This is a genomic window from Ktedonobacter sp. SOSP1-52 (assembly GCF_016587395.1).
The window spans coordinates 2,007,701-2,064,996 of sequence record NZ_BNJH01000001.1; the positions used below are offsets into that span (position 1 = coordinate 2,007,701).

Below are 57,296 nucleotides of genomic sequence, written 5' to 3' on the forward strand. Positions count from 1 at the left end.
CAGCCATGAGCGCGCCTTAGCTCTGGCCCACAAACGGAACGAACCGGCTGGACAAATTGCAGCGCGAGAATTGGAGGTAGCGCGTATCCGCCAGGCACTGCGCCGAGCAGAGGAACTGACAGTGGACGTAGCGGCAGCGATTGAAGAAATGGCTGAAGGGGGAAGAGCTACGTAAGGTATCATCTGCCGCAAAGTAATGGATGAGTGAGAATGCGAGGCAAGAGAAAGAAATCCAGTGACAAGGAGGAAACGAATGAGAAAACAAGTACTTTTCATTCAGGGTGCTGGTAATAAGCACAAGCCTTTCGGAAGCGGGAAGCTGATTGCATACCTGCAGGAACAACTCGGGAGCAATTACCAAGTCCTGGCTCCAGATATGCCTGATCCTGACCATCCTAAATACCTTGCTTGGAGGGACCAGATTGAGCAAGAGCTAGGCAAGCTCGATGCTGATGCCTTGCTCATCGGGCACTCTTTAGGTGGTTCAATGCTGCTCAAATATCTGGCCGAAGGAACCTACCACAGACCGATTGCGGGGCTGTTTCTAGTGGCTGTGCCCTACTGGGGGAAGCAGGATTGGGAGCTTGAGTACGCTGTGCCAGATGATTTTGCTTCACACCTCCCCCTGATCCGACAACTCTTCCTGTATCACAGCCGTTCTGATGAAGAAGTCCCGTTTTCTTCTCTTCGGCGCTATCAAGAACAACTGCCCCAGGCAACCGTCCGAGTGCTCGATGGGAAGGAACATTCTTTCACAGAAGGGTTGCCTCTGCTCGTTCAAGACATCAAGCGGTTGTAACCCAGAGTCTCGCTCAGGCTCGTCGCAGACAAGCCTCAGTTTAAATCATCAGTTACTTTGCGGCTGGTACACCTTACGTAGCTCTTCCCTTGAAGGGGTAGTTCCTGAGTGAGTGGGATGCTGGAGCCAGAAAATCACGAGATAATATATTATATCTGAGAACAGAAGCCATTGAGATTGAAGGCGTCGTTGAAACGCTTGCTGAACTGTCAAAATACGTCCGCATGGCCATCGTGACGACTGCAAAACGTGTGGATTTTGAAATTATCCCTGAAAAGCGCCAAGTTAGACAATTCATGGATTTCGTCCTTGTTCGCGAAGACTACCAGTTCACCAAGCCGCACCCGGAACCATATCTGACCGGCTTAAAGCGCCTCGGAGCCACCAAAGAAGAGACGCTGGTTGTGGAGGATTCATCCAGAGGGCTGAACTCAGCCGTGGCGGCCGGTATTGACTGTGTCATTGTCTCTAACGACTTTACAAAAGTACAGGACTTTTCACAGGCTCGCTATCGAATCGAAACGCTTATTGAATTGAAGGACATCATCCTTAATCGAACCTGAAGGGGGTTCGTGCATCCAAACCTTAGCGTACAGTTTTCAGATTTGGATGCGCTGACCCCTAAAATGCTACTTTGCGGCTGGTGACAGCAACCTTAACTCCACCCCTTGAGATAGGGATTACAGCGATGGATGACTTCTTTGCCGAACGTCTCACGGATGGCACGAGGATAGGAGTCATGACCATCCGTCGTCACTCGCTCTGGCGCTTGGCCAATTGTGGCCACAGCTTGGAGGAAGAACCGCTTTGCTGCATCCATGTTGCGCTTCTCACTCACCATCGAGTTAACCAGATTGCCATCGCGATCAATGGCGCGATACACATAGCACCATTTTCCATGAACCTTGATGTAGGTTTCATCGACGTACCAGGAGGTCCCTATTTGGCCACGTCGCTTTCTTCGCAACTGATCCGCTATCAACGGGGCAAAGCGGGCTTCCCAGTCGCGAACGGCCTCATGCGTGAACACGAAGCCCCGCTCCAAAAACAGCTCAGTGAGATCGCGAAGACTCAGTTTGTACCTGAGCCTCCAGAGCACAACGAGTAGGACAATCTCTGTCGGATATTCCAAATAATTGAAAGGAGTCCCAGAACGTTCATTAAAGGTACGTTGGCACTCTCGGCAGCGGAATGTTCGATAGCCGAGCGAGGTCTTCTTACGCTGTTCTTTCGTGGTTGAGCGTGTGCAGTATGGGCAGTTCATTGGGCACTCCTCTCAGGATGTTCTGGATGTGTATCAGTCTATCACAAAAGATCCTCGGCTTAGAGTCTTGTTCTCAGTTTTGACGCATCCGGTCACAGGGGCGCATGATCTGGTTGTTGGCTCGCCTGAGTGAATTGAGCCACAACGGCCTGCTGCGCCAGGATGCTGATCGCTTGCTCGACCTGACGCGTCAGGGCGTTGCGTTTGTGACGAGCCACGCCTTTCTTGCGAATGGAAACTGTGCCTATCTGCTTGATCGCTATGGACATCAAAAGGAGCCGCTTCCCGGTCAGGGGTTTGATACCAGTTTCTTTGCCGATTGCTTTGTGACGCTTGGTTTTACCGAATATGCGCGCATCGCTCAGGATGCTCAGGTGCTTGAGCAAGCCTTAGCGCTGTGTATGCGCATTGTGCAGCGCATCAAGGCTGGTTCTATCCGCAGCGAGCCGTATCCTGTTCCAGCCGGATTTGAGGCCCATAGTATCCCTATGATTATGCTGAATGTGACTCAGGAACTGGCCTCTGCCCTGGAGGCGTTCGGGCATCCCCAGTCCCAGGAATTGCGCCACTTGAGTTTTGCATATATGCAGGCGATCATGGAGCGTTTCTACCAGCCGGATGGCCTTGTCGCCGAACTTCTTCCGCAATCTGGCGACGCGCCAGATACAGTGTTATGCAGACACGTGACGCCAGGCCATACCATTGAGAACATGTGGTTTGTGCTGCGCGAAGCTCAGGCCAGGGGACAGAAGCAGTGGGTGCGACAGGCGACGCAGGCGATAGCGAAAGCGTATGAGGTGGGCTGGGATCAACAGTACGGCGGTCTGTTTCGCTTCGTCGATCGCTCTGGCGGCAAGCCTGGTGGCACGCAGACTGGCGCTGTGTATGAGCGTTTAATCCTGGACACATGGGATACGAAGCTGTGGTGGCCGCATTCAGAGGCCTTGTATGGCACTCTGCTCGCGTACTATCTTACCGGGGATGCAAGCTTCGCTTCATTGTATCAGCGCACTCATGCGTATGTATTCAAGACGTTTCCTCATCTCGATCAACGCAGCGGCGAGTGGATTCAGATCCGCGATCGACAGGGGCGACCCATTGATAAAGTTGTGGCCTTGCCGGTTAAAGACCCCTACCACATTATTCGTGATCTCGTGCTCATTATTGAATTACTACAGCAAAAGTTGACGATGGCATAAGAATGTGCACAGGGCATGAAATACACTCTATCGACAAGGAGATGAACATGAGTACAACAGTGCAGCCAATCAGTTCTCAAACAGTAGATAAGCTACGGGTCCAGATTTACGCGCATCGACAGGCGCTTGGTCTAGCCGCCGGCTAGGATGTTGGTGCCAGGTTGCGGGAGTTGCTTGCGCAACAGGCGCAGGTACGCATGATCTTTGCAGCGGCGCCCTCACAGAACGAGTTTCTGCACACGTTGTCGCGGTACGAAGGCATCGACTGGGCCCGCGTGGTTGCGTTTCACATGGATGAGTATATCGGGCTGCCGGCGAGCGCTCCCCAGCGTTTCGCTTGTTTCCTATCCGATCATCTATTTAATATCGTCAAACCGGGCCAGGTGCATCTCATTGATAGCAGCGGTGACATCGACGTTGAATGTCAGCGCTACTCCGATTTGTTGCGTTCGGCTCCCATCGACATTGTGTGTCTGGGAATCGGCGAGAATGGTCACATTGCCTTTAATGATCCCCCTGTCGCCGATTTTAACGATCCATTGCTTGTGAAGCCGGTCGCACTGGATATCACCGCGCGCCAGCAGCAGGTCAATGATGGCTGTTTTGCGCGCCTCGATGCTGTGCCCACTCATGCGATTACGCTCACGATTCCCGCGTTGCTATCCGCCAGGGCGTTGTTCTGCATGGTGCCAGGGGCAACAAAGCGTGAGGCTGTGCGGCAGACGCTGCGCGGCCCCCTTACGACCGCATGCCCTGCGACCATTCTGCGCCAGCATGCCGATTGCGTGGCCTATCTCGATACCGACTCCGCTGCCCTGCTCTAAAGAGAGCACAAGTGGGGCTGGGGCTGGATACGCAAGGGACTGGCGCGGCTCCAGTCATGAGATGATGAGGAGAAATAACGATGAGTACTCCGGCGATGACCCGGTATCTACAACTGATTGTAGAACATTTACAGCTATTGCATGAATCGAATCGGGAGTCTATTCAGCAGGCCGCTCGTATGGTGGCGGATCAGGTGAAGGCTGATAAGCTTGTCTATGCCTACGGACCGGGTGGGCACTCTAACCTTGGTTCGCAGGAACTCTTCTTCCGGGCGGGTGGATTGATGCATGTGAGCGCGATGCTGGATGAGGGAACGCTGCTAAGCGGAGGCGCGCTGCGCTCGATGGCGATTGAAAGAACGCCCGGTTATGGCAAAATCGTGATCGATGACTATGGACTGGGCGAAGGTGATTTGCTGATACTGATCAATGCTTATGGTATTAATGGCGCTTTGATCGATGCCGCTTTAGAGGCCCAGCATCGCGGCGCCAAGATTATTGGTGTGACATCGGTTCGCCATGCTCAGGCAACGCCAGCGGATCATCCGGCGCGCCACCCTTCTAAGAAGAATCTGTATGAGTTAGTTGATGTGGTGCTCGATAGCAAGATTGAGGTAGGGGACGCAGTAATCAAGATTGAAGGCATTAGCCAGCCTGTCGCCCCTATGTCTACCTTTGCCACGGCTTACCTGCTCAACTTACTGGTCGCGGAGGCCGTCCAACTGCTCGCGCAAGAGGGCGTGGACCCTCCTATCTGGCGCAGCGGGAATGCGTCAGACGGAGACGAGATCAATGGCAGATTCATCGAGCGTTTTAAAGGGCGAATTAAGAAGCTCTAGGGAAGCAATATGTCTGGAATGTGCTGGAATTAGGAAGGTCTTCTACAGAAAGGTTGTACATCGATGTGGATTGAAGGGAGACTGGTCGAGAGCAATCAGATGGTGCGCTTGGAAGTAACAGATGGTATGATTGGCCGCATCGAATCGGCGAGTGCTGCCTCTTCCATTTGGATTGCGCCTGGCTGGCTCGATATCCAGGTGAATGGATACGCCGGACATGATGCAAATGCTCCTGACGTAACGTCAGAAGTTATCATAGCATTGACCCACTCACTCTGGCAGCACGGGGTGACTGCGTTTTGTCCTACTGTGATTACCGAATCGGAAGAAGCTATTTGCCATAGTCTGCATGCCATAGCAGCCGCTTGTGAGGCCGATTCGCGTGTGGCCCATTCCATTCCTTGCATTCATATTGAAGGTCCAGCCATCTCGCCGGAGGATGGGCCACGCGGCGCGCATCCCATAGAGCATGTGAGAGTGCCAAGTCTAGTTGAATATCATCGCTGGCAGATGGCGGCTAAAGGGCGCGTTGGTCTGATAACGCTCGCACCGGAGTATCCTCAGGCTTGCGAGTATATTCGCGCCTTGCACGCCGATAATGTCGTTGTTGCTATTGGGCATACGGCAGCCAACGCGGAGCAGATTCAGGCGGCTGTCAACGCTGGTGCGTGTCTTTCTACTCACCTGGGCAATGGCGCACATGCTCAGCTCAAACGTCACCCGAATTATATCTGGGAGCAGCTAGCCGAGGATCGCCTTGCCGCGAGCTTCATTTGTGATGGCCACCACCTTTCACCATCGGTTATGAAGGCAATGTTGCGTGCCAAAGGAACGGAGCGCGCGATCCTGGTGAGCGATGCGGTCGCTATTGCGGGGTTAACTCCCGGCATTTATGATACATCGGTGGGAGGCAGGGTAGAGCTATTGCCAGGTGGACGCCTCAATCTCTACGGTACGCCCCTCCTCGCTGGCTCGGTGAGTTCTCTACCGGAGTGTCTTGCGAATGTTCTACGCTATACTGATGTTACTCTGGCCGAGGCTGTGCGCATGGCGAGCACAAATCCAGCACGGCTGCTTGGCTTGGACGAAAGGGTGAAGCGGGGGACGGTGCGCAGTGGAAGATCAGCCGATTTGACGCTGTTCCGGTTCAATGCTGAGACGAAAGCAATCATCATTGAGGCTACCATCGTTCAAGGTGAGGTCGTCTACCAGCGCCATGAATAAATTATTTTGTGCGGTTTTTCTCTCTAAGATGGCAACGAAGCGGAGCGGACTATGTCTTATGCTGAATTTACTACCGGACGCGACCTCTTGATGGGCGTCGCGCGTGCGGTGATCACTCCTCCTGTGGGAAGCGAAATGTCAGGCTTCATCGCCAGAAGTTCTGGCATGTTGGGGGTGCATGATGATCTCTATGTGCGGGCGATGGCCTGGTCCAACGGCGATGATGCCTCACGTGCCATCTTGCTGACACTCGATGTTATTGGCCTCGATCTCTCGACTGTGGAAGCGATCCGGCAGCGCATTACTGCTCGCACCACCATACCTGGAATGCGGATCGAGATTACGGCTACACATACACATGGCGGTCCATCGGTGATGGATGGCCGCCTGGGAGGAAGGGTTGACCCCAGCTATCTGGATTTTCTGATTCAGACCTCCGCTGATACAGCCGTGACAGCTGTCAGTAAACAGCTTCCTGTCACGGCTCGCTTTACTGTTGGATATGAGCCAACGGTTGGGAAGAATCGCCGTATCCCGGACGGTATTATTGATCCAGCGGTTCCTGTATTGCGCTTTGATGGTCTGGATAGTCGCCCCTATGCCCTGCTGGTGAGTTATGCCTGTCATCCGGTAACGCTGGGAGCCGATAATTTCCTGGCGACGGCAGACTATCCTGGCTATACCGTGCGGGCACTTGAAGCTGTCTATGCGGACGCGCATGTGCAATTTGTGACCGGCTGTTGCGGTCAAATTAATACCGGTCACTCGGCACAGGATAGCGTCAAGGGGCATGGCTTGGAGCGGCGTACGTATGCTGAGTGTCAGCGCCTGGGCCGTTTGATTGCTGGCGCTGCTTTACAGGCGTCCGAACGCGGTGCTGCTCCGGGTGGAGCACCTCTTGCGATGCTCTCCCGCGCTCAGGGAAGCACAGCGGTGCAAGTTTTGCGGCGCGTCGTCGAGCTTCCTCTGCTCGAGCCTGAGTCCCCTGATGCGTTGCGTCAATTCGCTGTGCGCTGCCATGAGGAAGTGGCACGACTCCAGCGTAACGGCGTATCGACTGGTGATGTGCTATTGCTGCGCGGATGGGCGGCCTGGGCCGAGAAGATGAGCATCGATCCTCATCCTGCTCATAGCATTACCGCTGAGATCATCGTCCTTGCTCTAGGCGAGATGTGTATAGTGATGTTACCAGGAGAACCATTTGTGGAGCTTGGTCTCACGATCAAAGCGCGGGCCGGGAAAGAAACTCTTATGGTGATAGGGTACGCCAATGGCAGTCCTGGATATATTCCCGATAGATCTGCCTATGAGACAGGCGGCTACGAAGTGAGGGAGGCATACCGCTTCTATAACTATCCCGCCGGTTTCGCTCCTGAAGCCGGTGAAGTGCTTGTGCAGGGAGCGCTCGCTCTTCTTGCTCAACTTTAATGACAAAAAAGGGGATGAATCTATTATGAGGGAACCGCTTCACGCTAATGGGAAGCGGTCCCTATGTGGCTGCTTTGTGGACTGAGCAAGCGCAGCCGTTATGTCTCAGTTGCTTACTTTACGCGACCCAACCTCATCGTAAGTGCTCCGTTTAAGCCCACGACGACGCCAATCTCTTTTGGATTATTGCCGACCTGGTAAATGGCGGGCCAGGTGCAGCATCCAGTATTCCAGGCCGGTTGATCGTTTTTGTACCACGTCGCTCCATTGTCATCACTGATCGAGACCTGGTTGGAGCCAGCCGAGGTGAGAACAACACGACCGCCTGGCAGGACGGTCACATAGGGGCCATTGTATTGATCTGGAATTTTTGTACCCAGGTCATTTGACCACGTCACGCCATCGCTCGAAGTTTTGTAATGAGCATTACAATTATCAGTCGCGCAGAGTTCGAAGACGAGAATGTATCGCCCGTTAGCCATTCTCGCCATTACAGGCATACCAGGTCGTGCCGCTCCGGGTTGGGCTGCTGCAAATATCTCCGGTCCCCACGTTGCCCCTCCATCACAGGAGACACGCTCCGAGACAACCTGGTTGTAAGATGGATTGTCGTCAGCATGCTTCTCACTAGAGTAAAAACCAGCGACACAGCCATTGGGTAATACATATAGGAATGGCTCCCACAGGCCACGGTTGAAGCGCCCGGCAGAATTTGGATTGGTATCTAACTGGCTCAACAGTATCCAGGTATGGCCTCCATCAGTGCTCTTGAAAACTGGAAGGCCGAACCAATTAAGATCTGTCGTGCGGCTACGTGTTGCCATCAAGATTGTGCCGTCGGGTAGTTGCGCCATTTCCGATTGCTCTTGTATATAACCATCGGGCGAAGGTATGGAGGAAATAATGTGGTAGTGCTCTGCTGTCTTATCAACAGTAGCTACTTTGATTACGAAAGGGCCGCTGCTTGGATACTCTGTGTAGGTAATCAGGTTTTCACCGTGTTTATTCCAAGGGAGCATACGCCCCCAGGCTGGATTGCGTGTATTGCTGATCGTCACGGTAGTAGACCAGTTGATAGGGCCACTACTGGAAGATGCATAGGCCGCAGGTGGAGCAACCAATAAGCTGACAACAAGGCTCATAAACAAAATCACGGGTAGCTTCCATCGTGAAATGAGCATCTTCATCTAGTATTTCTCCTCCTTGATATGAATACTGAAACAACATGCGTTTAAAGCAAATATAAAGCGAGCCTTTAGTTAGGTTCAACGTTGAACCTAACTAAAGGTAACATTATTCTTTATAATTTGTCAAGAAATTGCTGTGTCCCAACAGGGCTTTTCAATTCTAAATGGGCGTATTGCTAAGTATAGCCATTGCATCAGACTTACAAAGATTGTAATCTGAAGAAAGGCATTGTCACGAGAGATTTTGACGAAGGAGCAATTCTTGTGAGTAGTGAGGCGCTGTCGCTGCCACCAGTGCTAGCTCCCAAACTTCACCTGCCGCGTTTGCGTCCATCGATTGTGCAACGCGAAGCGCTTCAGGCACGCCTGGACGCCGCCTCTGAACGCAGGCTGACCGTTGTCTCTGCGCCCGCGGGGTATGGAAAGACAACGCTGGTGAGTGCATGGGCGACTCATTGTAATGCGTGCCAGGCATTGCCGGTTGTGGCCTGGATCGCACTCGATGATGGTGATAACGACCCCATTCGTTTCTGGCGCTACTTCATTACCGCCTGCCAGGAACTCTACCCAGGTGTGGGGCGAGCCACCCTGGCGTGCCCTGGCAAAAGCGTATGAGATGGGAGACCAGGGAGTACCCAGGGAGCGGAGTGTGCAAAAAGACGCCGCAACGAGGTCAGTGTTCATCCTATTTTGTTGTTCCCAACAGATTGCGGCCTCGCTCATGCGGCGACCCAGAGCGCGTGCAGCAGAGAGGACAGTTCCATTGGGAGACACGTTGGGTGCCTCCCAGCGATGTGTTCTCGCCATTGCGCCTATCTAGCCACCGATTATAGAACACGAATTTGGCCCCAAACTCATCGCATGTGGTAGACCTTTCGGCAAATAGCAGACTTTTAGTATATACATTGGTAGGCTTTTGTGAAAATTTGAGTGTGAGACCCACAAGAGCCGAGAGCACGAACTCTTTCATGCCTTGATCAGCTTTAAAGCTGCTGAGATTGATTGTTTCGCAGATGGTAGACTTTACCTCTCACTAATTGGTAGGCTTTTCAGTGGAAGGTAGACTTTACCTCTTTCCAATTGGTAGACCTTTAGCGAAAGGTAGGCTCTTCTGTAAGATACCTCTCTGTACGATCAGCGTGTTCTGGTTGAATACAGAGAGACGAGTGGGAGGTGACCATCGGGAAAATAGCTCTTCTCTCATAGGAACAAGAGCACGCAAAACGATGGCTGATCAGGGACTCACGGTATGTTGGCTTTCTTCTGCGCACCAAGAATGCAACACGAAGGACGAAGAGTGAACATGAGGAGGTGTTTATCGAGCAGACGAGGTGACGCCTCGTTCACCCGTTTCCACAGGATGACCAGATCTCGATGTTACCTTGCACGTGATGACACTTTGTTCCATGTGGGCCTTGAGGTTTCGTCCCTACCCTGCTATACTTGGCGTTAGGGAACTGTTCGGAGTATCCCTAACATCTCCCACCTTTCTCGCGGAGTGCTGTTTCATGAAGAAGATATCACCAACCGCCGGAGCGGTTCGTAACGGCTGTCTGGTGTACGAGCAGCAAGGTCAGAACGTCGTGGTGCTGGTTGATACTCCTTCCTGGTACGCCTGGCTGGAAACAGCAACCACTTTCACCTTTACCTGCGAGGAGGGAACCTTTACGGCGCACAAGGCGCGGGCTGGCAATCGGCGGGGGGGGTGGTACTGGCGAGCCTATCGGCGCAAGCGCGGACGACTCTCGCGCTGTTACCTGGGCGTCTCCACCACTCTCACGTTCGCGAAACTGCGGGAGGCGGCCCGCCGCTTAGCGGGAGAGGCTGAGGACACGCCACCTCTTGTGCCTGTTCCCATCTCACCTCAAGGGCGAACGCCGATGGTGATCCTGCAAAGCACCATCGCTCCCCCGCGCCTGCCAGTGCAGCATGTGGCGCGCCCCTGCCTGCTCGCACTCCTGGAGCAGGGTCTGCGAGGGCCAGTGACGCTCGTCTCGGCTCCTGCTGGCTCTGGCAAAACCACGCTCCTGGCCGAATGGGCTGCCACGGCTACGAAGCCGGTGGCCTGGCTTTCCTGCGAGGAGGCAGAGAACGACCCGGCGCGTTTCCTTTCCTCACTCATCGCTGCTCTGGCGCGTGTCGATGCGCGCCTGGACATCGCGGCTCAGACTGAGCGCCCCTGGCATCCCTCCGAGCATGAACGGGTCCTGACCCGCCTCCTCAACGAGCTGGAGCGCGTGCTCCAGCATGACACCGTCTTGATCCTGGATGACGTCCACGCTCTCACGACCGAGGCGAGTCAGGCCCTCCTGTTGTTTCTGTTGAACCATCTCCCCTCACGCCTGCATCTGCTGATCGGCACACGGGTGGATCCACCGAGACTTGCGCGCTTGCGAGCGCGTCAGCAGATCGCTGAACTGCGCAGCCAAGAGTTGGGGTTTACGCCAGCCGAAGTCGAGGCGTTTGCGCAGGCCATGGAACTCCCGCTCGGCCCCGAGGCGATCCGTCTGCTGGAAGAGCGGACCGAGGGCTGGATTGCCGGCATCCAATTGCTGTTGCTGGTCCTGCGCGGGCACGCCGATGGAGCAGGAGTGCTCTGGGCGACGGGTGTGACCCCTCGCTTTCTCCTGGATTATGTGTGGGAAGAAATCTTGCTCCAGCAATCACCTGAGATGCAGCGTTTTTTGCTCCAAACAAGCGTGCTGGAGCGGCTCAGCGGGCCGCTCTGCGAGAGCGTGACCGAAAAGCCTGATGGACAGCTGAAGCTGGAGAGCCTGCTGCAGGCGAATCTCTTCGTGAGTGCGCTCGATGCCACCGACACCTGGTATCGCTACCATCCGCTCTTTGTCGAAACGCTGCGCACACAGCTACAGAAGCAGGAGCCAGCGCTTGTGCCAGAGCTGTATCGTCGAGCCAGTCGCTGGTATGAGCAGCACGGATGGGCAGAGGAGGCCTGTGAGTATGCGTATCGAGCTTCCGACCTGCCTCACGCAGCACGCTTGCTGGCGGAGTTGGTGCCGTCCTTGGTGGAGCAAGGCAAGCTCGTGCGTCTTGGCCACTGGCTGGATTGGCTCCCGCAGGAGATCATTGCGGCTTCGGTGCCCCTCTCTCTCGCCTGGATCTGGACCCAACCCCTGCGCACGTCGCAGCCACATGACCCGGAGAGGGTCATCGAGCACCTCACGGCGCTGCTCAAGACGCATGAACAGGACGATCCCGAGGCGCAGGCAGATCTGCAACGGGAGTTGACGCTGCAGCAGGCAACGCAGGCGCTAGCCCGAGGGGATATTCCGCAGGCGCTTTCCCACGCTGCGGAGATGACGCGTTCGCTCACGGGACCCGAGACGGCCTGGAGTCGGTTCACCCTCTGGCGCCAGCGCGTGCTCCTTGGGGCTGCTTATCACGTCAGTGGGGATCTCCTGGCCTCAGAGCAGACCTTGCGGCAAGCCTTGCCTGAGGGCTCACCCAGCCCCAATTTCGTGGTCATTGCCAGTCTCGATGAGCTGTACGAGGAGCTGGGGCGATTACGCGAACTGGGACGGCTCTATGAGGACTTGTTCCGCGCGCTCGCCTGGCACCACCATCTCCCGTCCCTGGCTCTCGCCATGGCGCATCAGCGCTATGGAATCCTGTTGTATGAGTGGAATCGCCTGCAAGAAGCGGAGTCCGAGGCGACGCAATCCCTCGAACTGGTTCCACACCTGGATCTTGCTCGTCCCAGCCCCTGGCTGGCACTGCTCGGACTCGGAGTCCTGGCGCGTGTGGCCCTGGCGCAAGGCAACATGAAGCGGGCTAGGCAGCTCCTGGAGAGCGAAGCGTTTGACGTGGCGCGGTTTCCAGTTCCCCAGGGGAGCAAAGACGTGTTGATCCTGATTCCGGTCCGCCTTGCCCTGCGTTGCGGGCAGCTTGATCCTGCCTTGCAGTGGGCCTCGACCTGCGGGTTACACTCTGACGATCCGCTCACGAGCCCCCTGGGGAAGGGTCGCTACGCGGGCTATGTCACATTGGCGCGGGTTTTGATCGCACGTGGACGAGGCCACCCGAATGCCCTGGCTCTCTCTCAAGCACAGATTCTGTTGGACCATCTGCTGGAGATCGTAGTTGGGACAGGCGCTCATGGTCGGCTCATCGAGGTGCAAATGCTGCTCGCGCTGGCGCTGTACGCCCAGGGCAAGACAAAGCAGGCCCTTTCCACGCTGGGGCCCATCCTCGCTCAGGCCGAACCAGAAGGCTATCTGCGCCTGTTTGCCGATGAAGGCGAGGTGATGGGGCACCTGCTCGCGCTGATGGTCCCCTTTACCACCGCCTCGCCTGACTACCTTCAGCGCATCCAGGCGGCGATCGTGCCCGTCTGGCAGACCCAGCCCGATGCCGCGACGCAACCAGTACCACGCTCGACGCTCTATGAGCCGCTGAGTGCACGGGAGTGGGACGTCTTGCAACTGGTGACCGAGGGCCTCTCCAACCAGCAGATCGCCGAGCACCTGGTACTCAGCCTGTATACTGTCAAACTCCATGTCAAGCATCTCCTGGCGAAACTGGGCGCCACGAATCGCACCCAGGCCGTGGCCCGGGCACGTGCCTTGCACATCCTCCCTCCCTCCCTCCTGAGGAGGACATGATCCCCACGAAATACCTCTTTCGAGGGAAGACAACCTAGCTTTTTTGCGTTAGATTCTGCAATAGAAAGAACATTAACAATATGTTATATCTCCTATTGTAGAATGCAATAGGAGAAGAGGAAAGGAACGTGTATGCACGAACATGGGACGGTGCGCCGGGGAGGCGCTGCGTTCATCTGGAAATGGGGAGTGATCTGTGGGGCCGTGCTGGGCGCGATCCAGATCATCATCTCGCTGCTCTCCCCTGGATCGCTCAAGACAATCATTGACGTTCTGGTGTGGCTGGTCGCGTTTTTCGTGATCGGCCTGTTCGCCACTCGCCAGACCGGCAGGGTTACAACCGGCGCGCTGGTCGGACTGGTCGCGGGTCTGATCGGCGGCCTGATCGCGGTGATCTTTGCCATTGTGCAAATCGCGACCAATGGGCAGGTCACGCAGGCCCTCAATCAAGCCGGGCAGCGTGGTGGGAGTCTCTCGCCAGGTGTATTACACACGATCGTCATCGTTCTCATCGCTCTCAGCCTGATCGTGACCCTCGCCTTAGAGCTCGGTCTGGGAGTGGGCCTCGGCGCTCTGGGAGGTCTGGTCGGACGGCGCCTTGTCAGGCCAGCCACGTCCACCCCCGTTGCCGATCCGGGATGGACCCCACCGTCCCCTCCCTTGCCTCGTTCACCGGCCAGACATCGAGCCTGGGCTGCCCTTCTGAACCTCGCGTTCGCGGTGCTGGGGATTCTCGCGGGAGCAGTGCTGGCCATTCTCACGGCCGGTCTTCTCATTAACGCCCAGGCCAATGCCATGCAAACGACGACCAATGGCTGGAATATCAGCTTGCAATGTGGCAAGGCCAGCAATGGCATCCTTCTGCAAGCCGCCTGCGCCCAGACCCTCCCCATGGTCAACCTGCCGCAAGAGGCGGTGTACTGGACGGCGACGGTGGATGGGGCGGATCAGACGCTCACTGGAGGGCATGACTACCTCCTGCACTTCCCACCGGGAGGGCTACCGCCCAACCAGGCCTTCTGGTCGCTGACCATGACCAACACGCAGGGCCAGATGGTGGCCAATCCGAGCAACCGCTACAGCGTCGGTGACCGGTCGGGCCTGGTGCCCAACACCGACGGCTCCATTGACATCTACATCCAGCAGGCCGCCCCGGCGGGGCACGAAGCAAACTGGCTTCCGGCCCCCGGCGGGTACTTCAAGCTCTGGCTCCGGGTCTATCAGCCCGGTGCGGCTATCCTCAGTGGCGCGTACCACGTGCCGCCTATCGTGGAGGTGCACTAATGGCGCACATGGAAAACCAGGAACCGAACAATCAGGAGAGCGCGGCTGCGTCCAGCTTCTCGCAGACCTCGCAGACTCGGACGAGAAGCTGGTGGAAGGTTCCCCTGCTCACCTTCGCCGTGACCGTCCTGGTTGTGTGGGGAGTCGGCGCCTTCGCTTACCCCTACCTCTATACGCGTCTCATCTACAACGGGTTGGAGAACGCGGTCGTCCAGCACGGCATAAGCCCAGGCAGTTCCTCTGGCATTCCCATCAATACGCTCTATACGATGCCCACCCTTGCTTCCCCCTCGCAGTCCAACGCCCTGGGGAGTACCGGGAACCACGACACGCTCTACACTGGGGGCTGGCTCGATCTGAGCACAGGGCCGGAAGTGTTGCACGTACCGGACATGGCTGGCCGCTATTACAGCATCCAGTTGACGGATCCGTGGGGAACGGACTTCGCCTATGTGGGCCGGCGCACCACCGGGACGCAGGCTGGCGACTATCTCATTAGCGAACCCGGCTGGCAGGGAAAGGTGCCGGTTGGGATGAAGCGGATCGTCTCGCCGAACAATACGGTGTTGCTGATCGGACGCACGCTCGTGGAAAGTGACAGCGACCTGGCCACGGCCTATGGACTGGCGAAGCAGATCCAGCTCACACCGCTAAGCCAGTGGCAACCCGGCCAATAGCACCCCAGTGGCCTACCTTTTGGAAAGAGTGAAGGATGAACTGATGAACGCGATCGAAACCAACCACTTGACCCGTGCCTTCGGCAGCCTGGTGGCTGTGGACGACCTGACGCTTGCCATTCCAGAGGGAACCGTCTTTGGTTTCCTGGGACCGAATGGCGCGGGCAAAACGACAACCGTGCGCCTGCTCTCGGCATTGATTACTCCCAGTCGTGGGAGCGCTACGGTGGCGGGCTATCGCCTGGGCGAGCAAAATGAGGCCATTCGGCAATCCATTGGGATCCTCACCGAGACGCCAGGGTTGTATGACCGACTGAGCGCCTGGCAGAACTTGCTGTTCTTTGCAGAGTTGTATGACCTCACCGCCGAGCGAGCCGCCTCTCAGGTCGAACGCTACCTGCATCTGCTCGATCTCTGGGAGAGGCGCGACGACAAGGTCGGTGGCTTCTCGAAAGGCATGCGTCAGAAACTGGCGATTGCCCGCGCTTTGCTGCACGAACCAAAGATCATCTTCCTGGATGAGCCAACGTCTGGCCTCGATCCCGAAGCAGCGCGGGTGGTGCGCGACTTCATCAAAGAATTGCGGACGGAGGGACGGACCATCTTTCTCACCACGCATAATTTGCCAGAGGCCGATGAACTCTGCGATCAGATCGGGGTGTTTCGCTCGCGGCTCCTGCGCCTGGGCACGCCAGCAACGTTACGCGCAGGCATGTTTGGCATGGGGACGCAGGTGCGTGTCGTCGGTGATGCGACCCACTGGATAGAGACTGTTCGCGCCCTGTCCTTTGTCCATGATGCGCATGCCGAAGACGGCACCCTTTCCGTCCGTCTCGATCATCCTGATGATCAGAATCCTGCGCTGGTACAGGCACTCGTGAATGCAGGAGCCCAGATACGCGCGGTGGAACCAGTCTCCCATTCACTTGAGGAGGTGTACCTGGAACTGGTGGAGAATGAACGCCAGGCTGTGGCTGTCAGCCGCTAAACAATGAAGAAGGAGCAAAAACGAGTATGCACAAAGTCTTTGTGATCCTGCGGAAAGAGTTCAGCGAGATCGTCCAGCAACGGGCCCTCCTGTTCAGTATTCTCCTTCCGCCTTTGCTGTTCGCAGTGATCCCCCTCTTTTTCCTGCTACGGGGCGGCAATGGGTCAAATGCCAGTACGCTGCACGTTCCCTCCCTCGAGGGGTTGACGATTCACGAGTACACCCAGGGAGTGATAGGAACGACGTTCTCGAACGTGTATATTCTGCTGCCGATGATCGTTCCCAGCATCATTGCGGCATTTAGTATCATTGGAGAGAAGAACAACCACACGCTTGAGCCGGTGCTGGCGACGCCCGTGCGCAGGTGGCAACTGTTGACGGGCAAGATTCTGTCGGCGGTGTTGCCCGCGGTGATTGTTACCTGGATCAGTGGAGGTCTTTTCATCGCTGAATTAGCGATCTTCACTGATGCGAATGTCGTCTCCCATGTGGTTACAGCGGGCTGGCTCACGCTTTTCATCGCCTGCACTCCTCTCTTAGGGCTGATCGCGGTTGCCATCATGACGGCCATTTCGTCGCGGGTGAACGATACCCGCACGGCGCAGCAGCTTTCGATCTGGGGGGTCGTTCCGGTCCTGGGACTCATCCTGGGCGAGTTCTCAGGCCAGTTTGAGCTCACTGTACTCGTGGCGGTCATTGCCACCGGTATCCTGATCCCTCTCGCGATCCTCTTGACCTGGGGCGCTGCCCAACTGTTTCAGCGCGAAACCATTCTGACCCGCTGGAAGTAGGAGCGTGTTACAGGGGTCAGCATATCCAATCCTGCTATTAGATATGCTGACCCCTGGCTTGCTGGTTGCGTGGGCCAAACAGCAGGCGCTGATCTGCGGGGTATACCTTGGTATGCCTCGGCTCTGGCGATCTCCTGGCCAGTTGATGTGATGGAGCACAAGGCGGCCCGGAGTCTCCAACGTGCGGGGCCAGGAATGATGGAAATGAGAGAGGCAATGGCGATGTCACTGGTGGTGGCGTTGCCAGATCAACGTCAAGCGCGGAGATCAGCGAGACTTGAGCTTGTTCGGCAAGTGGAGCTTGGAGCAACGGCCTCAGAGGCACGGCGGCGCTGTCCTGTTCCGATGCATTGCACGACCGTGTACCGACTCCTGAAGCGAGTCGGGCAGGAAGGTGAGCAAGCATTCTCAGAGAGGCGCCACGGCCACCCGGTCAAACTGCGTGGAGAGATGCTCACCTGGCTTCTGGACTATTGCCAGAGCCACGCGTCTGTTTCCAGTTCGGAACTCCAGCACCTCACCGCCGAACGATTCAATCTCTCGGTGAGCGTCAGTCAACTCAACCGTGTCCGTGCCGCTCACGGCGTGCGTTGCGTTCCTCCACTGCGAGAAAAGCAGGCAAAAGCGGGCCTGACGATTGCCCGGGGATACCATGAACAGGCTGGGAGCTTGCTTCTCTTGGCAGCCGCCGCCGAGACCGGCCTCCTCACACGGTTGGAACAAGCACTGCCACCTGCTCCAGATCCTCACTGTCTTCCTCTGGCAGGCAGTCCAGCGGTCCGCCAACGTCTGATGCTCACCCTCCTGTTTCTGGGGGCGGTTGGACTCCAGCGCACGTGGGACCTGCGCGGCTATACCGCCGATGGCTTGGCCTTGCTCACCGGTCGGACGCAAGCCTATGGCTATCGATATACCGAAGCGTTTTTGTCACAGGTCGCTTGCGCCGATGGAGCCGAACGCTTCACCAATACGCTCGGCTCTTGGGCCACGCACCTCTGGCATCCCGTTGAAACCGCAGCAGAAGCTGAACACCCACACCATCTTCAGGCGCTGACCTGTTATCTTGATGGGCACCGCAAGCCGGTCTACAGTGACGTTCTGCTCCCTCGTGGACTCGTTGGGCGTCTCGGCGTCGTCCTGGGATGCCGAGCACTGCTGTTATTGCACAATGCCCAGGGGCATCCTCTCTTTGTGACCACCCATCGGGGCGACCAGCATCTCACCACGAGCGGTTGTGTTGCAAGAAATGAGAAGAAACAAGATGAGCGTGGAATGCCTCTCCTTGTTCAGCTTAGACAACAACTCCAAAGAGTCTGGCGACTAGTGCGGCCTGCCTTTGTACATCGCCTTTGTTCACTCCTTGTACCTGCCCCTTCCTCAGCATATTCATCACCTCGAAGCCTTGTACGGTTCGCCAGGCTGTTTCGAAGGAGAAACAGCCCATTCCTGGCTTGGTCAAGCGTTTGATGAACCGGTGGTCTTGCTCGATCAGATTGTTGAGGTATTTCACTTGCCGCAGTTCCACGTGTTCAGGCAGCACTCCGGCTGCTTTAAGCCCAGCAATCGCTTTGGGATAGGCTGCGTTCTTATCGACATTGATCACTCTTGGGATCATTCTGCGGACCTCAAAACGAGCAGAAGCGGTGGGTTGAACCGCATCCTCTGCCGAGGGATCTTTCATGAGCTCCAGGGGCAAACGGTCTTGAGGGGGAGAACACGTTGTGCGTTGCAAGGCTTTGAGGAAGAAGCCTTTGGCAGCCTCGGCATCCCGCGTTGGGCTCAGGAGAAACTCGAGCGTATTTCCTTCAGAATCCACTGCGCGATAGAGGTACATCCAGACTTTCTTGACTTTGATGTACGTCTCATCGACTTTCCACGAATCATTCCAGGCTTTCAGGTGAAGCCGACAGCGTTTTTCCAATTCTGGAGCAGAGTGCTGAACCCAGCGATAGATGGTCGTATGGTCGATGGATAGGCCCCGCTCCCGCATCATCTCCTCGAGATCTCGGTAGCTTAAAGCATACCGAAGATACCAACGAACACAGAGCAAAATGAGCTCCGCTTCGCGCATGACGCCATTTGAACAGTTTGGCATTTTCCATGACAGGGCCTCTCTTCAGAAAATAAGCCCAAGCTTATCGCATTGGCGTCATCTTTGCAACACAACCAGGGGGAGCGTTCAGGGATCGTGTGCTTTCTGCCACATCCTGAGTACCGGAATATGACAAACCAGCAGATAGCGAGTGGGTTAGCAGCACAGCAAATTTATGTCGTGGCACGTGCCGGTGCTGTGCGCATTTCACCACATTTCTACAACACCATCGAAGAGATTGATGTGGTGCTCAATACTCTTGAGGATTTGAAGAAATAAGCTCCATTGAGAACAAAGATACCTCCTGACAGATTTTTACAGCCCTCCTCGTTCTCCCTCCAATTTACAAGATTTCAGTGAAAGAAGCCAGATAGAGGGAAGCGTCAGAATTCAGACGAAGATTTGGCTTGGGAATAGTTGATGAGGTATGCTGATGGCAACGTCTTACCTCATGAGGAGGAATTCTTGAATTGTCCACACTGTGCTTCAGCTACCACGAGGGAACAGACCAAGAAAACCGCGCTCGGATATCAGACGTTCCGCTGCTCAGATTGTAAGCAAGCTTTTAACGAGCGGACAGGAACTCCGTTCAACTTTCTTGAATATCCTACCGATATCGTTCTGCTCGTTGTGCTGTGGCGACTCCGCTATAAGTTGAGCTTGCGAGATCTCGCGGAAATGTTCCTGGAGCGCGGCTGGGAGTTCACTCATGAAGCGGTTCGGGAGTGGGAAGCACGGTTTGCACCACTGATAGCAGAGCATCTGCGGACCAAGCGAAGCGGACAAGCAGGGTTGTCCTGGTATGTCGATGAAACGTACGTCAAGGTCAGGGGAAAGTGGTGTTCCCTCTATCGTGCCATTGATGCAGATGGCAACTTGGTTGATTCGCGTCTCAGTGAGAAGCGAAATATGGAGGCCGCCAAGCGCTTTTTTCAGCAAGCACTCTAGATGGTTGGCCATGCGCCTGAGCGAGTCACAAGCGATGGGCATGACTCCTATCCTCGTGCCATTCGCGAAACCTTTGGTAGTGCGGTCACCCATCGCTGTAATCCCTATCTGAACAATCGATTGGAGCAAGATCACCGGGGCATCAAGCAGAGGTACTATCCTATGCGAGGCTTCGGAAACTTCTCTTCAGCAGCGCGTTTTTGTCGTGCCTTTGATGAGATGCGTCAGTTCTTTCGCTTCCGCACAACCATGAAACAACACGTTTCCCTCGCAGACCAACGTCGCTTGTTCTGTCACAGATTGGATACCTTGAAGGCTATCGTTGTAATAGCCTAAACACAGAGAAGGAGTGGATCGCCGTATCAAGCACAACTTTATCGCCTCTCACATTCTCAGTTCTGACATATCCCTTTTCTCCTACATTTTTGCTACCCAAATGATATACTTCACCAAGATGAGCGATTGGGTAGCACTCGCATTAGTCAGTTGGAGCAACGGCGAGTGGATGCCCAAGCGTAAGCCCAAGTGGGCAGTCTCCTGAAAATCTTGGTGTTGCCAGCACTCGCTCCGTTCACGAGTTCAGCGCACAAACTCATCATCGCCTCTGGCACGGTAAGCAGTACGAATGAGCATCTATGGCAAACAGGGTGCCCGGAACTACGCTCAGGAGTTGCGCAGGCGTTACTTACTCCCACCTCCTACACCCTTTTCTTTTGTCGAGCAGGGCAGCCTCCTGACCAATAGCCATCTCGCCAGCATTGATGCTCTTGGTGATAATCAACCCTATAACACATCCTTTGATACAGGTCTCCTCACCTGGTTGAGTTCCATACTGAGAACAGAGCTCAAAGGTAGAAGATACACGACTAGAGGAAGGGCAATGCACATTTATGAAATTCGTGTCCAGGGACAACTTGACCAGCACTGGTCAGCATGGTTCGACGGTCTGGCGATCAGCTATGTCGCTGAAGAGGCACGATCCTGCATGGACCACTGATGGATAAAGCTGCACTGCATGGGGTATTGAGCAAAGTACGTGATCCGGCTTTACCCCTACTCGGAGTGAGCCGGGAAGTGGAGAGCATGATTGCTGCGCGCTCCACTTATCGCCAAGATCACACATGGTGATCTTCACTCAGCCCTTTGGGCATCGAGAAAGGATGTTTGTATGCAGATACCTTCTGGCTGGTTCCCCTCCTAGGGAACACACTCCTTTGAGCGAGCTACCCCTTCACGAGAGCAAGCCCCGGAAGGATCCCAATGACACAGCCTCACTCGCCCCAAGTCCATTCCAGTCGAGAGTATCAATTGTAATGAAATATGTAGAAAGCAAAGGAAAAAGAATGCTCACTCTCAAACGTTTCATGCTGTTAGGACTGATGCTCGCCATGCTCAGCACCCTATTCGTTTTTACTACTAAAGCTGGAGTAGCCTCCGCTCATACGACTACCACAGCACACGCTGCGGCAAGCTGTTACAACACAAGCTGTGATGGGAAAAGTCCACTCTCAGGTTGCGATATTGATGCAGTCACAAAACATACGGCAACAAGTGGCGATTTAGGAGGAGGATTGAAAGCAACGGTGTCCCTTCGCTATAGCGTCGCGTGCGGATCTGCGTGGGCTCAAGTGGTGTTTAACAAACCACTGACGAGTCCACACGGTGGAAATGCGACCATCAAGCGGAATAACGATGGAAAGTCTTATAGCTGCGCCTCAGCGAATGGCAATGGACTAGTTGCAGTCACTCAAACATCGTGTTTTAGCGCCATGGTGGGTGATGCTTACTCGAATACTGCCTTTGCATCTGCCCAGTATTATACAGGAAGTTTTCATACGGTAGCGACCACCGCATCGTATTAACCTCTCTAAGGTAGATGCAGCTACGAGACTCGCCTACACTCATGGAAGCGGGTCTCAAGCTCTTTGCGGATCGCTCCGAGATCATGATGTTGCTGCGACTCCGAGGAAAAGGAGAGATTGCCAGCGTTTTCTGGCATACAGCAAAATGCATTCATTGGTATCCTCAGATCCATAAAGAATTTCTCTTGTGTTCTTCTACCAAAGCTCACCAAAACGAGAAGGCAAAAGGAGTGTTTCATGAAAGCGGTACGTCTCATCTCATTGGTCGTACGAATAGCTTTGATGGCTACCATGGGGCTGGGATTGGTATTCTGGATAGCCCAAATATTTCTTTTGAGCGAGCTTCTGGCTCTCCTTGCTCAAATAGATTTTACAAGCGTTCATGAGGGATTGGGCATCATTGGAGTCCTCGGCCTGTTCATCCTTGGAAGTGTGGCAGCTTTCACCAAAGGAAGCAGGCTGCTTGGCCTGGGGAGCATGATCTATGCGCTTCTGGTGCCTGTCTTTGGAATATCACAAACCCGAATTTTGCCAGGCAATCTGCACTGGCTTATCCGGACTGCCCACTTGCTGGTAGGAATCGGAGCTATGATACTGGTTTACAGAATCCAAAAACGCTACCAGTATCTCAAGCAGAAAGGAAATGGAATGAATTCTGAAAAATTTCCCGGAAAGCCTTACTCTCCAATCATGGCCAGGCTCGCTCGTCTCGCCACGGCCGCGCATGTTTCTCTCTATCGTCTCAGCGGTGGCAAGATTGCGGGGCGGGCACAAAACATGCCAGTCCTACTCCTAACCACCACTGGACGCAAGAGTGGAAAGCAACATACAACACCTTTGATATACCTTACGGATGGGAATAGTATCTTCATTGTTGCTTCAAATGGAGGTCAGGGAAAACTTCCGAACTGGTGGCTCAATATGCGCAAGAGCAAAGAGGCATGCATAGAAATTGGAAGCAAACAATTCCAAGTGCGTGTCCAGGAAGCGGTTTCAGACGAGCGTCAGCGACTCTGGTCACTCGCAGTTGCCAGTTTCCCTGGATATGCGAAGTACCAGCAACGAACCTCCCATCCCATTCCCCTAGTCATCTTACGTCCCCTAGCATAGCGTAGACATGGGCATGCTGATCCCTCAGATATGCCAGAAATACAGTCAACTTGAGGAGAGCCAAATATCACGGGCCTACTGAGTAGGCGCACAGCATCTCTATGTTTGCATTAGCTCGTTGTAGCTACGCGAAAAGAGAATGCAGGGGGAAGGTATCGTTAACTTCAGGCAAGGTTCAGACGGAGCATAAATCAGTGTGAAAAAAGAAGGTGCTGGCTCAGGGTGAATACACCTGCATCTGTTTCAGCCAAGGCTTACCTTCATCTGTTGAACGTCTTACGCAACATTCCTGTACTTGATAGCACTTATACTTTTGTTCTCTTCCTATGGAAGGAGTTTCTTTCTATATGGTAAATGCACCTTTGAAGTTTGGCTATAAAGCATCGGCGGAGCAGTTTGGACCGCGTGAACTGCTCGACTTTACCGTAGAAGCGGAAGATCTGGGTTTTGATAGTGTCTGGATCAGTGACCACTTTCAGCCGTGGCGGCACACGAACGGCCACGCGCCCTTCGCTCTTTCCTGGCTTGGTTCGGCGGCTGAGCGCACCAAGCGCATTGTACTGGGGACCAGCGTACTCACTCCGACCTTCCGCTATCAGCCTGCCGTGGTGGCACAGGCGTTTGGAACGCTGGGTTTGCTCTATCCGGGCCGCTTCATCCTGGGCGTTGGCTCCGGCGAGTCGCTCAACGAGGTCGCGGTTACGGGCATGGAGTGGCCTGAAGCCAAAGTCCGCCTGGCGCGCCTGCGCGAATCGGTTCGCCTGATCAAGCAACTCTGGAACGAGGATACGGTCACCTTCGATGGCGAGTTCTACCATACGCGCAACGCGACCATCTATGACAAGCCCAAGCAGCCTGTGCCTATCTACATTGGCGCGGGTGGCCCGGTCGCCGCCAAGTCTGCCGGGCGCGAGGGCGAGGGTTTCATCTGTACCTCTGGCAAGGGTGACGAACTCTATCGTGAGAAACTCTTACCCGCGATGGAAGAGGGCGCGCGGGAGGCTGAGAAAGATCCCAACAGCATTGAGCGCACTATCGAAGTCAAGGTATCGTTTGATACGAACAAGGAGCGAGCGCTGAAAGATACGCGGATCTGGGCTGCGCTGGCCCTTCCCGCCGAAGATAAAGTGAGCATCCACGATCCACGTGAAATGGAAGAAAAGGCGAAGACCGTCGAGGATCAGGCGCATCGTCGCTGGCTGGTCTCAAGTGATCCCGATGAGCATGTGGAGCAGATCCGACCCTATATCGAACTGGGCTTCAGACATCTGGTCTTCCACGCACCCGGTGATGACCAGTCGCGCTTCCTCAAGCCTTACGCGAAAGAGATTCTCCCACGCCTGCGCCAACGCTGGGGTTAAAGCCATCTCATACCATATTCGTTGATATCTCCATAGGCTTGGTCGAGCTTCGACCTCTGTGTATTCGCTCCTGGAGAGAGTGTAGCCCATCGCCAGCCCATTTTCATCAAAGGCGGTGTCCCGCAGAGGCATGGAGATTTGTGCATTAGCTCGATCGGACCATTGATGTTGCGTCTCGATGCCGTCTGGAGCAAGAGGCTGGACGGATCCTGCTTGCTTGTTTCCCATCCAAGGAAGATGTTTCCCAAGCAATACAGGATTGATCACCTTATTGCATTTTCTTCCGGGAAAGCAAGTTTTCACATATCACGTCAAGACAGAAGGACGACCTGTCGCTCTAATGAAGAGCTAAGAGTAGGCTTCTTTGGGCTCCAAACCTATCAACTTTCTGGCACAGGCTTGAGCAGACGGCAGAAGACCGGCGCGAAAAGTAGGACAAGATGTTAATGGCATTGGTGTCAAAGAAACACCAATCATCTCTACACAAGGAAGGAAAACACGATGGATCTTTGGATGTTGATAGCAAAAGCACTGGTAAGCCTGGTGGCAATTGCAACAGCGCTAGGAGGGGCATTAGCTGATCTGGTGATTCCTGCGACAGCGAAGCAGCATATGTCCAATCCCCACTGGCCGCCACATGCCAAATTTCACAACGGCCAAACGATCTGGCTGGGTATCTTTCTGGGGCTGCTCGCGCTCTGGTTGCTCTGGTATCCTGGGGAGGCTTCGCAGATTCAATTTCATATGGGAGTTCTTGTCGCAGCGCTCTACTGGCTTTCCATGCTAGGAGCAAGCCTGCTTCCAGGAACCCGATGGATCGACCCGGAATTTGAAAAGGGATCGCCCTCTGCTATGAAGGTGGCTCCGCAAATGCGCCTCATGTTTGCTCTGCTGGCAATCTTGCTGGCGAGTGAGATTCTCCAACTTCTCTAGTGCAGGATTACGAAACCTTTTCGGAAAGGGTTAAATGTGATTCATAGTCGCACCCATAATATGCACAGACGCGGCAGGCCAATTATTGCAATTCGTTTTAAAGATGAGGTGGTTCGCTCAAAAACCACTTTTACAGTAGGCGACTCACTTGGGATTTTAGACGGCCCAATGGGGTCCAATGGGTTTTCTATCCCCAATGGACTTCCAGCACCAGTGGAAGACCCAAATCACAGAGTGTTTAACGTTTCTAAACTGCCTTTTGATAATCCTATCAAATATAAGCAAACTCCTGCTGAGACAAGATCTTATGTAGAAGCACAATATCATGGAGGGATCACAAAAAGAGATATAGCAGAAGTCATTTTTCACGATCTTAATGTCGTTGTTGCTCGATCTGACTTGCTTAGACTGTTGCTTGACCATAAAATCCCTTATCACTTTGCTCCCACTCAGCATAGCTCACTGGAAGGATATGTCAGAACTGAGAATGTGAGAGGCGATAAAGTTGTGCTTGATACGGCGATCCACTCCTTCTCTGTGTTTAGGCTATTACAACGATAGCCTTCAAGGTATCCAATCTGTGACAGAACAAGCGACGTTGGTCTGCGAGGGAAACGTGTTGTTTCATGGTTGTGCGGAAGCGAAAGAACTGACGCATCTCATCAAAGGCACGACAAAAACGCGCTGCTGAAGAGAAGTTTCCGAAGCCTCGCATAGGATAGTACGGTATTGTCAACTTAATTGAAATTGTAGATCTTATATAAGAGAAACAGACCTCAAAGTGGGGATTGCGCCCTTTTTCTTGCCTTAGTTGCTAGAGAATTCTGGCTGATGTGGCATCGAAGTGGTGAAAGCTCATCAACAAAATTTTTTTAGTTGACAATATCAGGACATGCACATTCTCTGCATCAATGATTCTTATGCCGTCATTACCCGCTCCATTTTCTCAGCTCAAATTTTTTTTGCAACACTACCCCCAAAGGTTCCCTCAAGGTGGATGGACATCACCCTCTGGAGAGTGTAAAGGCACAAGAGAGCTTGACTGTGAGGCAGACACGCCGAGCAGGGACGAAAGTCGGGCTTAGTGATCCCACATTCCCGTGTGGAAGGAGTGTGGCTCAACGGATAAAAGCTACCCCGGGGATAACAGGCTTATCTTGCCCAAGAGTTCACATCGACGGCAAGGTTTGGCACCTCGATGTCGGCTCGTCGCATCCTGGGGCTGGAGTAGGTCCCAAGGATTGGGCTGTTCGCCCATGAAAGCGGCACGCGAGCTGGGTTCAGAACGTCGCGAGACAGTTCGGTCTCTATCCGTCGTGGGCGTCGGAAAAGTGAGGGGAGTCATCTTCAGTACGAGAGGACCGAGATGGCTTGACCGCTAGTGCGCCAGTTGGGGGGCCTCCCCCATGGCTGGGTAGCTATGTCAGGAAAGGAAAAAGGGGTTCTATGTGGCAAATCATCTGCTTATGTTTACCTGCAACGACAGAAAGCGAACGACAGCGCTTCTTTGCGCTCTTCAGTGACGTATTGCATACTTGTGGTCGTGGGCCGACCGAGATGGATTTGAGCTTGTTTTTTTTGCATACACTCTCGCCACAAGAGGCGCTAACAGTGCTGGAAGAGCGGCTGGAGCTGGTGGTGCGCTCACTGGAACTCATGAGGCAGCAGCCAGCGGCAGAAAGTATACGGGATATCAGACAATGGATGATTGACGATCACCTGCGTACCCTGCTGGCGGCCGAACGCGAGTGGCTTACGCATACCATTGCTCACTTACAGAGCTTGCTACTCGATCAAGATCCGATCCGACCTTACGCCACTGCTAAATGAGAACATTCTTCTCCTGATTGATGTTCGTCTCGTTCGACACAAAGAAAGGAATAACGATGCACGTATCTTCTCAAAGAAAGGAATAACGATGCACGTATCTTCTCAAAGAAAGGAATAACGATGCACGTATCTTCTCAAGGAATACCTGTGGCTCGACGTTGGGAGCAAAATCTCTACCTGCTCCTGTCCAGCCTGATCCTGCTAGGCATCTTGATACAGGGCTTTCTCATTGGAACCTTGATGTTTGCAGGCACGATCTGGGGACGAACAGCACATGGAGTCCTAGGATTGCTGCTGCTACTGCTGACGCTGTCGTTGCCATTGGCAGGACTGCTGGCGCGGCTGTCCAGCAAGATGATCATTTTGAGCGCCGTGCTTTTTATGCTGACTCTGATCCAAGTGATGCTGGCAGGCTTCAGTAGAAGCGCCCCGTTCCTGGCCGCTCTCCATCCGGCCAATGCCATGCTGATGTTTGGTCTGAATGTGTTCCTGATCATTCAAGGGTGGCAAATGATGAGGAAGTAGCCTCAAACAGCAAGAGTGATTCCTGATGACAAGGGAGAGCATCGTAGGCATCGCTGGAGACCAATCTGGTAACAGGAGGCTATCTGCTGTATGCCAAAAATAGGCAATAGAGGACCTTTGTTCTATAGCATAGCCCTGTAAAGGTCGTTTGGAGTCTGGTAGAAGAGGTAAAAAAGAGTATCTTTATGTTGCTACCCTCGTTCAACCTGGCTCCTGTCCTAGCCATTGAAATGGCTTCCGAAGCTCATCCACATCCCTGTTGCCTATTTTTGGCAAGGATCTTAGAGTTCCCTCAGCTTCACCCGCCTGAAGCGGGTCACGTCGATGGCGCCCACCTGAGAAAAAATAAGGGATTTTACCGATAGGAGATAGTGCTAATAGGACTTGACGATTTTCTGAAATTCGCTAAAATCTACATAGACACTTAAATTTTTGAGATTTTTGAGGTTTTTCATGGATATTGTTGTTGTTGGTGCCGATCACACGACAGCACCTATTGCGTTGCGTGAGCGCCTTTCATGCTCCGCGCGCCAGGTTCCTCAAGTGCTGAGTGCGGCGCGCCAGATTTCGCAAGAGAGTGTGCTGCTTTCAAGCTGTAACCGCATCGAGCTTTACGCTGTATGTGAGGATAAAAAGCAAGGAATTGCCGACGTATTGCGTGTATTGAGTGAATCGCGGGAGGTAGCAGGCGAGGAACTCCTCGAGCACTGCTACACTTTCACCGGCCAGGAAGCCGTAACTCACCTCTTTAGCGTGGCTTGTGGTCTTCGCTCTCTTGTTCCCGGTGAACCTCAGATTCAAGGGCAGGTCGTAGACGCGCTGGAAATTGCGCAGGGCGCGGGCCTGAGTGGCCCCATTCTCTCGGCGCTTTTTCGCGCCGCTGTCACGACCGGGAAACGTGCGCGCAATGAGACGGGTATCAGCCGCAACGCCGCCTCTCTTAGCCACGTTGCCGTGCAACTAGCACGTCATCTCTTTCCCAGGCTTGAGGAGGCGGCCGTTTTATTGGTTGGCTCGGGCCAGATGAGTGAACTGGCGGCGCGCAATCTCTATGACAATGGGGCGCATAATTTGACGATTGTCAATCGCACCTATGAACATGCCACGGAACTGGTCGAGGCGATAGGCGCGAAACATCGTACCTTTGCTGAGCTACTCCCAGCGCTAGTAGATGCCGATGTAGTAATTAGCTCGACGAAGGCTCCACGCGCCCTTATTAACCTGGATATGATGCAGCAGGTTATGGCCAGACGTGCCGGCCGCCCGCTCTTACTGGTTGATATTGCGCTTCCTCGTGATGTCGAACCAGGGGTCGCTGACCTGCCTGGTGTGCATCTTTATAATATAGATGATTTGCAGTCTGAGGTGGACAGAGGTATTCATTTGCGCTGGCAAGAGGCAGAGCATGTGCGTGCAATCATCGTACACGAGGCCGAGTCCTTTGAGCGTTGGCTCTCTTCACTGAGCGTGGTAGGCACGATCAGTGATATGCGTAAACAGGTCGAACTGTTGCGCCAGCAGGAACTCGCTCGCACACTGCGTCAGCTCTCTGCCTCGCTCTCGGAGCGGGAAGTGGCGGCTATGCAAGAATTAACCCATCGCCTTGTCAATAAAGTTTTGCATACACCGACGTTACGTTTGAAGGACGCGGCCGCAGGTGGGCAGGGACATGTTTACGCCGAAGCTATGCGCTATTTCTTTGCATTGGAAGATGAGAATGAAACGAATCACGCTAGGAACACGAGCCAGCAAGCTCGCCATGATACAGACCCAGTCGATCATCGAGCGGATACATCAGCAGTGGCCGGACGTTGAAATCGCGATTGAGCAAATTCGCACCACAGGCGACCGGGTGACAAGTATGCCGGTTTCGCGCATTGGTGGCGATGGTGTATTTGTAACTGAAATAGAGAACGCGCTTCAAGAGCGGCGCATCGATATCGCGGTGCATAGCCTGAAGGATCTGCCAACCGCGCAACCCGAGGGGCTCTGTGTGCTTACGCCAGGACCGCGCGAAGATGTGCGTGATGTGCTCGTATCAAATGGGACACTGCGTATTTCCGCGCAGGGCGTTCTGGAAGGGACAACGCCTGGGCGCGCGCCTCGTATCGGCACCTGTAGTCTGCGGCGTACGGCGCAGATTCGTCATCTCTGTCCAAATGCGGAGATCCTCTCGCTACGTGGGAACGTCGATACACGCCTGCGCAAGCTTGAGGCTGGCGAGTATGACGCGATCATCCAGGCGGCTGGGGGGCTGCATCGCCTGAACCTGCAAGCCACCCTGGAAGGGAGGCTCAGTTATTTCCCGGTCGCGCAGATGTTGCCCGCGCCAGGACAGGGCGCGCTGGGCCTGGAGATTCGCGACGAGCCGGATTTTCGTGAACTACTGGCTCCTTTGCAGGATCGGAATGTCCAAGCGGCAACGAGTGCCGAGCGCATGTTTATGCGTCGCCTGGGCGCGGGGTGCTATCTCCCGGTCGCGGCCCATGCCCATATCGTCGATGAACGCCTGGTGCTGCGCGGACTGGTAACGAGCCTGGATGGACATCGGCGGATTCTCGTGCAGCAGGAGACGGGCTGGAATGAGTATGGCATCCTTGAGAATGCCGAGCGCTTGGGCATTGAACTGGCCGAGAAAGCGCTCGCGCAAGGTGCGCATGCTATTATAGCTGAGATTGATGGAAGTCGCGTGCAGGAGCAGCAACATGTCTGAAATGCAGGCATCCACGCTACCTTTACAGGGTAAGCGTATTCTGGTCACGCGTACACGCAAACAGGCCTCCGCCTTTAGCGCGCAGCTGCGTGCGCTGGGAGCGCTGCCTGTCGAGTTCCCTACCATTCGCATTGAACCCCCGCAGGACTGGAGCCAGTTAGACGCTGCGCTGCGCCGCCTATATGGCGCTGGGCCGTCTCTGGCGTATGATTGGCTGATCCTGACCAGCGCGAATGGTGTCGCCATCTGTATGCAACGCTTGCGTGCACTGGGTCTATCAGTGTTTTTCTAACGGAAAAGTATTATGTACCATATAACTGAGGCTGAGCTTGTCCGTTTTTTCTTCTCTGCGTTTAAAAACTGGATTTCTCTCTTCACTAGCAGGCTTTGTCAGATATCGAGCGTCTCATGAGGCTTCGGGCTTAATGCAACGGAATGAACATTTTCAAGCAGTGTGCAATGGCCTCTAGAGCCGATTTATCAAAAGCTCATACGTAGTTATATGGTACATAATACTTTTCCGTTAGAAAAACACTGATAGACCTATACCTCTCGAAAGGATGGTTCATAACATGAGTATTTTACGCCATTTAGAAGTAAAAGATCGCAGCACAATTATTCGAGTAGTAGACGAATGGTGGGGAGGGCGGCCAATGGCAGGCCTTCTTCCGCGGCTCTTCTTCGAGCATTTCCAGCCAACAAGCTTTGTGATTGAGGAGGATGGAAAGCTTCAGGCTTTTCTGGTAGGCTTCCGTTCTCAGACAACACCAGCGGAGGCATATATCCATTTTGTCGGTGTGCATCCTGGCGCACGAGGCAAAGGTGTTGGTCGCAGCCTCTACGAACATTTCTTTGAAGCTGTACGCCAGCTTGATTGCACCGAAGTGCACGCTATCACCTCTCCAGTAAATAGAGGATCAATTGCGTTCCACACCAGCATGGGCTTCGAGATTCTGCCGGGGGACGCGGAAGTTGATGGGATCGCAGTCACCACAAACTATGACGGATTGGGCAGCAATCGTGTCCAATTTCGGCGCTACCTGGAAAAATAGAAATCATCGATGATGTGAAATCTGTTTTCAGTCGCATCATGGGCTTTGCCTGACCGGGGCCATGAGCCGTTTCATGCTGGGATTTACACATAGACTCTTCGCCATATGAGTGTGGGTCTCCCGCTCTTTTGATGAGAAATACTGACTGCTTACTTGACCAGTAGAGGGAACTCTAAGATCCTTGCCAAAAATGGGGTTTGCCCACAGTAGGAACAGAAAATCGGAATAGGAAAACAGCCCAAAAATCCTAGAACGCCGGTCGAGAAATCATGTGGCAGCCTGAAGCTCAGCAGAAAGCTGCTGGGAACGAGCCAGAACATGGAGATTGTGGACGACGGCACACCGGCGCAGGTCGAACAGATTTTTACGCGCTCCCCGATAGCGGGCTCGTCGGCCTTGCCACCGGCCAACATGGGCAAGCGTATGCTCAATGGCGACCCGCTCGCGGAGCTTGGCCCGTCCTTCTGGCGTAAACTGACGTTCTCGTAACTCGATCAACAAGGCTTCATCGGGGTGGATGCTGACACTGCGTCCTTTGGCACTGGTCGTGCATTGCATTTTCAAGGGACACTGAGCGCAGATATCTTTGGGGAAGTGAACCACGCCACCAAGTACAAAAGGCATCTCCTGTTCTGCTGGGCAGCGAATGATCTGCTGCTCCCAATCCAGAAGAAACATCTGCTTGGAGAAGCGTTTCCCCTCGCGCGCAGGCCAGGCTTTACAATAGATCTCCACCTCGTCACTTCGCTCTTGTACCAGATGGCTACTCAAATAGGCCCGATCGATATGTAGTTCCTTCAATGTTACCAGTTGCCGCTCCAGATCTGCGCTGATGTCTCTGGTGACACTTGCTTCCGGTACATTGGCAGGCGTGATGCCCACCGCACGGATCAAACCGGTATCCAGATCGTGAAGCACATGGCGTTTGTATCCATCCACACGCACGAAACCGACCTAAGACCTTGTTGACACATATTGTTCGCATTCATGGCGATAAAAATCTTGCCTGGACAACGAGCAGATGCTTTTTTCTCAACTGAACAGAAATGCATGTCAAAAATACCAGAAATTCGAGTGTGAAAGCAACACGCTTTTTTACATTTACTGACGCATCCACCGCCCAAACTCGAAATTGGCTCATAAATTCGCCCCAAAAAGTTGAGCGCATCATCTTATGGGTTTCTCTCAAAAATCATGTCCGAGAGCCACTATTTAGGCGAAGAATCGCGCCAAACGGTAAAGTTATGGCCCTGTAGACTCTTTATAAATGTCGCCCAGCCGTCTCAAGCTCGTAGAGTCCGGAGTCACGAATGTACTGGCTGAGCAGCGGCACATGTCCGGCACCATAAATCACCAGGACACGGTCCTGCGGCGAGGTGATGATACGTGTGAGGTTGACGAAGATCCTCAGGTTGCGTGCATACCAACCCTGCACCCAGCCGATCCCCACATATTGTTTTTCTCCACCGACGCGTGCCATCGTCAGGTATACCTGGTGATTATGAGATAAATTGGTTGGATCGTTGAGCTCCAGCAACTGTTGGCGCACCGTCATTTTGCTCAGACGCTCCTGTGCCTCCTCTAGATGCCGCTGACTATCTCCCATGAGTTGCTCGTAGATCTTAGGCTGATACTTTTGCGCAAACTCGAAGACGACCTCCATGCCATGTTCATAGCCAATCGCCTCATTCCAGTCAATAGCATAGACCTCTTCGTGCCGACACTCGGCAGCGATGCGAAAGCCGAGCTGATGGCGCTCGTTTGCGGTAAGCTCAAAGGTCCCGGCGCGATAGCGGCGATACAACTCGTTGAGATCATGAGATTGCTCAGTAGGCACCTCCACGGCTATTTTGGTTGGCTGGAAGCGTTTAAGATTGTCTATGCATTCCTGGATTTCGCTCTGCCTTTTAGGGGCGAGCATATCGTCATGCTGCACATTAAAAACGTCGCGATTGGGATTGCTCCAATGCCTGCATCCCAGGAGCAGGACGACAGGTCGTGCATTCTTTCTCGTACGTTGGTTTTGGAGAGACATAAGATGTGATCTCCTTTTTTCTTCGTTCTTGTTCCAGTTCCTATTCAAATGAGAGCTATGGTACCTTGCGCAAATTTTTGTTTGTTGAAGAGCCTGTAAAATGGCAAGGTCTGCAAAAGCGTCATGGGCAATGCTGAAGACAAGCAGATTGGCTAAATCTTGAGAAGATAGCCGTGAAGCAAGGTCGACTCTTTGCTGAGAGGGGCTCTTTTCTTTTTACTGATACATATCATTGCCCAATTCTCCTGACTTCCGCATATTGTCCCGTTCTGGCAACGAATTCAGTCAACCCGTAGACCAGAAGCGGCCAGGCAAAGACGGTAAAGGAACTCCCAAAGTTGGAAATCGTCTGACCCGCCCAAAATTTCCAGAAGTCATGTCTTTGGGCGAGGATCGGAAGCCTGAGAGAGAAACGATATCCTGACATAGAGCACTCCTTCGTTCGCAGAACCATCAAGCGGTACCTGTACCATGTCTCGCCTCAAAGAGAGGCAAAAATTATCGCTCTTGCACTTCCCTATCAAATAACGGTGGTTGAAACACGAGAAGATGTCTCTTGTGGTGACGCCGTTGAGATGGGGAAGCCGCCCGCAGAATGACAAACCATTCCACTTCACCCTCGGGCCAGAGATCCAGTTGTGGAGAGTGATAATCATGCTCGTACAGACGAGGATTTCCTACACGAAGGAGGTGCCGATCGTCGGGTTGCCACTCAACGGAATATTTTGCTAACGGGTGCTCCCCATATTCTAGTGTGAGGATATCCTGAAAGATGTTAATGAGTGTCTTCTTGCCAGCAAGATTACGCTCACCGTACAAGAAAAAGTTCCGAAATTTTGCGTAACCGGCTTTCGTGAGAGTTCGCGTCTCGCAGATCGCAGAAAAGACCCGATACACCAGATCTGGTTCTGGCTGCATGCCTTTGATCCAACCGAGCACCGCAGCAGGGCAGTGACATCCATCTTCTCGTTTATCATGCGCTTGATGCTTCTGAAAGTTGTAATTACTCATCCACTTTTCATGCGCTGCAAGGAGATCTTCCCAGGTTTGTGCTTTTTCAAAGCTCCAGTCTGCCATTCTACGCTGCACATTGATTATGTGGAATTGGCCCTTCCCTTGGTCGTCCCAAGTCCACATAATACACGTTATTTAGCAATTTTCCCTCTCGCTCAAATTCCAAATAACGTATAACATACTTTCTATATAATTTTGATAGGGTTTTCTCTTTTTTATCTCTTTTTTCTCGATACCGAGCAGTTCGCACACACGCCTGGTGTCATGAGAGGTGAAAATGCTGCCGTTATCTGAAACGAGCACTTCTGGGACGCCATAGGCACGGACAGCTTTGTAGAAGACGGCAAAAAATGCAGCGGTATCCTGCCGCAAAGAAATGGCAGAAGCCAGGACACATCGACTGAAATTTTCCAGAATTGTGATGCAGTAGACCATCTCGACGTTCTCCAGGCGATGCATATCCAGGTAGCGAATATCTACGCTCCACAGTTGATGTCTTCTCTCTGCTTTAAAGGGCATGGAAGCTTTGGGACGTCCACCCTTGCGTGGTATCTGCAGATGATAGAGGTCACGATTGAGGGCGAGAAGGCGTCCACAGGTAGAGCGACTCAAGTGAATGCCCATTTGTTCAAGAGCAGCACTGACCCGATACGCTCCTAATTCCGGGTTTTCAGCCAACTTTTTCACTTCCTGAACTGCTTGTAACGTCGTTTTTTTCGCCAGATGATGAGGAGCGGAAGACTTATCATGGAGGCCAGCGAACTGTTCTTTTGCCCATCGTTTGAGGACTGTATGAACGGTCTGTCTACTCACTTCCAGATAGCCGCTGATGCTCTTGGCATTCCATCCTTCAGCATGAAGCTGTACAATGGCTCGTCTGCGCTGAACAGGATCATCGATCTCAGCGTAGCGCGGAAACCGTCGCGTCTTGCGTTGTGGCTTGGGTCCACTGACAAGAATGAGCTTGATGGTCTGCGGAGAGGATCTACGGCCAAATTTCACATAACAAATGGTAGCAATTTCATTGGGTCGGAGTGCCTGATATTCAGCATGTAGATCCACGATCTCTTGTCGGATATTGGGCGGGAGTACTCGTTTATCTTGCTTTGGAACAGGGGGAGGTGGCTCTAGAGGAAGCAGAGAAGCCATCCCAGCCTGGTCAAAGAGATTCGCCTGACGATAAATTGTACGCGGAGACACTCCTGTTTCTGCGCTCCGCTCTTTGGGCGTTTGCCCCCACAACACCACCGGTCTGATGATTTCATATTTGAGTTGGGTGGTATCCTGGAGTAGCGGTCGAAGCTCTTGCCAGTTGTGTGTCGGTTCTTGCTTTTGATACCTGCGTTTCGGCATGGCGCTCCTCTCTGGCTCCACGTGAGCCAAAGTCGCTCAGGCACAAAAAATGGATATATTCCCCCTTTGCAGTTATCATACCCAATTTTTGTTGTCCAGGCAAGATTTTTATCGCCATGAATGCGAACAATATGTGTCAAGGTCTTAGGTCGGTTTCTTATGTCGTGCTTTTTCGTCAAAATCGCATCGACAGGCTAGAGGCTCTCGATCTACCAGTTCATCTGCTCTTTCTGCTTCTTTTCAGCTAAAAGAGGCGAATATGGAACGAACCATTGTGCCGTGAATTTACAAATGTCGAGTACTGTGAGCCGCTCCAAAGGCTGTTTCTCAAACGTTCAATGGTTGAGTCGCTCAACATTCAGATCACATTCCCACCCTTGAGTGCAAAATCGGTCCACCCTTCAGTTAATTTACCAACTGATCCCTAGCCCTTTTGCCAGTGATTTTTTGCTCACTTTGGACTGACCACCCCTTTCAGGCATCATGTGGCGAGGTGTCGTTCTGGCACGTAAACCAGATCCAGATCGGCGCACCAATAAAGAGCGGACAGAGAAGAAAGAATAGAAAAGATCTAGACATAGACACCTCAGCTGTCATTTGACTAAATTGTTGGCATGGTTGCCAGATAAAATGCCACGATTTTACTGGCTTCATAGCAACCAGACTCTGCTGCATAAACTGGCGAGGCTTTATGCTCTGTTCCTAGTTGCTAAAGATGAGACAGTTTTCACGAGCGTACTCTCCCTTGAGACAAGATATCTGGCAGAACCGCCAAGATATGGGCAGAGAGTGGAACATTAGGCTTTGTGAGGATATACTGCAGGGTCTCACGCCACAACTTGCTGCTGCGCATCTACAAGTAGATATCCTGCTTGAGCTATCTACTTATAGATGTGCAGGGTGTCTACTGGAGTGAAGCCCTGCTCTACACCTTTCTCTTGCTCTAAGAGTACCTCAGAGGGAAATGACAATCGCCTCTGTTCTTGCGCAATTTTGAATAGCATCTTGCGCCGCACACGCAAGAATAGTGTGTGATGTTTGGAAGTATCAAGAGCAGGGGTCAGGACGAGAGAGGGATTTATCCGGGGGAGTGTCAACCAAAATACCCCATATTCTACTCTAGTTAACTTTCACCTTGATTACCCTGTCAAGCTTGATTGTCAGCTGTGATTCCAACGTCAACTGCTGTGATACTGATGTGATAGACCGGCTTTATACTCTTCTTCAAAGGAAATATGTAGCAACGGCTTTACAGCAAGCGAGAACGCCCTGACCTGGATCGAGTAATCGCGAACAAGCTGTTCTGCACAAGGAGGTGAGCATGGCCTATCATTTTCACGTGAACCCAAGCACATGCATTAATTGCGGTATTTGCATGGATCTCTGCCCGGTGCGTTGTCTGGATATGACTCGCCCGTCAGGAGAGGGAGAGCGGGGACAGGAGCAAGAACTGCTCAGTCCTATTCCTGGCGAGTCAGCCGCGCGTAGCTGGATGATGCTGGCCCCAGTCCAGGTGACGGACTGCATTGGCTGCCAGGTCTGCACGCAGGAGTGTCCGACGAATGCCATCACCATTGAGAAGCGTCTAGAGGAGATCACGTTTGCGCGCCGTGGTCATCTCGCGTACCTGCCACCAGAAGGCGGATGGTTGCCGCTTGATGCCTATACTCGCGCCACGCCTGAAGAGCCTGGGGAAACACCCTGGGGCGAGGGGCGCGCCTGGCACGTTGCCGAGCGAAAGGCTACCTGGCAAAGCTGGAGAAGCTGGCTAGGAGAGCGCAAAGAAGATTTGCGTGCTCCCTGCCAGGCAGCTTGTCCGGTGGGCACCAATGCAGGTTTGTATGTGAGCCTGATCGCCGAAGGGCGAGACGAGGAAGCGCTGCGGGTCGCCTCAGAGTCCAACCCGTTTCCCTCCATTTGTGGCCGAGTTTGTACGGCTCCCTGTGAAGACGCGTGCCGGCGGGCCGAATTTGACCTGCCGATTGCCATCCGCGATCTGAAACGCTTCGCCGCCGATCATTCTTCCAACACGCGGGTGATCTCGCAACCCTCGCAGCACCATCCCGAGCGCGTCGCGATTGTGGGTGCAGGTCCGACCGGCCTGAGCGCAGCCTACTACCTGGCTCGCCGTGGCTATCGAGTCACGATCTTTGATGCTATGCCAGTGGCTGGTGGCATGATGGCTATTGGTATCCCCGAATATCGTCTGCCCCGCGCGGAGCTCAACCGCGACATCGAGGCCATCCGCGCTCTTGGGGTTGAGATGCACTTCAATATGGCCATCGGACGAGATATCTCGCTCTCTCAACTCCAGCAAGAGTTTGACGTGGTGTTACTGGCGGTCGGAGCGCAACGTAGCCAGCGCCTGGGGATCTCGGGCGAACTGATCTGGGAAGGGGTCATTCCAGCGACGACCTTCCTCAAAGCGTTTAATCTCCAACCGGGGACCAGGCTCTCCGGAAAGGTGGCAGTGGTTGGCGGTGGCAGCACTGCCCTGGATGCCGCGCGTTCGGCCTTGCGCGCTGGTGCTCAGCAGGTCACCATTCTCTATCGCCGCACACGCATGGAGATGCCCGCGCAGATTGAAGAGGTACGGGCGGCGCTGGAAGAAGGCATTGAACTTCAGGAATTGGTCACTCCAGTGCAGCTCCTCGGCGCGGATGGCAAGTTGGTCGCGGTTCGTTGCCAGCGTATGCTTCCTGGTGAGCCAGATGCTCAGGGCAGGCGCAGACCAGAACCGGTGCTTGGTACCGAGTTCGATCTGGACGTCGAGACTGTCCTGGTGGCCATTGGCGAGGCCCCCGATCCTTCATTTTTGCCAGAGGGTACCAGCGTCGGCGTGGCCCCCTGGGGTGGGTTGCTCATCAATCCAGCCACGTTGGCGACCGGGGCCCCTGGCGTGTTTGCTGCCGGGGATGTGACTTCTGGTCCGACAGACATTATTCACGCGGCGGCTCATGGCCGCAAAGCTGCTCAATCAATCCACGCGTATCTGCGTAAGCTCTCACCAAGCGCAGTGAGCGAATTGCCAGAAGATGAGTTCCAGACAGCTTCAACACTGCCACTTGGCGGCTTGATTACTCTGGATCTGCGCGCGACCCCGCGCGCGATTATCCCGCTGCGCCAGAAAGACGCGGTCGGCAATCGCTCGCAGGAATTCGCGCTCGGCTTGACAGAAGAACAGGCACGCCGCGAGGCAAGCCGCTGCCTGCGCTGTGATGTTGCGTACCTCTGCCCGAGTGTACGCGTACTCACGGCAAAAGAAGACAAAGCGGCAAAAAAACGCTAAAAAAGTTGGTCAGAGACGAATCGTTGCCATAAGAAATGTGCGTCTCTCTTGCAAAAGAGACGCTCAGAGTACCCGAGTTTTTGCGAGGTATTAACTATGCACCAATACTTCGCAAAAGAGAAAGAACGAGGAGAGACGCTATGACACCCGATCAACTGACACAGGCCATTGTGGATGGGGTAAACGCCGGTGGTGAGCAGTTCCTGGAGGGAACGCTCGCGGCGGCGCTGCCGATCATCTGGCTGGTGATCCTGGGTCTGCACCTGGGGCGCCCATACATTCTCGATATGATCGATCGTTTTACCTTACGCCTGGGCGCGGACCTGCTCTGGCTGGTCTACATTGCCTTGCGCGACCTGCTGATTATCTCCGGCGTCATAATGAGCTTTATGTTCTTCTTCCCAGATGTGGTCACAAGCGATCAGCTACCGCTTACCGGAGGGCTGGCGGCAGTCTGCCTCTTTGGGGCCCTGCTGGTCAAGCTGATTGGTGATCCCGATCACAACCTGCGCGATTTTCGTTTGACGACCTTGCTACTGGCGGTGGGCGCTGCTTTCTACTTTGTGCCCTATGTGCTGGGTGTGCAATCGAACAGGGTGGTAAGCGGCACGCTGGCAAATGTCAGTTCCTTCCTGGTTACCAGTAGCAATCCGCACTGGGCCGTTGGAGTGGGTTATGTCTCTGTTGCCCTCCTGGCGATCTTGGGTGCAATCGCTGCGGGCTATAGCTTAAAAACCGGCGGCCGTGCCAATGAAACAGTGATTTCAGAATCGTCGTCTTCGACGAAGTAAGAAGGAGAGAGAAGCCATGAAACCCGATGATGTCGCCAATGCAATTACGAATGCGCTCGTGCAAGGTGGATCACAATGGCTGATTGCCACAATTGTCGCCTTCCTTCCCGTCCTCTGGACGATGACCTTGATGCTGCATCTGGGCCGGCCATATGTGCTCCGCACCCTGCGACGCTGCGGCCTGCGCCTGGGCGCGGATATCTGGTGGATGTCGTACCTGCTCATGCGCGATGCTGTGCTGCTAATAACCTTTGCGCTGAGTTGGATCTTCTTTTCACCTAATATTGTTGTCAACCAGGCCCTCCCGCTCACCGGACCGCTGGCCGCGCTGTGCCTGCTGCTGGCTCTGGCGGTGAAGCTCTCGCGACGAGTCGATGATGATGTGACTGCCTATCGATTGGCGAGCGCGTTTCTCGTCCTGGGTGCGACCCTGTACTATGGCGCCCTGGTCTTCGCGATCGAGGCGGCAAGTCAGGATTACCTGGCCGGCTTTGCCCACATCTTTACCAGTAACGCGAATCCGGCGGTTGCGTTGATCGTCATGTGGATTGGATTGGTGGGGGTGATGCTCATCGCCGGCTGGCTGTTTGTGCGAGCGCTTCAATCAGCGAACCGCACAATGGCGCGCCGGCTCACCGCTTCCCGTTCTCAGCCAGCCACGGAGTAGGGTCCTATGGCCCCATAACATGTGACAAGAAGAACAAGAGTCGCGTTTTCGCAAAGATGGCAAGTGTTATTGACCCGTTTTTGTAGTTTCGCCCACGGGATGCGCAATGAGATGCACTTTTGGCTAAAGGAGCTTCGCAGGCTCGTTCAATGCTCGCGCTTTTTACTGGCGAGGGATCAGAAATCCTCTGCTTTATGGAAGCAGGAGAGTCAGGAAAGATGCTTTCAAGCCAGATTACTGATGAGTTAAAACTCGTTGTGCATCCCGTGGGATCGATTCAGTTGTTCTCGTTTAGGGTTTCACGCCACTGCCGTCTCCTGCGCATCTAGAAGTGGAATGACAGCAGCCCCTTACATACGAAAGAAGAGGGAGCGTCAGGGCTTCACTCCAGTAGACACCCTGCGCATCTGTAAGTAGATAGCTCAAGCAGGATGTCTACTTGTAGATGCGCAGCAGCAAGTTGTGGCGTGAGACCCTGATACTGATAGGCAGAGAGATACCACACGCGGAACCTTAGAGTATGTCGTAAGAGGCTCAAAGAGCCAGGAGTAAACTGAAAGGAGAGAACCAAGGAACGCTAAACTGAGCAAGAAGGGACCGAAGCCGATGACTGAGAGCATCAACAGAAAGCGCTATCCATCGGATCTCACCGATGCGCAATGGGAGTTGTTGGCACCCTTCATCCCACTACCATCACCCAATGCCACCCAGGAAGTGATTCCCAGACGAGAAATCGTCAATGGTATCCTGTATGTCCTGCGGACAGGATGTTCCTGGCGACAAATGCCTCACGACCTGCCCAATGGCAAAACGGTGTTTCATTATTTCCGTTGTTGGAAACGGGATGGAACCTGGGAAAAAGCGATGCATGCCCTGCGCCGTCAGGTACGCGGCTCGATGGGACGAGAGCAAGAACGGAAGCCGCCGGGATTATCGACAGCCAATCGAGCAAACCAGTCCTGTCCCAGGTATCGAGCGTGGCTACGATGGCGGGGAAAAAAATCTGGGGGCGTAAAGGGCACCTCCTCGTTGATACCCAAGGCTTCATCTTGGCCGTCATGGTCCTTGCAGCCAACATCGCCGATGTGTCTGGCGCTCGCCTCTTGTTAGAGGGACTCGCCAACCAGTTCCCTCGTCTCTCGCATCTGTTCGCCGATCATGGCTATGATGGGGAGCCCTTTGAGCAATGGTTCCAAGAACATCTTGGATGGGAGATCGAAATCGTTCCAAAGCCAGAGCGTGAGACGCAGACCGAGTGGGCTCTCATCAAGGGACAACCGGTCGAGCTTCGCAAATCAAAGGGAGGCTTCCAGGTGCAGCGCAAGCACTGGATTGTGGAGCGAACCTTCGGCTGGCTTATCCGCTACCGGCGACTCGCTCGCGATTACGAGGGGCTACCCTCAAGTAGCGAGGCCTTTATCCAGGTAGCTTCCATTTGTCTCTTCTTGACTCGCTTAGCTCCTTCCCGATACTGATCGTCCATCTTAAGACACACTCTTACAGCTTTCTTTTAAAACAGGAGTTGCGATGAGAAGCGAGAAACAGAAACGTATCCTTTTTCTATGTGCCTATCGCTCTGTTCGTGAATTGCTGGCCGCAAGTCTGCTTGCCGCGCAGAAACAGAACGAATGGGATATTTGGATCGCCCCTGTACCTTTTCCTTCTGATGAGGTCGCTTTGGTCCGCCAAGTGCTCGACGAAGTTCATGCTCCCTTGCTTACCTCTCCTCAAACAGCAGAGCCATCCTTTGATCACTCCTGGGATGAGGGAATTGTGCTCTGTAGTGGTGCAACGGATCAGTGACCTTTCGTCCCAAACGCCGGTCGGCGTCAATTGTGGTCCATCGAAGATGTTCCAGGAAAAGACCTCTCAAACGATGAGCAGCTTCTCGTATATCGTCGCATTCGTACAGCTCTTCTCCAATCGATCAGACTCAACCTGCTCCTTCCGAAACAGTTAGCACTACTTCCACAAAGCAAGTAATTTCTGCCGCATATCTTGGCGCAATTGTCGCATATCTGATGCGGCGCTTTTTGACACAGTGCCTTGAAACTGAAGGCAACTGCTCAGAGAGAGGTTTCGCCAAGATATGTGGCGGTTGGCTTTTGCCGCCTTTCCTGGTTTGAAGCGGGTTAACAGGGATTTTACGCCATGTTATCTCGCAGAAATCCGCCAATATTTAAGCCAGATAACACATCTTCATGCATAAAATTGTAATGTTATAATAAAGTTTTCACTTATCATAATGTAAGACCCGTTTTCACAAAGAAAGGCAAGAATTACATTATGCGCAAGATTCATGCTATTTTTTCCATGCTTGCACTTATGATGATTGTCGCTGCTTGTGGGAACGATCAAACAGTATCTTCGGGGCAAACAAAAACTTCTGTAGCAACTCCTACAAGAACCTCTAAGACCACACCAAACCCAACATCTACTCAAAAAATTCGTGCGTATTTAGGCAGCAATATAACAATTTTCAAACAAGTGTATGGCAAACCTTCTGATAGCTTTCCTAATTACATTTGGAATGGCCCAGATGATCATTGGTTCGCTCTATCTATTGACACCAAAGATAGTACGTTTCATCACGGGAATGACGATACATTTGAAATAGATTATTATTTTCACAGCCCTTCAGATTTGAGTGGGAAACATAATGTTTCTCTTCAGGTCACAAAGTCAGCGTGTGAACCTTTTAAGCCAACTGATTCGCAGCTTTTGCGAACAGAAATAACTGCTCCGAAGGACAGAGATCAAGGTATACAGTATATTTACAAGAGCAAGATACTTGCTAGAGAACTTGATCCTATGTGGTTTTACGCTGACGCTGATGGCGAGGCTAATGTACCAGCAAAGAATACACTTGTCGATCCTGGAATATTCACCGTATTTTACCTTGGCAGTAACTCTACAGGTTACGAATTTTGTACTCTAATCGCTGGAATTACCTGGCCCACCTAAGAAAACATTACATCCTTGCAGCACTAAAAATTAGATTGTGCATCTGGTCGCCATTCCCGATTGGTTTAGGTCGTTATGTGCTGGCCTGGGAAGGGCGAGCACGCAAAGAGCTTGAGGCAGCAGGAGTCATTGAGAGGTGCCAGGGCGTGTCACGATCCTGAATTGTGAACGTCTCCGCATGCTCGCCTCGGAAGAGGAGAAAGAGGATGGTCCATCGTCATCCCACGCTCTACAGAATATTAGGCCTGGTCTTTCTCGGGATCACATTGCTCCTCATCTGCATAGATGTGGCTCTGGACTGGCCCGCATCAACACGCACGGCCGTGTTCATCCTCAGCGTTTTCCCGTTGCTGCTCGCGCTTGTGTATTTTCAGCTGGGCACCCAGGAGGAGCGGGGCTTCTAAAGGCACTCTCTTCCCTCTTGGTGTTTACACTCTTAAATTCATCCCGCGTAGTAAGAGCTGCCAGAAATGACAGCTCTTTTTTCTTCCCTGTGCGACCTGGCGTTTTTCTTTTTTCGGCTGAGTGGCAAACTGGGGTTGAAGAGAGGTGTAGTCTGGAAGGAGAAAGAGCATGGCTCGCCGAACTCCGCGCCCCGAAGCGACGCACAAGAAAATCCTCATCCCGTTGAAAAAGTCCTGTGAGCAGTGTGGCCAGCCCCTGTCGGTGGCCAATCACGGCCATCGCAGCGTGGCCAGCGAGCGCTGGCCAATGGAGATTGACGCTCGTCATCCGCCAATGCATCCAGTCGGACTGCCCTAACTACCATAAACGCCAGCGTCCTGAAGAAGAAGGGCGGTGGGCGCTGCCGCATGGCGAGTTTGGCCTAGATATCATTGCGCTGATTGGCCAGTGGCGCTTCCGCGAGCACCGCAGTGTGCCGGAAATGCGCCAGGCTCTGCAGGTCCGTGGGGTCACCATCGCCCTGCGCAGCGTGACCCATCTCATGCACCGCTATGAGGAATGCGTGTCGCCGATCAGGAACGCCTCAAAGCCCTCCTCCAGAAGCAAGGCCGCGTGGTTCTGGCCCTCGACGGCTTGCAGCCGGATGTGGGGCCACGCGCGTCTTGTGGATCGTCCGTGACTGCCTCTCGGAAGAAATCCTGCTGGCTCGTCCGTTGCTCAGTAGTACTCAGGGAGATCTGACCGCCCTGCTGACCGAAGTCAAACAGGTGTTGGAGCGATGGAAGGTGCCAGTCACCGGCATCATCTGCGATGGCCAGGAGACGATTAGCAGCGCGGTGGCCTTCGTCTTCCCCGGAGTTCCCCATCAATTGTGCCAGTTTCACTACCTCAAGGATGCCACCAAACCCCTCTACGAGGCTGATCGGAACGCGCAATTCGGAGTTGAAGAAGCAATTGCGCGGCGTGCGACCGATTGAACGTGCGTTGGAGAGCACCCCACGCCAGAAAACGAGGCGATCCGCGGGTATTGCCTGGCCGTGCGAGCCTCCCTCACCGACGATGGGCGCTCGCCCTTGGACGCACCGGGTCTGCGCTTGTACGAGCGGGTGAGCCAGATCAGCGATTCCATCGGGCACGTCCAGGGAAAAAAAGCTTACCCCCAGCTTTGAAGCAGTTACACCACCTGCTCACCAAGGGGCTGCAGGCCACGGCGACCCTGTGGCCTCCGTTGCAGCAAGCCTCCCAGTTGGTGCGTCAAGCAGCGCAGATCCTGGCCAATGAGTCGCAGCAGACCGGGGCACAGGTGCGCACACGCTATCTCGCCTTCGTCACGCACATGCAGGAGCAGCAAGCCGAACTAGGGCCACTTGGGGAGACCATCGTGCATTTCTGTCAGATTACCAAGAACTTCGCGCCCGGTCTCTTCCAGTGCTACGACGTGGAAGGCTTGCCCCGCACCAACAATGCGCTCGAGGAGTGCTTTGGCGTGGCACGCGTCCATGAGCGGCGCGCCACCTGGTAAATTCCCTACGAAATGAGCAGCTCTGGCCCTCAAACATGGAACATTGCCCTCAATCTTGAGCACTGGGACAAAATTTCCTGGAAAAGCCGCTTCCCATCAGGTATACTTTTTCCAAAACCTGTAAATTGCATTCCTCTCTTTGGATTGATGAACCCTGGAATGGGCGTATGCGGATGGGGACACCGAGGTACGGGCCGAGAAGCTCGAAAGAGCCGCAGAGCTTCTGGTGCTGCGTCGGAATACGCTTCGGATTATTGATGGAGCAGGACCAAGTATCGAAGGCCCTCCATCGGAATCTACAGAACAAGAGAACGGGAACGGAACGAAGTCAGAAACAGACCCAGAACGAGAAGCGGTACAGGCTGATGACGGGCTTCACGCAACAGAAACGGTGGAAACGGCGCAAGAACAGGAACACACGAGCAAAACAGCCAACTGCACGTTTTCTGGAGAGTTGGTTCCCATTGGTCTCAAACGATTTACCGCGAGTCCATTAGCTTGGTGGAATGTCCTGACTGTGGAAGAATGCGTTCGCTCTCCCCGGTCAAGGGCGTCCTCCGCTTCAAAGCGCACACCCGAGCGCCGGGCAGCAGACTCCTCTGACAGAGAAACGTTGGTCGGCCACAGGAAAAACAGACTGGGATGTTGTCGGCGGGTAGATCTCTATCTCAAATCACGAGGCGTGGGAGCCATCGCGAACGATGTGCATGCTATCAAAGGAGAGTGACCGTAACGCCTGACGCCATATTTGCTGAGCCCAAACTGGCCGAAATCTATGACCTCCTCATGCTGGCAAAAGCCGAGTGGCAGTTGGGTGTACCAGAGTTCTTGCTCTACGCGCCGCGCCGTCGCTTGTTCTGGCAAAATGAGAAAGGGGAAAGCGTTCGTAGCCTTTCCCATCCTTCTTGAAAAGAAAGGTTTCCTGTATGTTCACATCACTTCCCCAGACGAGCGAAGCGTTTGAACGTTTAAGCTGGGTAGAGATTGAACCCTGGTACCGGGAGTTACTGGAGAGTCCTCTTGCGTCGGAAACGCTCCAGCCCTGGATGGTCCAATGGTCGGATTTGAGCGCACTCGTCAATGAGACGATGATGCGCCTGGATATCGCCTGCACAACGAACACGGCGGACGAGGAGCGTCCCCGGCGCAAGCAGCGGTTCATGGAAGAAGTCTCTACTCCACAGCAGGCGCTGGATCAGCAGATCAAAGAGCGTCTGCTGGCCAGCCGACTGGAGCCGGAGGGGTTTGCGCTTCCGCTGCGTAATCTACGCACGGAGGCGGCGCTTTACCGCGAAGAGAATCTGCCATTGTTGGATGAAGACAAGGCTCTGGATGACGAATACTACCAGATTGGCGGGGCACAAATGATCACGTGGGACGGGGAAGAGAGACCAAAAACCACCGTGGAAAAGGTCCTGTTTCATCCTGATCGCACACAACGAGAACGAGCCTGGCGTGCTATTGTGGAGCGTGAAGCTGAAGATCGCGAAAAGCTCGATGCACTCTGGATGAAAAAGATACATGTGCGCCAGCAGATTGCGCGCAACGCCGGTTATGAGAACTACCGCGATTATCGCTGGCAGCAATTGCTGCGCTTTGATTATACCCCGGATGATTGCAAGGCATTCCACAGGGCTGTTGAGCAGGTTATCGTGCCAGCAGCCAGCCAGCTCTACGAGAAACGCCGGAAGCTGCTCGGTGTGGAGAAACTGCGCCCCTGGGATATGCGGGTCGATCCACGGGCGAGCGAGGCGCCGCGCCATATCTCTGATGTCGATGGATTGCTGCGGCAGTGCATCCCCGTTTTTCAGCGGATCGATCCCCAACTGAGAAGCTACTTTGAGACCATGCTCCAGGAGCAGCTTTTCGATCTGGAGGAGCGCCCAAACAAAGCGGACGATGGCTACAATCTGCCGCTAGAGGTCAGGCGCCGTCCTTTCATTTTTGGGCACGTGAATTCGATTACCGACGTTGTGCCGTTGATCTTTCACGAAATGGGGCATGCCTTCCACGTCTTTGAGACCATCCCTCTGCCTTACATTCACCAGCGAAAAGAGGAGGCCATACCACTAGAGTTTGGCGAGGTTGCATCAACCAGCATGGAATTTATTGGGGCTATGCATCTTCACCAGGCCGGCCTTTGTACAGAACAGGAGGCGGCCCGCCTGCGCATCCAGCACCTGGAGAATACGCTGACAAGCTACTTGCCAATCATTGTTATCGGCGATGCCTTCCAGCACTGGGTTTACGATCACCCCAAACAGGGAATGGATCCAGAGCAGTGCCGGCAGAAGTGGGCAGAACTCTCGCAACGCTATCAACCAGCAATCGACTGGAGCGGCCTGGAGCAAGAATGTGGAAGTCGCTGGCAGGGGGTGCTGCACTTCTATTGCTTCCCGTTCTACTTCATCGAATACGCCTTTGCCGCGTTAGGCGCTTTGCAGATCTGGGACAACTATCTCCACGATCAAGAGACAGCGATCCGCCAGTATCGTTTCGCGCTCTCTCTGGGTGCGACAAGAACGGTGCCTGAACTCTATGAGGCAGCTGGAGCAAGATTTGCCTTTGACACGGGTATGCTTGAGTATGTGGTGCAGTTGATCTCCCGGACGGTAGAAGAGTTAGAGGCGCAAGTGTAACGAAACGCCTGCGTCCCACTCCAGTATGTAAACGTTGAGATGAAATTGGTGCGCATTTTGCCCTTTTCTGTTTGATAGGCGGTTTTCACGAGCTTCGAGAAGGCCGATGAAATGAGGAGAGAGGGAACAATTCATCCACAAAACAATTCCCAAAGTTCCGCCAATTTCATCTCAAACTTCACAGCGTGACTTCTCATTCTCCCTCCAATTTACAAGATGTCGCTGAGAAAAGTCTGACGAGGAGCGGCTTTTCCAGGAAAATGTGTCCCAGTGCTCAAGATTGAGGGCAATGTTTCACATTTGCGGGCTAGATCCTCTCACTTTGTAGGACATTTACCAGTTACCTTTCAACGCTCCGCAAGCAAGAAATTGAATTGCTCCCTGCGCTCGATCAGGCACTTTCAGGCTCTCCCCTGCTTCCTCTGTTTTGACTCCTTCCGAAGCGGGAAAACGCTTATCTTTCAGGAGGGAACGCTTTCAATGCGATATCTTTATTGATTGTCTGTACTGCATGCTCCAATAGTCGCTGGATGAGTGATTCTGGTACACATTTCCATGCAGGCCCAAAGCGGGCTGCAAATTGCGAGCTTCCCAAAAGATGAGCTGCCCCCTCCAGTTCTTCCGGACTGAGTTCTCCTCGCTCAAGCGCTTGGATCAGTATGTCGAGCGACATGTGCAGTAAGAGCGTGGCTGGCTCCGCTTCAAATGCAGGAAAGCCGTTCCAAGTACCAGAAAAATGCCCATACCAACGAAACAGGAGCAAGGCTCGCTCGTGCGGATTCGGATGATTCTCTTCGAGTGTCCGTTGGAGAAACGCAAGAGGATATTTCTGCTGAAGGTGTTCAACCTCCCCTTTCCAATGCGACGGGGGAAGGTGTTGGCTCTCATTTGAGAGAACCCATAAAGTCAGAGACGCTCGATGGCGCAGCATTCCTCGCAAAGGTGCTAGGCAGGCCGGTGTGGCCATGTACATTTTCTCTAATGCGTGGCGCTGTTTCATCAGCTCTTCCTCTAAGGCAGGACCAGGAATGCCCCGTTCCGTGAGCCAATTCAAAATCCCCTGATTCTCTACGAGCGGACCATCACCAAACCAGCGGTCCCAACGAAAGGAGTATCCATCAAGGAAAACCAAGACAGCGAGTTGTTCTTCGCCACGCCAGAAGACAAACGTCAACGAGCCAATGGTCATGGTAATTCCCCCCTTGGCATCATCTCGAAAGCGCACGCAGGTCCGTAATGACTCCAAATCTGCTCGCTGGCGGCTCTCAAAGTGATCTTTACCCGAATTTGTGGAAGAGGAGAAGCTTAGGATATACTCTTCTCAAAGGAGGACAAGATGACGCAAAAGGTGCAGAAGACGTACACACCAGAATTTAAGCGCGAAGCTGTGCGACTAGCCCAGACCAGTGGCAAGCCGATTGCCCAGGTAGCGAGCGCCCTGGGTATTTCAGATACCTCGATCCATCAGTGGCGCAAGGAGTTGGCTGAGCATAGTTCCGAAGCCTTTCCTGGCAGTGGACACCAAACGGCTCAAGATGAGGAAATACGGCGTCTCAAACGAGAGCTAGAGATCACCAAGCAGGAGCGTGACATCTTAAAAAAAGCCATCAGCATCTTTTCGCGCGGAAAACCATGAGATATCAGTTCATTGCAGAGCATCGGCACGAATATTCGATCACGCTGATGTGTGAGGTGCTGGAAGTGTCTGTGAGCGGGTATTATGCCTGGTTGAAGCGCCCACCAAGCCAGCACAGCCGAGAAGATGCTGAACTCGCTGACCAAGTGAAGACCGTGTTCCAGGCTAATCGTTGCGTGTATGGCAGCCCACGAGTGCATGTAGAACTGCGGGACCAAGGGATCAGATGTGCTCGCAAACGAGTGGCGCGTTTGATGCGAGAACAAGCACTTTTTGCTAAACGCCCACGCCATCGCACCCTCACCACGCAAAGCAATCCGGATGCACACGTGGCTGCGAATCGGCTTCAGCGGGATTTCAGCGCCGATCAACCCAACGCCAAATGGGTGGCCGACACCACCTACATTTGGACGACGGAAGGCTGGTTGTACCTGGCAGTCGTGCTTGACCTGTTTTCGCGTATGGTAGTAGGATGGTCCATGGCTGCCACGCAAGACACAACGCTGATCGTCCAAGCCCTTCGCATGGCGATCACTCGGCGGCGTCCACCAACTGGATTGCTGCATCACAGTGATCGTGGCAGTACCTACACGAGTGAGAGGTATCAAGCGCTCTTGCAACAGGAAGGCATGAGAGTCAGCATGAGTCGTACTGCTAACTGCTATGATAATGCCGTGGTGGAGAGTTTCTTTCATAGTTTGAAGGGCGAATGCATTGATGGCCAATCATGCGCAGACACGGGCACAGGCCAGAAGCAGCACCTTTGATTACATCGAAACGTTTTACAATCGAACTCGGAGGCATTCCACTCTCCAGTATTTGAGTCCCCTTCTGTACGAACAATTGATGTGCTAACTCTCCTCTTTGGGGACTCCACAAATTCGGGGCAGGATCACTTTCATTTTCTCCCAAGAATAGCAGATTTCTCTTTTGGGAAAAAGAAGTTCTATTGAGGAATGATTGTCGCGTCGAAGAGGAGATCTCATTCACAGACGAGGGAGCTTGCAGAATTTACGTCTTCTGCATAGCCCTACTGAATAGATACCATTTTCGGTAACTATTCAGTAGGGTATAAATCCAACCATTATTCTGGCGTATCCTGCCTGCCCACCAGGATACTTATGGTCAAAGCGACCGGGTTAACGATGGGATGACATGAAACCTCTCTGTGACGAAGCAATCCGTCTCTCCTTTTTACACCTGAGCGGGACCGGAGGTCACGTACACAGAAGTGTCAACCGCCTGCGCGAAGTGTTTGCCATCCGGCGACCACGCAAGGGCGTGAATAGCGTAGCCTTCGTTGCTGCTTTCCAGCAAGGTGCCGGTGGTACCATCGAGGATTTGCAGTGTATCGTCGAACGCCCCACCGGCAGTGGCAAGTTGCTTGCCATCCGGCGACCACGCTACTGCGAGCACCTCTTCTCTATGGCCAGTAAAGGTAAAGTCAGCTTTGCCGCTCAGGGCATTCCAGACGCGTACTGTGTGGTCATTACTGGCACTAGCAATGCGCTTGCCATCCGGCGACCACGCAATATCCCAGATGAAATCGCTATGGCCGCGACAGGTGGCGAGCAGTTGGCCGGTGGAGGCTTCCCAGACCTGGATGGTCTGATCGTCGCTCGCGGAAGCAATATATTTACCGTTCGGCGACCAGGCAACACTTCTCACTACATCACTATGGCCGCGATAGACCAGCACGTCCTGACCTGTCGTCGCATTCCAAACATGCACGTTGTCGTCTCTGCCGCCGGACGCGATCAGCTTGCCATCCGGCGACCAGACCGCCTGTGTCACAAAGCCGCTCTTGCTGTAATAGCGCAACGAACGCTGGCCGGTCAAGGCATCCCAGATGTCTACTGTGCCGTCCGCATTTGCCGAGGCGATACGCTTGCCATCCGGCGACCACGACACCGAGTTCGCGTCAAGAGGCTGGTCGCGATAAACTGTCACAAGAGTGCCAGTCGCAGACTCCCAGATCTGGGAGGTCTTATCATCACTGGCCGTGGCGATATATTTGCCATTCGGCGACCACGCTATCGAGTTCACAAAGTCGCTATGCTGGCGATAGATCACCTCGCCGAATGGCAAGACCGTCACGGCTGGCGTAGGCGTTGTAGTAGGACTGCTCAGAGCAGTTGTCCCTGTTGGCTCTGCCGCCTGCCCCCGATTCGCCGAGCCGCAAGCGGTCAGAAGCAACAGCAAGCAGGCGCAAAGAGAGAACACACGCCGGGATAAGCGAGTATGAAGCATAGAAATCCTCATTTCAATGGATAGAGATAGCCTCATTTCGACCTATTTGGCCCGCCTGCGAAAAATACAACGTTAAGCCAGGCTTGAGCCGCGCTAATGTCAGCAGTGCAGGTTATCGGCAGTGTCTTTTTGGCTCCTGCGAACTCAAAACCTGCATCTTATCGGCAACGTGGAGGCCATTTTGGGCGCTAACGTTGCCGATAATGGCGAATACGGGCAACGTGAATACGCTTTAGCTCTGCATTGTATTATCAGGCGGGAAGCTCCCTGGCTTCTTAACGTTGCAAATTTCTCGCGCGGGCCTAATACCCCGTATTCAAGAAGTTTTTTGTGTAACCTGAAATGTTTGAGGTGCATACTTTTTTGCATCCTCGATCAATTCCTGGCGTGTTTGCTCATTCAAAAACCCTGCCAGCGGCAGCATATGGGAAAAGCGGCTCATCTGGACAGCCAGCAAGGTCCACCCTTGAATAACAGGGACATGTTGTCTAAGACCGTCCTCAACGGAAAGCCCGAACACAGCAGGCCGATAAAAAATGAACCCCTCAACCAGCTTAGCGGGCTGATAAAGACGAGGAGAATACGCGTTGTTTCCACCATACCAGTCTGTCTTTAGCTCTTTGATATTGTCCCAGGGAGTGTAGACCTTATAACCAAGGCCATTCAGTATCACACCCTGTGGAGAGGTTATCAGACGCATGCGCCGAAAGCCAAGAAAGACCAGAACGCCAAGCACTGCCATAATGGCCGCCCCAAAAAGGCCCACTATACGTGACCCTAGATCGATAGCCATGCGCAAAGACAGCACAAGGAATAAGACGCCAAAACCAAGACCAAGGGCAAGAAGAAACAGGTGCGCAACTAGCAATATGCTGTTCTGCTTATAGATTTTTTGTGGGGCCGATACTGAGGACTGAGCCTGAACCATTTTGTGCCTCCTGAAAACTCATGATTTTCATCTAAGATTCGATTGAGGAAGAGAACCTTTGTATCGCTGTGAAAAAACATTTTGATAGTAAAAGTATAGTGGTACTGGCAGAGAAAGCTACATAGCAAATTCGTATCATCTTTGTAGCTATTGCGTATCACCTTTGTAGCTGTTGCATAGAATGCTCAGGCGAAACTTTTCCACAATCTCCGCATTCTCTCTGAGAAAATGGTTACGTACCTGATAGAATGGTTCGCCAGAAGAGTCGCACAGAGCTTTTTCCTGACGCTGCCTCGCGCAAAAAAACTTGCCGCACCCGGTTAAAAACTCCCTGCTGACCCGCCGCCAAAATTGTCTCGCCCGTCGCCATAGCGTATCTGCTGGTCTCCTGATGAAAGCCGAGGGACTACCGGGCGTCCCCCCAATCCGAGGAGTCGCCTGATGAAACCAACAATGGACCCGAGAATGACGAGAGCCACGACGATACCTAGCAGGATCAGCACCGCTCCCCGCTCCCGGAACTCGTGCTAGAAGTGTGGCTTTTGAGCGAACTTTCCAGTGATTGAATGGCCGCAAGCATCGCTGAAGTGAAATGATTGCCAGCAGCCGCATTTTTGAAAGCCTGTCCAGCAGTGGTATATTGCGCCTTGGTCAATGGAACCTGGGAACCTCCCACTACGGTGAAGTAGCGATGCACGACATCGATAGCAATCACGATCAACCGTTTACTGGTCAGATGAGCGCTGATTGTGCGCTGCACAAAACCAGACGCGGTTCCGCTGAAGGTGTTAGTAGTATAGACATCGAGCGGGTAGGCCAGGTTTGAGCCCTCACTCATCACCTGCTGAACATTCAGTACTTCTACCGGATCGCTGATGCGCACAGTATCCGCCTGCGCAGGGAGCGAGACCGCAAAGAACAGACAACAGGCGGTGAGAAGAGCGAGCAAACTCAAGCTCAGGGAGCGAGACTGCCAGCGAAGCTGTTTTTTCATCATGATGTTCTCCTGGTGTGAGATGTGGGCCGCAGAAAACGGCACTGACAGAAGCGAGAGCGTGACTATCAGAGATGATACGGAGATGCGTCCGCTAAACGTTATGAAAACGCTCTCCAGCTTCTGCCAAGATGCCTCCATTAATGAGCTAGCCAGACCTGCACGGTATGATCGGCACTGGCTGAAGCAACATACTGGCCATCAGGGGACCAGCTCAGCGAGTACACATAGTCGTGGTGGCCGCTGTATGTGAACACATTGCCCCCAGTGGTCGCGCCCCAGATGTGTACGGTTTTGTCGTAGCTGGCAGAGGCAATGCGCTTGCCATCGGGAGACCAGGCCACACTGCTCACACTCGCCTTGTGCCCCTGATAGGTAAAGACCATTTTGCCGCTTATGGCATCCCAGACCTGAGCGGTCTGATCAACGCCGCCCGAAGCAATGGATTTCCCATCAGGCGACCAGGCAACCGTGTAGACCTTGTCGGTATGTCCCTTATAGGTAAGGAGTGTTTTGCCGCTTGTGGCATCCCAGACCTGTACGGTATCATCAAAGCTCCCGGAGACTAATTTCTTTCCATCGGGCGACCAGGCAACGCTACTCACCGTGTCATGATGTCCCTGATAGGTGAGCACATGCGCGCCGGTCATGGCATTCCAGATCTGCACGGTCTTGTCATAGCTGGCAGAAGCAATGTATTTTCCGTCAGGCGACCAGGCAAGGGAAAGAATCACATCCTGGTGCCCTTTATAGGTGGTGATTTTCTGCTTGCCAGCGACTTGAATGACATCCACCTCATTGCTATTTCCACCGGCGGCGATATATTTCCCGTCAGGCGACCAGGCAACCGCATTCATGATGGCATAACCGGTATAGGTCATCTGGTTTTTCCCGGTCACGGCATCCCAAACCTGCGCCGAATCGTCGCCAAGTCCGCCTGCGGAGACGATGTGTTTCCCATCACGGGACCAGGCAACTTGCCAGACCACGGATGAATGTCCTGTGTAGCTATAGGGATTGATATGCAGTGGCGCAAGAGTCGGAATAGGAGCCTGGGTAACATTACCAGCGTGCGTCCCGAGACGCGGCAAAACCAGGAAAAAGACCCCCCCTCCAATAAGAGCCAGCAGGACAAGCGCGCTTATACTTCCAATAAGCCAGGGAGACCGACGTTGCGGTGCCTGAAGATTTCGGCGGTTGTCATATGGCTGCGGGCTCCCCACAGGAGAAGGTGGCGGAGCATATGCCGCGGTATAGGGTTTTCCACAATTGTTGCAGAATGCTTCATGAGCTGCGAGGGCTGTCCCACATGCAGAACAGACGCGCCTGTCGACTTGATACATACAACTATCCTTTCAGAATGCTGTTCTTACGGCAACAACGCCTCTTCTTTTCGTCCTTAAAAGGGCCATTCAGGCAAAATATGCTGGGGTTGCCCAGCTTGCCGACGAAGGGACGCCGCCTCTCCTAAGACATAGGCTGTCTGGTGCCAAATGATCGAGGAGAGCCACCAGGCTTTCGGCCGGTTCGCCAGGAAGCGCTCCAGCCAGGGGGCGCTCTGTTCTCCTATTACCCCTGTCTCCAAAACCTGACGAAAATGTTGTGCTGATACCCACTCGTCTAAATCCTCGTCTCGCAACGCGTCAACAGTCAGCCGGGTACGCTGCTCAACATCCGTCCGATACAAACGCAGGGCGGGCAGGTTGATGCGAAGGTTGAAGGCACGACATTCTTCCGCGCCCATGAACATGCCAATGCCATGTCGCTCAACCCCCAGGCGATCAAACCAGCCATCCTGTTCAAACACCTGGTGCGTATTTTGTTGCAACATGGTCGCTGCAACATCTTCCCAGCGTGCACTATGCCAGAGCAGCCAGGCCAGCGAATGTTGATTCGCACTGGGGGCATAGCGCAATTGCTCGTCGCTTTGCGCAGCCAGAATCAACTCATTACCCATCGCGAGCGCCACGTCATACTGCAACAGGAAGAAAGTTCGTGTATCCATCGATTTCTTTCACCTATCGCAATGGTGGGCGTCCTACATCCTGGAAAGGATCGCCTCTCCGCCAACGCCCACCATTCTGTTGTGATGCCCATAGTATGCCTGAGAAAGAGGCCATGGTGAGATAGCAGAGAGGTATCATAAGAGGGGCAAAGAGGTATCACTCTCTGAACAACGAGCAAAAACCAGATTCGCCGCCAGAAAAACGCGTAGTTTATGTATCTTCAAGAAGCGCAAGAGGTTGTGTTAGAATAGTAGAAAGATTTTAGCAAGTTCATTACTAATAGCCATGAAAAAGAAGTAGTATCACCATGAGCGACAAGCAGAAGACACCCTCGTCCACCAAAAAGAGTGCCGGACAGCATCTCAAAGAAGAGCGAGAGATGCGCGGCTGGTCTCAACAGTACGTTGCCGAGCAACTTGGTGCCGACCGCTACTATCTCAGCAGATGGGAAAATGGCAAGATGCTGCCCAGCCCCTACTACCGAGAGAAGCTCTGTGCGCTTTTTGGCAAAAACGCCAGGGAACTGGGCCTCCTTTCCCAGGAAACGCCGCTGGAAATGGATACGCTGGAACCTGAGAGCATCGCTCGTGGAAGTAGTGACGATCCTGCCATTCCGCCTCCACCAGATGAATCGCGTGCGCTGATTGGTCGCCAAACGCTCCTTTCCCTCCTGAAAAGCCGTTTGTGTGCGAATACACCCTCAATGGTTCTTGCTCTCTATGGACTGCCAGGCGTGGGGAAGACGGCTCTGGCGATTGCATTGGCTCACGATACAGAGATGCGAGCCTACTTCCACGACGGAATTCTCTGGGCTGGAGCAGGCAAAACCCCAGATGTCATAGGGATTTTGCGGCACTGGGGCACGCTGCTTGGTATTTCAGCCACCGAAGCCTCCAGGCTCACCACGCGCGAAGCATGGGCACAGGCGATCCGCACCTCCATCGGTTCACGTCAGATGTTGCTGATCATGGATGATATCTGGACCCTTGAAGCGTTCGCATCCCTCAAAGTAGGCGGAAATTCCTGTGTTTACCTGGTTACCACCCGCTTTCCCCAGCTCGCCTGGCACACCGCGGCCAACAACGCTTTCCCCGTCAGCGAATTGGATACATCTCACAGTATCACTCTCCTGGAACGCCTGGCGCCTCTGGCTATTCAACAAGAGCCGGCTGCGGCGGCGGAAATTGCGCGCCTGGTTGGTGGGCTACCGCTGGCGCTCCTGCTCACGGGCAATTTTCTGCGCGTGCAAAC

53 protein-coding genes, 9 pseudogenes and 3 other annotated features (2 of these 65 running past the window's edge) are annotated in these 57,296 nt (G+C 53.7%); of the genes and pseudogenes, 45 read left to right on the plus strand and 17 right to left on the minus strand.

The genetic code is table 11. The features are described from left to right. The 3 genes and pseudogenes from JMJ16_RS09360 to JMJ16_RS09370 form a co-directional block, all read left to right on the plus strand. Positions 1 to 175, plus strand: the end of a protein-coding gene (locus JMJ16_RS09360) for a tyrosine-type recombinase/integrase (RefSeq protein ID WP_201380611.1). The gene continues 2,036 nt to the left of window position 1, outside the view; only the last 175 of its 2,211 coding nucleotides appear in the window; its start codon lies beyond the left edge, outside the window; its stop codon occupies positions 173 to 175. 78 nt (positions 176 to 253) lie between these two features. Beyond that, positions 254 to 799: an alpha/beta hydrolase gene (locus JMJ16_RS09365; protein WP_201380613.1), complete on the plus strand. Its 546-nt coding sequence runs from the start codon at positions 254 to 256 to the stop codon at positions 797 to 799. Between the two features lie 152 nt (positions 800 to 951). Further along, a pseudogene (locus tag JMJ16_RS09370) lies at positions 952 to 1,362 on the plus strand (HAD family hydrolase); the annotation flags it as partial. 107 nt (positions 1,363 to 1,469) lie between these two features. On the opposite strand, the pseudogene JMJ16_RS09375 reads toward JMJ16_RS09370, so the two are convergent. Next, positions 1,470 to 2,063: pseudogene (locus JMJ16_RS09375) on the minus strand (IS6 family transposase); the annotation flags it as partial. Between the two features lie 86 nt (positions 2,064 to 2,149). On the opposite strand from JMJ16_RS09375, the gene JMJ16_RS09380 reads away from it, so the two are divergent. The 5 genes and pseudogenes from JMJ16_RS09380 (at position 2,150) to JMJ16_RS09400 (ending at position 7,577) form a co-directional block, all read left to right on the plus strand. Next, on the plus strand, positions 2,150 to 3,262 hold the full coding sequence (locus JMJ16_RS09380; RefSeq protein ID WP_305068092.1) for an AGE family epimerase/isomerase: 1,113 nt from the start codon (positions 2,150 to 2,152) through the stop codon (positions 3,260 to 3,262). Positions 3,263 to 3,309: 47 nt separating this feature from the next. After that, positions 3,310 to 4,086, plus strand: a pseudogene (locus tag JMJ16_RS09385) (glucosamine-6-phosphate deaminase). A gap of 80 nt (positions 4,087 to 4,166) precedes the next feature. Beyond that, entirely contained in the window at positions 4,167 to 4,925 is a 759-nt protein-coding gene (locus JMJ16_RS09390) for a sugar isomerase domain-containing protein (protein ID WP_201380617.1), read from the plus strand. Positions 4,926 to 4,988: 63 nt separating this feature from the next. Continuing rightward, the gene (locus JMJ16_RS09395; protein WP_201380624.1) at positions 4,989 to 6,149 is read left to right on the plus strand and encodes an N-acetylglucosamine-6-phosphate deacetylase; all 1,161 of its coding nucleotides are present in this window, start codon (positions 4,989 to 4,991) and stop codon (positions 6,147 to 6,149) included. Positions 6,150 to 6,200: 51 nt separating this feature from the next. Continuing rightward, a complete protein-coding gene (locus tag JMJ16_RS09400) occupies positions 6,201 to 7,577 on the plus strand; it encodes a hypothetical protein (RefSeq protein WP_201380626.1) in 1,377 nt (458 codons plus the stop codon). A gap of 113 nt (positions 7,578 to 7,690) precedes the next feature. Here JMJ16_RS09400 and JMJ16_RS09405 read toward each other — a convergent pair whose 3' ends face one another. Further along, the gene (locus tag JMJ16_RS09405) at positions 7,691 to 8,764 is read right to left on the minus strand and encodes a sialidase family protein (RefSeq protein WP_201380628.1); all 1,074 of its coding nucleotides are present in this window, start codon (positions 8,762 to 8,764) and stop codon (positions 7,691 to 7,693) included. A gap of 264 nt (positions 8,765 to 9,028) precedes the next feature. Here JMJ16_RS09405 and JMJ16_RS09410 point away from each other — a divergent pair, with 264 nt between their 5' ends. Beyond that, on the plus strand, positions 9,029 to 9,379 hold the full coding sequence (locus JMJ16_RS09410; protein WP_201380630.1) for a hypothetical protein: 351 nt from the start codon (positions 9,029 to 9,031) through the stop codon (positions 9,377 to 9,379). Between the two features lie 893 nt (positions 9,380 to 10,272). Further along, positions 10,273 to 13,386, plus strand: coding sequence for a LuxR C-terminal-related transcriptional regulator (locus JMJ16_RS09415; protein WP_201380632.1), 3,114 nt, complete (start codon positions 10,273 to 10,275; stop codon positions 13,384 to 13,386). A gap of 92 nt (positions 13,387 to 13,478) precedes the next feature. On the opposite strand, the gene JMJ16_RS09420 is transcribed toward JMJ16_RS09415, so the two are convergent. Next, a complete protein-coding gene (locus tag JMJ16_RS09420) occupies positions 13,479 to 13,790 on the minus strand; it encodes a hypothetical protein (protein WP_201380634.1) in 312 nt (103 codons plus the stop codon). Between JMJ16_RS09420 and JMJ16_RS09425 the strand changes: the two genes are divergently transcribed. The 5 genes from JMJ16_RS09425 to JMJ16_RS09445 are packed head-to-tail and all read left to right on the plus strand — an operon-like array spanning position 13,777 to position 17,277. Then, the gene (locus tag JMJ16_RS09425) at positions 13,777 to 14,670 is read left to right on the plus strand and encodes a DUF1214 domain-containing protein (RefSeq protein ID WP_201380636.1); all 894 of its coding nucleotides are present in this window, start codon (positions 13,777 to 13,779) and stop codon (positions 14,668 to 14,670) included. The genes JMJ16_RS09420 and JMJ16_RS09425 overlap by 14 nt on opposite strands. Continuing rightward, positions 14,670 to 15,347 (plus strand): DUF1254 domain-containing protein, encoded by a 678-nt coding sequence (locus JMJ16_RS09430; protein ID WP_201380476.1) that lies wholly within the window; start codon positions 14,670 to 14,672, stop codon positions 15,345 to 15,347. The genes JMJ16_RS09425 and JMJ16_RS09430 overlap by 1 nt, the downstream gene beginning before the upstream one ends. A gap of 43 nt (positions 15,348 to 15,390) precedes the next feature. Further along, entirely contained in the window at positions 15,391 to 16,335 is a 945-nt protein-coding gene (locus tag JMJ16_RS09435) for an ABC transporter ATP-binding protein (protein WP_201380638.1), read from the plus strand. 26 nt (positions 16,336 to 16,361) lie between these two features. Beyond that, positions 16,362 to 17,126, plus strand: a complete 765-nt coding sequence (locus tag JMJ16_RS09440; protein ID WP_201380640.1) for an ABC transporter permease subunit — start codon at positions 16,362 to 16,364, stop codon at positions 17,124 to 17,126. A gap of 4 nt (positions 17,127 to 17,130) precedes the next feature. Then, complete coding sequence (locus JMJ16_RS09445) at positions 17,131 to 17,277, plus strand: hypothetical protein (protein ID WP_201380642.1); 147 nt, start codon at positions 17,131 to 17,133, stop codon at positions 17,275 to 17,277. A gap of 1,140 nt (positions 17,278 to 18,417) precedes the next feature. Here the strand turns inward: JMJ16_RS09445 and JMJ16_RS09450 are convergent. Next, positions 18,418 to 19,228 (minus strand): annotated as a pseudogene (locus tag JMJ16_RS09450) (IS6 family transposase). A gap of 119 nt (positions 19,229 to 19,347) precedes the next feature. Between JMJ16_RS09450 and JMJ16_RS09455 the strand changes: the two are divergent. The 8 genes and pseudogenes from JMJ16_RS09455 (at position 19,348) to JMJ16_RS09490 (ending at position 25,993) form a co-directional block, all read left to right on the plus strand. Further along, positions 19,348 to 19,497, plus strand: coding sequence for a hypothetical protein (locus JMJ16_RS09455; protein ID WP_201380644.1), 150 nt, complete (start codon positions 19,348 to 19,350; stop codon positions 19,495 to 19,497). A gap of 186 nt (positions 19,498 to 19,683) precedes the next feature. Beyond that, a pseudogene (locus tag JMJ16_RS09460) lies at positions 19,684 to 20,502 on the plus strand (IS6 family transposase). Between the two features lie 289 nt (positions 20,503 to 20,791). Further along, positions 20,792 to 21,163, plus strand: a complete 372-nt coding sequence (locus JMJ16_RS09465) for a hypothetical protein (RefSeq protein WP_201380646.1) — start codon at positions 20,792 to 20,794, stop codon at positions 21,161 to 21,163. Positions 21,164 to 21,479: 316 nt separating this feature from the next. Beyond that, on the plus strand, positions 21,480 to 22,028 hold the full coding sequence (locus tag JMJ16_RS09470) for a DUF2690 domain-containing protein (protein WP_201380648.1): 549 nt from the start codon (positions 21,480 to 21,482) through the stop codon (positions 22,026 to 22,028). Positions 22,029 to 22,265: 237 nt separating this feature from the next. Continuing rightward, entirely contained in the window at positions 22,266 to 23,138 is an 873-nt protein-coding gene (locus JMJ16_RS09475) for a nitroreductase family deazaflavin-dependent oxidoreductase (RefSeq protein WP_201380650.1), read from the plus strand. Positions 23,139 to 23,485: 347 nt separating this feature from the next. Beyond that, complete coding sequence (gene fgd, locus JMJ16_RS09480) at positions 23,486 to 24,499, plus strand: glucose-6-phosphate dehydrogenase (coenzyme-F420) (RefSeq protein ID WP_201380652.1); 1,014 nt, start codon at positions 23,486 to 23,488, stop codon at positions 24,497 to 24,499. A gap of 501 nt (positions 24,500 to 25,000) precedes the next feature. Beyond that, a complete protein-coding gene (locus tag JMJ16_RS09485) occupies positions 25,001 to 25,432 on the plus strand; it encodes a DUF6640 family protein (protein WP_201380654.1) in 432 nt (143 codons plus the stop codon). Between the two features lie 36 nt (positions 25,433 to 25,468). Next, positions 25,469 to 25,993: a hypothetical protein gene (locus JMJ16_RS09490; protein ID WP_201380655.1), complete on the plus strand. Its 525-nt coding sequence runs from the start codon at positions 25,469 to 25,471 to the stop codon at positions 25,991 to 25,993. Here the strand turns inward: JMJ16_RS09490 and JMJ16_RS53895 are convergent. Beyond that, positions 25,974 to 26,156 (minus strand): annotated as a pseudogene (locus tag JMJ16_RS53895) (IS6 family transposase); the annotation flags it as partial. The gene JMJ16_RS09490 and the pseudogene JMJ16_RS53895 overlap by 20 nt on opposite strands. Positions 26,157 to 26,407: 251 nt before the next feature. After that, positions 26,408 to 26,554, plus strand: a sequence feature (23S ribosomal RNA rRNA prediction is too short). Between the two features lie 20 nt (positions 26,555 to 26,574). Next, positions 26,575 to 26,734 (plus strand) — a sequence feature (23S ribosomal RNA rRNA prediction is too short). A 25-nt stretch (positions 26,735 to 26,759) separates the two neighbouring features. Then, positions 26,760 to 26,904, plus strand: a sequence feature (23S ribosomal RNA rRNA prediction is too short). 97 nt (positions 26,905 to 27,001) lie between these two features. Between JMJ16_RS53895 and JMJ16_RS09495 the strand changes: the two are divergent. The 6 genes from JMJ16_RS09495 (at position 27,002) to JMJ16_RS09520 (ending at position 31,552) form a co-directional block, all read left to right on the plus strand. Beyond that, positions 27,002 to 27,262 (plus strand): hypothetical protein, encoded by a 261-nt coding sequence (locus JMJ16_RS09495; protein WP_201380657.1) that lies wholly within the window; start codon positions 27,002 to 27,004, stop codon positions 27,260 to 27,262. Between the two features lie 147 nt (positions 27,263 to 27,409). After that, positions 27,410 to 27,787 carry a hypothetical protein gene (locus JMJ16_RS09500; protein WP_201380659.1) on the plus strand — a complete coding sequence of 126 codons (378 nt, stop codon included), beginning with the start codon at positions 27,410 to 27,412 and terminating at the stop codon, positions 27,785 to 27,787. Between the two features lie 453 nt (positions 27,788 to 28,240). Beyond that, on the plus strand, positions 28,241 to 29,602 hold the full coding sequence (hemA, locus tag JMJ16_RS09505) for a glutamyl-tRNA reductase (protein ID WP_201380661.1): 1,362 nt from the start codon (positions 28,241 to 28,243) through the stop codon (positions 29,600 to 29,602). Further along, positions 29,547 to 30,500 (plus strand): hydroxymethylbilane synthase, encoded by a 954-nt coding sequence (gene hemC / locus JMJ16_RS09510; RefSeq protein ID WP_201380670.1) that lies wholly within the window; start codon positions 29,547 to 29,549, stop codon positions 30,498 to 30,500. The genes hemA and hemC overlap by 56 nt, the downstream gene beginning before the upstream one ends. Beyond that, positions 30,493 to 30,792 carry a uroporphyrinogen-III synthase gene (locus JMJ16_RS09515; RefSeq protein ID WP_201380672.1) on the plus strand — a complete coding sequence of 100 codons (300 nt, stop codon included), beginning with the start codon at positions 30,493 to 30,495 and terminating at the stop codon, positions 30,790 to 30,792. The genes hemC and JMJ16_RS09515 overlap by 8 nt, the downstream gene beginning before the upstream one ends. A 280-nt stretch (positions 30,793 to 31,072) precedes the next feature. Continuing rightward, positions 31,073 to 31,552, plus strand: a complete 480-nt coding sequence (locus JMJ16_RS09520; RefSeq protein ID WP_201380674.1) for a GNAT family N-acetyltransferase — start codon at positions 31,073 to 31,075, stop codon at positions 31,550 to 31,552. Between the two features lie 267 nt (positions 31,553 to 31,819). Here JMJ16_RS09520 and JMJ16_RS09525 read toward each other — a convergent pair. The 5 genes and pseudogenes from JMJ16_RS09525 to JMJ16_RS09545 form a co-directional block, all read right to left on the minus strand. Further along, a pseudogene (locus tag JMJ16_RS09525) lies at positions 31,820 to 32,497 on the minus strand (transposase); the annotation flags it as partial. 316 nt (positions 32,498 to 32,813) lie between these two features. Further along, complete coding sequence (locus tag JMJ16_RS09530; protein WP_201380678.1) at positions 32,814 to 33,587, minus strand: DUF5694 domain-containing protein; 774 nt, start codon at positions 33,585 to 33,587, stop codon at positions 32,814 to 32,816. Positions 33,588 to 33,816: 229 nt separating this feature from the next. Continuing rightward, positions 33,817 to 34,014 carry a hypothetical protein gene (locus tag JMJ16_RS09535; RefSeq protein WP_201380680.1) on the minus strand — a complete coding sequence of 66 codons (198 nt, stop codon included), beginning with the start codon at positions 34,012 to 34,014 and terminating at the stop codon, positions 33,817 to 33,819. A gap of 71 nt (positions 34,015 to 34,085) precedes the next feature. Then, complete coding sequence (locus JMJ16_RS09540) at positions 34,086 to 34,664, minus strand: hypothetical protein (RefSeq protein WP_201380682.1); 579 nt, start codon at positions 34,662 to 34,664, stop codon at positions 34,086 to 34,088. A gap of 72 nt (positions 34,665 to 34,736) precedes the next feature. Next, positions 34,737 to 35,954: a helix-turn-helix domain-containing protein gene (locus tag JMJ16_RS09545; protein WP_201380684.1), complete on the minus strand. Its 1,218-nt coding sequence runs from the start codon at positions 35,952 to 35,954 to the stop codon at positions 34,737 to 34,739. 1,321 nt (positions 35,955 to 37,275) lie between these two features. On the opposite strand from JMJ16_RS09545, the gene JMJ16_RS09550 reads away from it, so the two are divergent. From JMJ16_RS09550 to JMJ16_RS09610, 14 genes and pseudogenes are all read left to right on the plus strand, one after another. After that, the gene (locus JMJ16_RS09550) at positions 37,276 to 39,243 is read left to right on the plus strand and encodes an FAD-dependent oxidoreductase (RefSeq protein ID WP_201380686.1); all 1,968 of its coding nucleotides are present in this window, start codon (positions 37,276 to 37,278) and stop codon (positions 39,241 to 39,243) included. 140 nt (positions 39,244 to 39,383) lie between these two features. Further along, entirely contained in the window at positions 39,384 to 40,034 is a 651-nt protein-coding gene (locus tag JMJ16_RS09555) for a hypothetical protein (protein WP_201380688.1), read from the plus strand. Positions 40,035 to 40,050: 16 nt separating this feature from the next. Beyond that, positions 40,051 to 40,701, plus strand: coding sequence for a hypothetical protein (locus JMJ16_RS09560; RefSeq protein WP_201380689.1), 651 nt, complete (start codon positions 40,051 to 40,053; stop codon positions 40,699 to 40,701). 606 nt (positions 40,702 to 41,307) lie between these two features. After that, positions 41,308 to 41,505 (plus strand): annotated as a pseudogene (locus tag JMJ16_RS53900) (transposase); the annotation flags it as partial. Then, the gene (locus JMJ16_RS09565; protein ID WP_236601330.1) at positions 41,469 to 42,176 is read left to right on the plus strand and encodes a transposase; all 708 of its coding nucleotides are present in this window, start codon (positions 41,469 to 41,471) and stop codon (positions 42,174 to 42,176) included. The pseudogene JMJ16_RS53900 and the gene JMJ16_RS09565, both read left to right, overlap by 37 nt. A gap of 52 nt (positions 42,177 to 42,228) precedes the next feature. Then, positions 42,229 to 42,504: a hypothetical protein gene (locus JMJ16_RS09570; RefSeq protein ID WP_201380693.1), complete on the plus strand. Its 276-nt coding sequence runs from the start codon at positions 42,229 to 42,231 to the stop codon at positions 42,502 to 42,504. 483 nt (positions 42,505 to 42,987) lie between these two features. Continuing rightward, entirely contained in the window at positions 42,988 to 43,665 is a 678-nt protein-coding gene (locus JMJ16_RS09575) for a hypothetical protein (RefSeq protein ID WP_201380695.1), read from the plus strand. A gap of 206 nt (positions 43,666 to 43,871) precedes the next feature. Continuing rightward, a complete protein-coding gene (locus tag JMJ16_RS09580) occupies positions 43,872 to 44,069 on the plus strand; it encodes a hypothetical protein (protein WP_201380697.1) in 198 nt (65 codons plus the stop codon). Between the two features lie 169 nt (positions 44,070 to 44,238). Beyond that, on the plus strand, positions 44,239 to 44,427 hold the full coding sequence (locus JMJ16_RS09585) for a hypothetical protein (RefSeq protein ID WP_201380699.1): 189 nt from the start codon (positions 44,239 to 44,241) through the stop codon (positions 44,425 to 44,427). A 305-nt stretch (positions 44,428 to 44,732) separates the two neighbouring features. Next, entirely contained in the window at positions 44,733 to 45,047 is a 315-nt protein-coding gene (locus JMJ16_RS09590) for a hypothetical protein (RefSeq protein WP_201380701.1), read from the plus strand. 50 nt (positions 45,048 to 45,097) lie between these two features. Next, entirely contained in the window at positions 45,098 to 45,592 is a 495-nt protein-coding gene (locus JMJ16_RS09595; protein ID WP_201380702.1) for a hypothetical protein, read from the plus strand. A 226-nt stretch (positions 45,593 to 45,818) separates the two neighbouring features. Continuing rightward, positions 45,819 to 46,319 (plus strand): hypothetical protein, encoded by a 501-nt coding sequence (locus tag JMJ16_RS09600; RefSeq protein ID WP_201380705.1) that lies wholly within the window; start codon positions 45,819 to 45,821, stop codon positions 46,317 to 46,319. After that, positions 46,316 to 46,501 carry a hypothetical protein gene (locus tag JMJ16_RS09605; protein ID WP_201380707.1) on the plus strand — a complete coding sequence of 62 codons (186 nt, stop codon included), beginning with the start codon at positions 46,316 to 46,318 and terminating at the stop codon, positions 46,499 to 46,501. Before JMJ16_RS09600 ends, JMJ16_RS09605 begins: the two co-directional genes overlap by 4 nt. Positions 46,502 to 46,518: 17 nt before the next feature. Next, the gene (locus tag JMJ16_RS09610; protein ID WP_201380709.1) at positions 46,519 to 48,231 is read left to right on the plus strand and encodes a M3 family oligoendopeptidase; all 1,713 of its coding nucleotides are present in this window, start codon (positions 46,519 to 46,521) and stop codon (positions 48,229 to 48,231) included. Positions 48,232 to 48,685: 454 nt separating this feature from the next. On the opposite strand, the gene JMJ16_RS09615 is transcribed toward JMJ16_RS09610, so the two are convergent. After that, positions 48,686 to 49,420 (minus strand): hypothetical protein, encoded by a 735-nt coding sequence (locus JMJ16_RS09615; protein ID WP_201380711.1) that lies wholly within the window; start codon positions 49,418 to 49,420, stop codon positions 48,686 to 48,688. A gap of 147 nt (positions 49,421 to 49,567) precedes the next feature. Here JMJ16_RS09615 and JMJ16_RS09620 point away from each other — a divergent pair. Next, positions 49,568 to 50,722: pseudogene (locus JMJ16_RS09620) on the plus strand (IS3 family transposase). A gap of 339 nt (positions 50,723 to 51,061) precedes the next feature. Here JMJ16_RS09620 and JMJ16_RS09625 read toward each other — a convergent pair. The 6 genes from JMJ16_RS09625 to JMJ16_RS09650 all read right to left on the minus strand — a co-directional run bounded on the left by JMJ16_RS09625 (position 51,062) and on the right by JMJ16_RS09650 (position 56,044). Further along, positions 51,062 to 52,117 (minus strand): WD40 repeat domain-containing protein, encoded by a 1,056-nt coding sequence (locus JMJ16_RS09625; RefSeq protein WP_201380712.1) that lies wholly within the window; start codon positions 52,115 to 52,117, stop codon positions 51,062 to 51,064. Between the two features lie 316 nt (positions 52,118 to 52,433). Beyond that, on the minus strand, positions 52,434 to 53,045 hold the full coding sequence (locus JMJ16_RS09630; RefSeq protein ID WP_201380714.1) for a hypothetical protein: 612 nt from the start codon (positions 53,043 to 53,045) through the stop codon (positions 52,434 to 52,436). Between the two features lie 320 nt (positions 53,046 to 53,365). Continuing rightward, positions 53,366 to 53,548: a hypothetical protein gene (locus tag JMJ16_RS09635; protein ID WP_201380716.1), complete on the minus strand. Its 183-nt coding sequence runs from the start codon at positions 53,546 to 53,548 to the stop codon at positions 53,366 to 53,368. Continuing rightward, positions 53,542 to 54,042, minus strand: a complete 501-nt coding sequence (locus JMJ16_RS09640) for a hypothetical protein (RefSeq protein ID WP_201380719.1) — start codon at positions 54,040 to 54,042, stop codon at positions 53,542 to 53,544. Before JMJ16_RS09640 ends, JMJ16_RS09635 begins: the two co-directional genes overlap by 7 nt. Before the next feature lie 137 nt (positions 54,043 to 54,179). Continuing rightward, positions 54,180 to 55,382: a WD40 repeat domain-containing protein gene (locus JMJ16_RS09645; protein ID WP_201380721.1), complete on the minus strand. Its 1,203-nt coding sequence runs from the start codon at positions 55,380 to 55,382 to the stop codon at positions 54,180 to 54,182. 56 nt (positions 55,383 to 55,438) lie between these two features. Continuing rightward, positions 55,439 to 56,044, minus strand: a complete 606-nt coding sequence (locus JMJ16_RS09650; protein WP_201380723.1) for a DinB family protein — start codon at positions 56,042 to 56,044, stop codon at positions 55,439 to 55,441. 308 nt (positions 56,045 to 56,352) lie between these two features. On the opposite strand from JMJ16_RS09650, the gene JMJ16_RS09655 reads away from it, so the two are divergent. Beyond that, positions 56,353 to 57,296, plus strand: partial view of a tetratricopeptide repeat protein gene (locus tag JMJ16_RS09655; RefSeq protein ID WP_201380725.1) — the beginning only. The gene runs 1,639 nt beyond the window's last position; 944 of the gene's 2,583 nt are visible here — the first part of the coding sequence; its start codon is at positions 56,353 to 56,355; its stop codon lies beyond the right edge, outside the window.

Bases quoted from the DNA above. Each gene is read 5' to 3' on its own strand.
- JMJ16_RS09365 (WP_201380613.1), top strand. From the start codon at position 254: ATGAGAAAACAAGTACTTTTCATTCAGGGTGCTGGTAATAAGCACAAG.
- JMJ16_RS09390 (WP_201380617.1), top strand. From the start codon at position 4,167: ATGAGTACTCCGGCGATGACCCGGTATCTACAACTGATTGTAGAACAT.
- JMJ16_RS09395 (WP_201380624.1), top strand. From the start codon at position 4,989: ATGTGGATTGAAGGGAGACTGGTCGAGAGCAATCAGATGGTGCGCTTG.
- JMJ16_RS09400 (WP_201380626.1), top strand. From the start codon at position 6,201: ATGTCTTATGCTGAATTTACTACCGGACGCGACCTCTTGATGGGCGTC.
- JMJ16_RS09405 (WP_201380628.1), bottom strand. From the start codon at position 8,764: ATGAAGATGCTCATTTCACGATGGAAGCTACCCGTGATTTTGTTTATG.
- JMJ16_RS09415 (WP_201380632.1), top strand. From the start codon at position 10,273: ATGAAGAAGATATCACCAACCGCCGGAGCGGTTCGTAACGGCTGTCTG.
- JMJ16_RS09420 (WP_201380634.1), bottom strand. From the start codon at position 13,790: ATGGCAAAGATCACCGCGATCAGGCCGCCGATCAGACCCGCGACCAGT.
- JMJ16_RS09430 (WP_201380476.1), top strand. From the start codon at position 14,670: ATGGCGCACATGGAAAACCAGGAACCGAACAATCAGGAGAGCGCGGCT.
- JMJ16_RS09435 (WP_201380638.1), top strand. From the start codon at position 15,391: ATGAACGCGATCGAAACCAACCACTTGACCCGTGCCTTCGGCAGCCTG.
- JMJ16_RS09440 (WP_201380640.1), top strand. From the start codon at position 16,362: ATGCACAAAGTCTTTGTGATCCTGCGGAAAGAGTTCAGCGAGATCGTC.
- JMJ16_RS09455 (WP_201380644.1), top strand. From the start codon at position 19,348: ATGACAAACCAGCAGATAGCGAGTGGGTTAGCAGCACAGCAAATTTAT.
- JMJ16_RS09465 (WP_201380646.1), top strand. From the start codon at position 20,792: ATGAGCATCTATGGCAAACAGGGTGCCCGGAACTACGCTCAGGAGTTG.
- JMJ16_RS09470 (WP_201380648.1), top strand. From the start codon at position 21,480: ATGAAATATGTAGAAAGCAAAGGAAAAAGAATGCTCACTCTCAAACGT.
- JMJ16_RS09475 (WP_201380650.1), top strand. From the start codon at position 22,266: ATGAAAGCGGTACGTCTCATCTCATTGGTCGTACGAATAGCTTTGATG.
- fgd (WP_201380652.1), top strand. From the start codon at position 23,486: ATGGTAAATGCACCTTTGAAGTTTGGCTATAAAGCATCGGCGGAGCAG.
- JMJ16_RS09485 (WP_201380654.1), top strand. From the start codon at position 25,001: ATGGATCTTTGGATGTTGATAGCAAAAGCACTGGTAAGCCTGGTGGCA.
- hemA (WP_201380661.1), top strand. From the start codon at position 28,241: ATGGATATTGTTGTTGTTGGTGCCGATCACACGACAGCACCTATTGCG.
- hemC (WP_201380670.1), top strand. From the start codon at position 29,547: ATGATACAGACCCAGTCGATCATCGAGCGGATACATCAGCAGTGGCCG.
- JMJ16_RS09515 (WP_201380672.1), top strand. From the start codon at position 30,493: ATGTCTGAAATGCAGGCATCCACGCTACCTTTACAGGGTAAGCGTATT.
- JMJ16_RS09520 (WP_201380674.1), top strand. From the start codon at position 31,073: ATGAGTATTTTACGCCATTTAGAAGTAAAAGATCGCAGCACAATTATT.
- JMJ16_RS09530 (WP_201380678.1), bottom strand. From the start codon at position 33,587: ATGTCTCTCCAAAACCAACGTACGAGAAAGAATGCACGACCTGTCGTC.
- JMJ16_RS09535 (WP_201380680.1), bottom strand. From the start codon at position 34,014: ATGTCAGGATATCGTTTCTCTCTCAGGCTTCCGATCCTCGCCCAAAGA.
- JMJ16_RS09540 (WP_201380682.1), bottom strand. From the start codon at position 34,664: ATGGCAGACTGGAGCTTTGAAAAAGCACAAACCTGGGAAGATCTCCTT.
- JMJ16_RS09545 (WP_201380684.1), bottom strand. From the start codon at position 35,954: ATGCCGAAACGCAGGTATCAAAAGCAAGAACCGACACACAACTGGCAA.
- JMJ16_RS09550 (WP_201380686.1), top strand. From the start codon at position 37,276: ATGGCCTATCATTTTCACGTGAACCCAAGCACATGCATTAATTGCGGT.
- JMJ16_RS09555 (WP_201380688.1), top strand. From the start codon at position 39,384: ATGACACCCGATCAACTGACACAGGCCATTGTGGATGGGGTAAACGCC.
- JMJ16_RS09560 (WP_201380689.1), top strand. From the start codon at position 40,051: ATGAAACCCGATGATGTCGCCAATGCAATTACGAATGCGCTCGTGCAA.
- JMJ16_RS09565 (WP_236601330.1), top strand. From the start codon at position 41,469: ATGTTCCTGGCGACAAATGCCTCACGACCTGCCCAATGGCAAAACGGT.
- JMJ16_RS09570 (WP_201380693.1), top strand. From the start codon at position 42,229: ATGAGAAGCGAGAAACAGAAACGTATCCTTTTTCTATGTGCCTATCGC.
- JMJ16_RS09575 (WP_201380695.1), top strand. From the start codon at position 42,988: ATGCGCAAGATTCATGCTATTTTTTCCATGCTTGCACTTATGATGATT.
- JMJ16_RS09580 (WP_201380697.1), top strand. From the start codon at position 43,872: ATGGTCCATCGTCATCCCACGCTCTACAGAATATTAGGCCTGGTCTTT.
- JMJ16_RS09585 (WP_201380699.1), top strand. From the start codon at position 44,239: ATGGCTCGCCGAACTCCGCGCCCCGAAGCGACGCACAAGAAAATCCTC.
- JMJ16_RS09610 (WP_201380709.1), top strand. From the start codon at position 46,519: ATGTTCACATCACTTCCCCAGACGAGCGAAGCGTTTGAACGTTTAAGC.
- JMJ16_RS09615 (WP_201380711.1), bottom strand. From the start codon at position 49,420: ATGACCATTGGCTCGTTGACGTTTGTCTTCTGGCGTGGCGAAGAACAA.
- JMJ16_RS09625 (WP_201380712.1), bottom strand. From the start codon at position 52,117: ATGCTTCATACTCGCTTATCCCGGCGTGTGTTCTCTCTTTGCGCCTGC.
- JMJ16_RS09630 (WP_201380714.1), bottom strand. From the start codon at position 53,045: ATGGTTCAGGCTCAGTCCTCAGTATCGGCCCCACAAAAAATCTATAAG.
- JMJ16_RS09640 (WP_201380719.1), bottom strand. From the start codon at position 54,042: ATGATGAAAAAACAGCTTCGCTGGCAGTCTCGCTCCCTGAGCTTGAGT.
- JMJ16_RS09645 (WP_201380721.1), bottom strand. From the start codon at position 55,382: ATGTATCAAGTCGACAGGCGCGTCTGTTCTGCATGTGGGACAGCCCTC.
- JMJ16_RS09650 (WP_201380723.1), bottom strand. From the start codon at position 56,044: ATGGATACACGAACTTTCTTCCTGTTGCAGTATGACGTGGCGCTCGCG.